56 protein-coding genes (1 of these 56 only partly in view) are annotated in these 55,677 nt (G+C 63.7%); 17 read left to right on the forward strand and 39 right to left on the reverse strand.

Annotated elements, in window-relative coordinates; translation table 11 throughout:
* Positions 1–279: 279 nt before the first annotated feature.
* The 5 genes from AC0L18_RS12930 to tesB all read right to left on the reverse strand — a co-directional run bounded on the left by AC0L18_RS12930 (position 280) and on the right by tesB (position 7,029).
* Positions 280–963 (reverse strand): outer-membrane lipoprotein carrier protein LolA, encoded by a 684-nt coding sequence (locus tag AC0L18_RS12930; RefSeq protein WP_473492583.1) that lies wholly within the window; start codon positions 961–963, stop codon positions 280–282.
* 165 nt (positions 964–1,128) lie between these two features.
* Entirely contained in the window at positions 1,129–3,765 is a 2,637-nt protein-coding gene (locus tag AC0L18_RS12935; protein ID WP_473492584.1) for an FtsK/SpoIIIE family DNA translocase, read from the reverse strand.
* A 370-nt stretch (positions 3,766–4,135) separates the two neighbouring features.
* Positions 4,136–5,563, reverse strand: coding sequence for an ammonium transporter (locus tag AC0L18_RS12940; protein WP_091592240.1), 1,428 nt, complete (start codon positions 5,561–5,563; stop codon positions 4,136–4,138).
* Between the two features lie 31 nt (positions 5,564–5,594).
* Positions 5,595–5,933 (reverse strand): P-II family nitrogen regulator, encoded by a 339-nt coding sequence (locus tag AC0L18_RS12945; RefSeq protein WP_023800571.1) that lies wholly within the window; start codon positions 5,931–5,933, stop codon positions 5,595–5,597.
* A 220-nt stretch (positions 5,934–6,153) separates the two neighbouring features.
* The gene (tesB, locus tag AC0L18_RS12950; RefSeq protein ID WP_473492586.1) at positions 6,154–7,029 is read right to left on the reverse strand and encodes an acyl-CoA thioesterase II; all 876 of its coding nucleotides are present in this window, start codon (positions 7,027–7,029) and stop codon (positions 6,154–6,156) included.
* A gap of 158 nt (positions 7,030–7,187) precedes the next feature.
* On the opposite strand from tesB, the gene AC0L18_RS12955 reads away from it, so the two are divergent.
* Positions 7,188–8,435, forward strand: coding sequence for a ubiquinone biosynthesis hydroxylase (locus tag AC0L18_RS12955; protein WP_473492638.1), 1,248 nt, complete (start codon positions 7,188–7,190; stop codon positions 8,433–8,435).
* A gap of 42 nt (positions 8,436–8,477) precedes the next feature.
* Here AC0L18_RS12955 and AC0L18_RS12960 read toward each other — a convergent pair whose 3' ends face one another.
* From AC0L18_RS12960 to AC0L18_RS12970, 3 genes are all read right to left on the reverse strand, one after another.
* Positions 8,478–8,702, reverse strand: coding sequence for a hypothetical protein (locus AC0L18_RS12960; protein ID WP_473492588.1), 225 nt, complete (start codon positions 8,700–8,702; stop codon positions 8,478–8,480).
* A complete protein-coding gene (locus AC0L18_RS12965; protein WP_473492589.1) occupies positions 8,686–8,937 on the reverse strand; it encodes a hypothetical protein in 252 nt (83 codons plus the stop codon). Before AC0L18_RS12965 ends, AC0L18_RS12960 begins: the two co-directional genes overlap by 17 nt.
* Positions 8,938–9,118: 181 nt before the next feature.
* Positions 9,119–9,475 carry a YciI family protein gene (locus AC0L18_RS12970; protein ID WP_473492590.1) on the reverse strand — a complete coding sequence of 119 codons (357 nt, stop codon included), beginning with the start codon at positions 9,473–9,475 and terminating at the stop codon, positions 9,119–9,121.
* A 412-nt stretch (positions 9,476–9,887) separates the two neighbouring features.
* On the opposite strand from AC0L18_RS12970, the gene AC0L18_RS12975 reads away from it, so the two are divergent.
* Entirely contained in the window at positions 9,888–10,313 is a 426-nt protein-coding gene (locus AC0L18_RS12975; RefSeq protein WP_287222750.1) for an OsmC family protein, read from the forward strand.
* Between the two features lie 92 nt (positions 10,314–10,405).
* Here the strand turns inward: AC0L18_RS12975 and AC0L18_RS12980 are convergent, their stop codons facing one another.
* From AC0L18_RS12980 to AC0L18_RS13005, 6 genes are all read right to left on the reverse strand, one after another.
* Positions 10,406–11,044, reverse strand: a complete 639-nt coding sequence (locus AC0L18_RS12980; protein ID WP_473492592.1) for a YceH family protein — start codon at positions 11,042–11,044, stop codon at positions 10,406–10,408.
* Positions 11,045–11,131: 87 nt separating this feature from the next.
* Entirely contained in the window at positions 11,132–11,911 is a 780-nt protein-coding gene (locus AC0L18_RS12985; protein ID WP_023800578.1) for a succinate dehydrogenase iron-sulfur subunit, read from the reverse strand.
* A gap of 64 nt (positions 11,912–11,975) precedes the next feature.
* Positions 11,976–13,814 (reverse strand): succinate dehydrogenase flavoprotein subunit, encoded by a 1,839-nt coding sequence (gene sdhA / locus AC0L18_RS12990; protein ID WP_473492594.1) that lies wholly within the window; start codon positions 13,812–13,814, stop codon positions 11,976–11,978.
* Between the two features lie 4 nt (positions 13,815–13,818).
* Positions 13,819–14,193 (reverse strand): succinate dehydrogenase, hydrophobic membrane anchor protein, encoded by a 375-nt coding sequence (gene sdhD / locus AC0L18_RS12995; RefSeq protein ID WP_268929907.1) that lies wholly within the window; start codon positions 14,191–14,193, stop codon positions 13,819–13,821.
* Positions 14,194–14,216: 23 nt separating this feature from the next.
* Positions 14,217–14,636, reverse strand: coding sequence for a succinate dehydrogenase, cytochrome b556 subunit (gene sdhC / locus AC0L18_RS13000; protein ID WP_077380892.1), 420 nt, complete (start codon positions 14,634–14,636; stop codon positions 14,217–14,219).
* 312 nt (positions 14,637–14,948) lie between these two features.
* A complete protein-coding gene (locus AC0L18_RS13005) occupies positions 14,949–15,293 on the reverse strand; it encodes a hypothetical protein (RefSeq protein ID WP_473492595.1) in 345 nt (114 codons plus the stop codon).
* 241 nt (positions 15,294–15,534) lie between these two features.
* Between AC0L18_RS13005 and AC0L18_RS13010 the strand changes: the two genes are divergently transcribed.
* Positions 15,535–15,903, forward strand: coding sequence for a hypothetical protein (locus AC0L18_RS13010; protein WP_473492596.1), 369 nt, complete (start codon positions 15,535–15,537; stop codon positions 15,901–15,903).
* Here the strand turns inward: AC0L18_RS13010 and AC0L18_RS13015 are convergent.
* Both AC0L18_RS13015 and AC0L18_RS13020 read right to left on the reverse strand, forming a co-directional pair.
* A complete protein-coding gene (locus tag AC0L18_RS13015) occupies positions 15,887–17,110 on the reverse strand; it encodes a GGDEF domain-containing protein (protein WP_473492598.1) in 1,224 nt (407 codons plus the stop codon). The genes AC0L18_RS13010 and AC0L18_RS13015 overlap by 17 nt on opposite strands.
* Positions 17,111–17,287: 177 nt before the next feature.
* Positions 17,288–18,499 (reverse strand): GGDEF domain-containing protein, encoded by a 1,212-nt coding sequence (locus AC0L18_RS13020; RefSeq protein ID WP_473492599.1) that lies wholly within the window; start codon positions 18,497–18,499, stop codon positions 17,288–17,290.
* 161 nt (positions 18,500–18,660) lie between these two features.
* On the opposite strand from AC0L18_RS13020, the gene AC0L18_RS13025 reads away from it, so the two are divergent.
* A complete protein-coding gene (locus AC0L18_RS13025; protein WP_023800585.1) occupies positions 18,661–18,972 on the forward strand; it encodes a hypothetical protein in 312 nt (103 codons plus the stop codon).
* A gap of 50 nt (positions 18,973–19,022) precedes the next feature.
* On the opposite strand, the gene leuC is transcribed toward AC0L18_RS13025, so the two are convergent.
* The 5 genes from leuC to rplS all read right to left on the reverse strand — a co-directional run bounded on the left by leuC (position 19,023) and on the right by rplS (position 24,064).
* Positions 19,023–20,432 (reverse strand): 3-isopropylmalate dehydratase large subunit, encoded by a 1,410-nt coding sequence (leuC, locus tag AC0L18_RS13030; RefSeq protein WP_027153727.1) that lies wholly within the window; start codon positions 20,430–20,432, stop codon positions 19,023–19,025.
* Positions 20,433–20,704: 272 nt separating this feature from the next.
* Positions 20,705–21,340, reverse strand: a complete 636-nt coding sequence (locus tag AC0L18_RS13035) for a class I SAM-dependent DNA methyltransferase (RefSeq protein ID WP_473492600.1) — start codon at positions 21,338–21,340, stop codon at positions 20,705–20,707.
* A gap of 56 nt (positions 21,341–21,396) precedes the next feature.
* Entirely contained in the window at positions 21,397–22,206 is an 810-nt protein-coding gene (locus AC0L18_RS13040) for an amino acid ABC transporter permease (protein WP_473492602.1), read from the reverse strand.
* A 258-nt stretch (positions 22,207–22,464) separates the two neighbouring features.
* Entirely contained in the window at positions 22,465–23,262 is a 798-nt protein-coding gene (locus AC0L18_RS13045; protein WP_473492604.1) for a transporter substrate-binding domain-containing protein, read from the reverse strand.
* Positions 23,263–23,524: 262 nt separating this feature from the next.
* Entirely contained in the window at positions 23,525–24,064 is a 540-nt protein-coding gene (rplS, locus tag AC0L18_RS13050) for a 50S ribosomal protein L19 (protein WP_473492605.1), read from the reverse strand.
* Between the two features lie 330 nt (positions 24,065–24,394).
* Between rplS and AC0L18_RS13055 the strand changes: the two genes are divergently transcribed.
* Positions 24,395–25,147, forward strand: coding sequence for a sulfite exporter TauE/SafE family protein (locus AC0L18_RS13055; RefSeq protein WP_473492607.1), 753 nt, complete (start codon positions 24,395–24,397; stop codon positions 25,145–25,147).
* On the opposite strand, the gene trmD is transcribed toward AC0L18_RS13055, so the two are convergent.
* Both trmD and rimM read right to left on the reverse strand, forming a co-directional pair.
* On the reverse strand, positions 25,129–25,827 hold the full coding sequence (gene trmD / locus AC0L18_RS13060) for a tRNA (guanosine(37)-N1)-methyltransferase TrmD (protein WP_023800593.1): 699 nt from the start codon (positions 25,825–25,827) through the stop codon (positions 25,129–25,131). The genes AC0L18_RS13055 and trmD overlap by 19 nt on opposite strands.
* Positions 25,824–26,423 carry a ribosome maturation factor RimM gene (gene rimM / locus AC0L18_RS13065; RefSeq protein ID WP_473492608.1) on the reverse strand — a complete coding sequence of 200 codons (600 nt, stop codon included), beginning with the start codon at positions 26,421–26,423 and terminating at the stop codon, positions 25,824–25,826. The genes trmD and rimM overlap by 4 nt, the downstream gene beginning before the upstream one ends.
* 132 nt (positions 26,424–26,555) lie before the next feature.
* Between rimM and AC0L18_RS13070 the strand changes: the two genes are divergently transcribed.
* Complete coding sequence (locus AC0L18_RS13070; RefSeq protein ID WP_128187221.1) at positions 26,556–27,494, forward strand: tyrosine recombinase XerC; 939 nt, start codon at positions 26,556–26,558, stop codon at positions 27,492–27,494.
* A 114-nt stretch (positions 27,495–27,608) separates the two neighbouring features.
* Complete coding sequence (locus AC0L18_RS13075; RefSeq protein ID WP_473492610.1) at positions 27,609–28,691, forward strand: TraB/GumN family protein; 1,083 nt, start codon at positions 27,609–27,611, stop codon at positions 28,689–28,691.
* Positions 28,692–29,399: 708 nt separating this feature from the next.
* Here AC0L18_RS13075 and lpdA read toward each other — a convergent pair.
* The 11 genes from lpdA to AC0L18_RS13130 form a co-directional block, all read right to left on the reverse strand.
* Complete coding sequence (gene lpdA, locus AC0L18_RS13080; protein WP_473492612.1) at positions 29,400–30,806, reverse strand: dihydrolipoyl dehydrogenase; 1,407 nt, start codon at positions 30,804–30,806, stop codon at positions 29,400–29,402.
* A gap of 38 nt (positions 30,807–30,844) precedes the next feature.
* On the reverse strand, positions 30,845–31,600 hold the full coding sequence (locus AC0L18_RS13085; protein WP_473492613.1) for an SDR family oxidoreductase: 756 nt from the start codon (positions 31,598–31,600) through the stop codon (positions 30,845–30,847).
* Positions 31,597–32,085 (reverse strand): hypothetical protein, encoded by a 489-nt coding sequence (locus AC0L18_RS13090; protein WP_091592210.1) that lies wholly within the window; start codon positions 32,083–32,085, stop codon positions 31,597–31,599. Before AC0L18_RS13090 ends, AC0L18_RS13085 begins: the two co-directional genes overlap by 4 nt.
* A gap of 68 nt (positions 32,086–32,153) precedes the next feature.
* A complete protein-coding gene (gene odhB, locus AC0L18_RS13095; RefSeq protein ID WP_473492615.1) occupies positions 32,154–33,461 on the reverse strand; it encodes a 2-oxoglutarate dehydrogenase complex dihydrolipoyllysine-residue succinyltransferase in 1,308 nt (435 codons plus the stop codon).
* 49 nt (positions 33,462–33,510) lie between these two features.
* On the reverse strand, positions 33,511–36,495 hold the full coding sequence (locus AC0L18_RS13100; RefSeq protein WP_473492616.1) for a 2-oxoglutarate dehydrogenase E1 component: 2,985 nt from the start codon (positions 36,493–36,495) through the stop codon (positions 33,511–33,513).
* Between the two features lie 148 nt (positions 36,496–36,643).
* Positions 36,644–37,546 carry a succinate--CoA ligase subunit alpha gene (sucD, locus tag AC0L18_RS13105; RefSeq protein ID WP_023803366.1) on the reverse strand — a complete coding sequence of 301 codons (903 nt, stop codon included), beginning with the start codon at positions 37,544–37,546 and terminating at the stop codon, positions 36,644–36,646.
* Positions 37,547–37,600: 54 nt separating this feature from the next.
* Complete coding sequence (locus tag AC0L18_RS13110) at positions 37,601–37,972, reverse strand: cupin domain-containing protein (protein ID WP_473492617.1); 372 nt, start codon at positions 37,970–37,972, stop codon at positions 37,601–37,603.
* A 4-nt stretch (positions 37,973–37,976) separates the two neighbouring features.
* The gene (gene sucC, locus AC0L18_RS13115) at positions 37,977–39,170 is read right to left on the reverse strand and encodes an ADP-forming succinate--CoA ligase subunit beta (protein ID WP_473492619.1); all 1,194 of its coding nucleotides are present in this window, start codon (positions 39,168–39,170) and stop codon (positions 37,977–37,979) included.
* A gap of 31 nt (positions 39,171–39,201) precedes the next feature.
* Positions 39,202–40,170: a malate dehydrogenase gene (gene mdh, locus AC0L18_RS13120; RefSeq protein WP_027153710.1), complete on the reverse strand. Its 969-nt coding sequence runs from the start codon at positions 40,168–40,170 to the stop codon at positions 39,202–39,204.
* A gap of 403 nt (positions 40,171–40,573) precedes the next feature.
* Positions 40,574–41,770: a cell division protein ZapE gene (zapE, locus tag AC0L18_RS13125; protein ID WP_473492620.1), complete on the reverse strand. Its 1,197-nt coding sequence runs from the start codon at positions 41,768–41,770 to the stop codon at positions 40,574–40,576.
* A gap of 141 nt (positions 41,771–41,911) precedes the next feature.
* On the reverse strand, positions 41,912–42,451 hold the full coding sequence (locus tag AC0L18_RS13130; protein ID WP_473492621.1) for a protease inhibitor Inh/omp19 family protein: 540 nt from the start codon (positions 42,449–42,451) through the stop codon (positions 41,912–41,914).
* A gap of 292 nt (positions 42,452–42,743) precedes the next feature.
* On the opposite strand from AC0L18_RS13130, the gene AC0L18_RS13135 reads away from it, so the two are divergent.
* The 8 genes from AC0L18_RS13135 to AC0L18_RS13170 all read left to right on the forward strand — a co-directional run bounded on the left by AC0L18_RS13135 (position 42,744) and on the right by AC0L18_RS13170 (position 50,195).
* A complete protein-coding gene (locus AC0L18_RS13135; protein WP_473492622.1) occupies positions 42,744–43,754 on the forward strand; it encodes an MBL fold metallo-hydrolase in 1,011 nt (336 codons plus the stop codon).
* A 95-nt stretch (positions 43,755–43,849) separates the two neighbouring features.
* Positions 43,850–44,011: a DUF1328 family protein gene (locus AC0L18_RS13140; protein ID WP_023803355.1), complete on the forward strand. Its 162-nt coding sequence runs from the start codon at positions 43,850–43,852 to the stop codon at positions 44,009–44,011.
* Between the two features lie 278 nt (positions 44,012–44,289).
* Positions 44,290–45,174 (forward strand): diaminopimelate epimerase, encoded by an 885-nt coding sequence (dapF, locus tag AC0L18_RS13145; protein WP_473492623.1) that lies wholly within the window; start codon positions 44,290–44,292, stop codon positions 45,172–45,174.
* Positions 45,174–46,493, forward strand: coding sequence for a tRNA (N(6)-L-threonylcarbamoyladenosine(37)-C(2))-methylthiotransferase MtaB (gene mtaB / locus AC0L18_RS13150; RefSeq protein WP_473492625.1), 1,320 nt, complete (start codon positions 45,174–45,176; stop codon positions 46,491–46,493). The genes dapF and mtaB overlap by 1 nt, the downstream gene beginning before the upstream one ends.
* Before the next feature lie 11 nt (positions 46,494–46,504).
* A complete protein-coding gene (ftsY, locus tag AC0L18_RS13155; RefSeq protein ID WP_473492626.1) occupies positions 46,505–48,247 on the forward strand; it encodes a signal recognition particle-docking protein FtsY in 1,743 nt (580 codons plus the stop codon).
* Between the two features lie 62 nt (positions 48,248–48,309).
* Complete coding sequence (locus AC0L18_RS13160) at positions 48,310–48,984, forward strand: septation protein A (protein ID WP_023803351.1); 675 nt, start codon at positions 48,310–48,312, stop codon at positions 48,982–48,984.
* A 16-nt stretch (positions 48,985–49,000) separates the two neighbouring features.
* Positions 49,001–49,621: a pyridoxamine 5'-phosphate oxidase family protein gene (locus AC0L18_RS13165; RefSeq protein ID WP_473492627.1), complete on the forward strand. Its 621-nt coding sequence runs from the start codon at positions 49,001–49,003 to the stop codon at positions 49,619–49,621.
* Between the two features lie 40 nt (positions 49,622–49,661).
* Positions 49,662–50,195, forward strand: coding sequence for an NADPH-dependent FMN reductase (locus AC0L18_RS13170; RefSeq protein ID WP_473492639.1), 534 nt, complete (start codon positions 49,662–49,664; stop codon positions 50,193–50,195).
* 220 nt (positions 50,196–50,415) lie between these two features.
* Here AC0L18_RS13170 and AC0L18_RS13175 read toward each other — a convergent pair whose 3' ends face one another.
* Entirely contained in the window at positions 50,416–51,330 is a 915-nt protein-coding gene (locus tag AC0L18_RS13175) for an SMP-30/gluconolactonase/LRE family protein (RefSeq protein WP_473492629.1), read from the reverse strand.
* Positions 51,331–51,603: 273 nt separating this feature from the next.
* On the opposite strand from AC0L18_RS13175, the gene AC0L18_RS13180 reads away from it, so the two are divergent.
* Positions 51,604–51,771, forward strand: a complete 168-nt coding sequence (locus AC0L18_RS13180) for a hypothetical protein (RefSeq protein ID WP_023803346.1) — start codon at positions 51,604–51,606, stop codon at positions 51,769–51,771.
* Positions 51,772–51,860: 89 nt separating this feature from the next.
* Here the strand turns inward: AC0L18_RS13180 and AC0L18_RS13185 are convergent, their stop codons facing one another.
* The 4 genes from AC0L18_RS13185 to ccmA form a co-directional block, all read right to left on the reverse strand.
* Positions 51,861–52,439, reverse strand: a complete 579-nt coding sequence (locus AC0L18_RS13185; RefSeq protein ID WP_023803345.1) for a DsbE family thiol:disulfide interchange protein — start codon at positions 52,437–52,439, stop codon at positions 51,861–51,863.
* Positions 52,436–52,603, reverse strand: coding sequence for a heme exporter protein CcmD (gene ccmD, locus AC0L18_RS13190; RefSeq protein WP_023803344.1), 168 nt, complete (start codon positions 52,601–52,603; stop codon positions 52,436–52,438). The genes AC0L18_RS13185 and ccmD overlap by 4 nt, the downstream gene beginning before the upstream one ends.
* Positions 52,604–52,753: 150 nt before the next feature.
* On the reverse strand, positions 52,754–53,419 hold the full coding sequence (gene ccmB, locus AC0L18_RS13195; RefSeq protein ID WP_023803343.1) for a heme exporter protein CcmB: 666 nt from the start codon (positions 53,417–53,419) through the stop codon (positions 52,754–52,756).
* A gap of 37 nt (positions 53,420–53,456) precedes the next feature.
* Positions 53,457–54,059: a heme ABC exporter ATP-binding protein CcmA gene (gene ccmA, locus AC0L18_RS13200; protein WP_473492631.1), complete on the reverse strand. Its 603-nt coding sequence runs from the start codon at positions 54,057–54,059 to the stop codon at positions 53,457–53,459.
* A 285-nt stretch (positions 54,060–54,344) separates the two neighbouring features.
* Here ccmA and acnA point away from each other — a divergent pair, with 285 nt between their 5' ends.
* Positions 54,345–55,677: the 5' portion of an aconitate hydratase AcnA gene (acnA, locus tag AC0L18_RS13205; RefSeq protein ID WP_473492633.1), read on the forward strand. The gene runs 1,358 nt beyond the window's last position; only the first 1,333 of its 2,691 coding nucleotides appear in the window; it begins with the start codon at positions 54,345–54,347; the stop codon falls past the right edge of the window.

Here is a 55,677-nt window from a genome sequence, read left to right on the forward strand (position 1 = left end):
CTGTCTTTTTGTGGTTAGGGGCCCCGTTCGCCTGCCCCCCTTTGGGCCCGGCCCCAAAAAAACCCCCCCCCACCCCCCCCCCCCCCCCCACCAAAAACCCCCCCCGCCCGCGCCCCCCCGGCCCCCGGGCTGGCACCAGGATTCGCTGAGATTCAGGTCAGGCCGAGTCGAGAATGGTGGGTTCCGAGAACCGGAGCGGAGCGTACTTAAAATACGTGAGCACCGGAAGCGCAGGAAACCGCCATTCGCAGGCCGGCCTCACCTGAATAACAGCGGATCCTACCGCGACCTGGTGTTCAGTTCGCGGTTGGCCGTGTAGTCGATGGCAAAGGTGTCGGGGGCGAAGCTTACGCCTTCCCTGACGTTGAAGATCATCACCGTCGTGTCCTTGCCTTGCGCGTCGGTGATCGTCCATTGGCGCAATTCGTAGGTTTTCGGATCGAACATCATGGTGATCTTCGAACTGCCGAACACCGATTTGTCGGCGAGTTGGATGGTGGTGACGTCGTTCTCTTCCTTGACGCTTTTGACGCGGCCGCCGGAGAGGTCGATCCTGGTGTCGAGCAGCAGCTTGAGCGGCGTTTTCGACAGTGGGTAGAGATCGGACGTTTTCAGCCGCTTGTTGAGGATGACCACCGACTTGCCGTCGGAAATCACCCGGAAATTCGACGTCCCATCATAGTTGAAGCGTATCTTGCCCGGCCGTTCCAGGAAGAACTTGCCGCCGGTCTGCTCGCCCTTGGGTCCGAACTGCACGAATTCGCCGGCCATCGATTTGACCGAGGAAAAATGGTCGGCGATCTTCTGCGCGGTGGCTGGCACCGCCGCTTGCGCCGACGCCAGCAACTGGACCCCGGGCACGACATTGATGGCCGCGGCGCCGGCCAGGACCAGCCCGAGGCCAAGCAGTTGGCGGCGGGTCGGCGCAAAATCGCTGATCGTGGCGAAAGAAGAGTTTTTCATGCCGGTTACTCTCGTCTGGTTCATCTGTTGTCGCAGTGTTTGGCCCCCCAGTTGGGCTTAAGTTTGGCGGCCGAACAGCGCTTGGTCGTTGCAAACGCGCCAGAAGGTTCAAAGTTGCTGCCGTCAGGTTGCAGCCGCGAAAATCCTGTCGGCTTGGCGGGCGGATCAGAACTTGTCGTCCTCCGTCGGCACCAGAATTTCGCGTTTTCCGGCATGGTTGGCCGGGCCGACAATGCCTTCCTTCTCCATCTTCTCGATGATAGAGGCGGCGCGGTTGTAGCCGATGCCGAGCCGGCGCTGGATGTAGCTGGTCGAGGCTTTGCCGTCACGCAGCACCACCGCAACCGCCTGGTCGTAGGGATCGTCGGAATCCTCGAAATTGCCGCCGCCACCGCCCGAGCCACCCTTGCCCGACGGCTCATCGTCGTCCTCGTCGTCATCCTCGGTAATGGCATCGAGATATTCCGGCACGCCCTGCAGCTTCAGATGCGCGACAATCTTCTCGACCTCGTCATCGGAAACGAAGGGACCGTGCACGCGCTGGATGCGGCCGCCGCCGGCCATGTAGAGCATGTCGCCCATGCCGAGCAGCTGTTCGGCGCCCTGTTCGCCCAGAATGGTGCGGCTGTCGATCTTCGACGTCACCTGGAAGGAGATGCGGGTCGGGAAGTTGGCCTTGATCGTGCCGGTGATGACGTCGACCGACGGCCGCTGCGTTGCCATGATGACGTGGATGCCGGCAGCGCGCGCCATCTGCGCCAGGCGCTGCACCGCGCCTTCGATGTCCTTGCCGGCGACCATCATCAAATCGGCCATCTCGTCGATGATGACGACGATGTAGGGCATTGGCTCGAGATCGAGGTTTTCCGTCTCATAGACCGCTTCGCCGGTCTGCCGGTCGAAGCCGGTCTGCACGGTGCGCGAGATTTTTTCGCCCTTCTTCTCGGCCTGCTGCACCCGCGCGTTGAAACCGTCGATGTTGCGGACGCCGACCTTCGACATTTTGCGGTAGCGGTCCTCCATCTCGCGCACGGTCCATTTCAGCGCCACCACCGCCTTCTTCGGATCGGTGACGACCGGCGTCAAAAGATGCGGGATGCCGTCATAGACCGAGAGCTCCAGCATTTTCGGGTCGATCATGATCAGCCGGCAGTCCTGCGGCGTCAGCCGGTAGAGCAGTGACAGGATCATGGTGTTGATGGCGACCGACTTGCCCGAGCCGGTGGTGCCGGCGACCAGCACGTGCGGCATCTTGGCGATGTCGACGATGACCGCCTCGCCATTGATGGTCTTGCCGAGCGCCAGCGCCAGCTTGGCCTTGGTGGTCTCGAAATCGCGGCTGGCCATGATTTCCCTGAGATAGACGGTCTCGCGCTTGGCGTTCGGCAGCTCGATGCCGATGGCGTTGCGGCCCGGCACCACGGCGACGCGGCAGGCGATCGCGCTCATCGAGCGGGCGATGTCGTCAGACAGGCCGATGACCCGCGACGATTTGATGCCGGGCGCCGGCTCCAGCTCGTAAAGCGTGACGACCGGGCCGGGGCGGACATGGATGATCTCGCCCTTGACGCCGAAATCCTCCAGCACGCCTTCAAGCAGGCGGGCATTCTGCTCCAACGCGTCCTTGGACAGGCTGGCGTCGCGCACGACGTTCTTCGGCTCGGACAGGAAATGCAGCGACGGCATTTCGAATTGTTCGGGGCCGATCAGTGAGGACTGCGCTTCGCGCTGGACACGCGCGCCGGGAACCGGCCGCGGCGCCGGCGCTGCGACGCGGGTGGCTGCATCGGAGCGGAACGGCTGCACCCTCGCATTGGGAGGAGTGCTGCGCACGGGCTCCGGCACAAAATCCATGTCATCGTCATCGTCGAAAACATCGGCGTCGTCGAGCGAGGCGCTGCGGTCGTTGACCATCGCGGCGAAGAATTCCGGCTCGACGCGGGCGCGGCCATCGGCACTCATCCGCGATTCGGCGAATTCGGCCGATTCGACCCGTTCGGCAGCGCGACGCCAGGCGCTGGCGCGCGGCTCCGGTTCAAAATCGTCGCGCTCACGGCGGCGGGCGGCGCGGCGGCGGAGAAAGGCCCGCAACGATAGCCACCAATGCGTGATCGCGCCTAGCGCCAGAATGCCCTCGTCGCCCTCATCCTCGTCATTGTCGAAATGCAGGTCGTCCTGGTCCCTCGGATCGGCTGCGGCCGGTTGCTCCAGGACGGCGAAACCGTTCTTGCGTGCAATCAGCGCCGAGCCGTAGGCAAACAGCCACAGTGCCGGCGCGGCCAGAAGCACGGCGAGCACGCTGGCGATGAGACCGGTCGGATAGCCGCCGACGACGAGCCCGGGAATCTTGAGCACCATGTCGCCGAACACGCCGCCGAGACCGGTCGGCAGCGGCCAGGTCTTGGGCGGCACCACGCAGCCGGCCATGGCCGCGGCAAGCACCGCGTAGCCGAACCAGGCGAGCCCGCGCTTCGGCAGCCTGTCGACGCCGCGCGCCGAAAACAGCAGAAATCCCCAGACCACCGCCGGCACTAGCGCCGCGACCGCAGCAAGGCCGAAGAACTGCATGGCCAGGTCGGAGAAGACAGCGCCCACATAGCCCATGGCGTTGGTGACGATGTTGTCGGTGGCGTGGGAGAAGCTTGGGTCAGCGACGTTCCAGGTGGCGAGGCTGGCGACGCCGAAGGCGACCAGCGCAAACAGGCCGGCGCCGAGCAGCCGGCCGACCTGACGCCGCCCGAACGCCTGGATGCCGTGCCCCGTATCGGCCAGCGCAAGCGGTGCTGAAGCCCCTGAACGCATTCGTCGTTCCCCGTCTGTCATGGACTGGCCGGACGCATGACGCACTCCGGCAGATTCGGATGCCAGACTATCGGCGGGAAGGTTAAGGCCGCATTAACCATGGGTGCGTGCCGGCGCTCCCGAGTGGAAACCGGTCACACAAATGGCGGGCACGCTGGCCCGGCCGATGTTTCATCGCCAGGATCGATCAGGCACCCGATCAAGCGATTGTGACCGAGCCTGGACTGCCACTGGCGCGGCATCGCACGAAAAAAGAGGCCCGGAACCGGCCCGGGCCTCAATGCGTGAGCCCTTTTCGGGAGCGTCACGACGGGAGGGAAGGTGTTGGGCGGCCGAGGCCGACCCAGACAAGAGCCACAGATTACCAGGCTTACGGGTGATAGGCCGCTTCGCCATGCGCGGTGAGGTCGAGCCCTTCGCGCTCTGCATCGGCTGTCGGGCGCAAGCCTACGATCATATCGACGATCTTGTAGAGGATGGCGCTGCCGATGCCCGACCACAGGACGGTTACCAGGACACCCTTGAACTGCGACCACAACTGGGTCGCCGTGCCGGCATAGCCGGCGGCGAAGTCGGCCGTCGAATAATCGACGATGCCGGCGCCGCCGAGGGCGGGATTGACCAGGATGCCGGTGCCGAGCGCGCCGATGATGCCGCCGACGCAGTGGATGCCGAAGACATCGAGGCTGTCGTCGTAGCCGAACTTGTTCTTCACGACCGAGACGAAGAAGTAGCAGACGCAGCTGGCGACGATGCCGAGCACGATGACGCCCATCGGTCCGCCAAAGCCGGCGGCGGGCGTGACGGCGACAAGGCCGGTAACAGCGCCCGAAACCGCGCCAAGCATGGAGGCTTTGCCGCGCAGCAGCGTTTCAAGCACGATCCAGGTCACTGCCGCCGCGGCTGTGGCGACGAAGGTGTTGACCATGGCCAGCACCGCATAGGCGTTGGCTTCGAGGTTCGAACCGGCATTGAAGCCGAACCAGCCGACCCACAGCAGCGAAGCGCCGACCATGGTCAGTGTCATCGAATGCGGCGCCATGACGTCCTTGTTGTAGCCGATGCGCTTGCCGATCATCAGCGCGCCGACAAGGCCGGCGATGCCCGCATTGATGTGAACGACGGTGCCGCCGGCGAAGTCGATGGCGCCGAAGCTGAAGATGAGCCCCGACGGGTCGCTGTAAGCGCTCGGGCCGCCCCAGAACCAGACCATATGCGCGATCGGGAAGTAGACGAATGTGACCCACAGGATGGTGAAAAGGATCACGGCCGAAAACTTGACGCGTTCGGCGAAGGCGCCGACGATCAGGGCAGGCGTGATGCAGGCGAAGCTCATCTGGAAGATGACGAACACCAGTTCAGGAATGGCGACGCCCTTGGTAAAAGTTTCCGACACCGTCGTCACGTCGACGCCGGCGAGAAACATCTTGGAAAGGCCACCGACGAAGGCGTTGCCGGGGGTGAAGGCAAGGCTGTAGCCGTAGAAAACCCAGACGATCATGACCACGCTGGTGATGGTGAAGACCTGCATCAGCACCGACAGCATGTTCTTGGCGCGAACCAGGCCGCCGTAGAAAAGGGCAAGGCCGGGAATGGTCATCAGCAGCACCAGGATAGTGGAGATCATCATCCACGTCGTGTCGCCCTTGTCGACGGTAAAGGCCGGCGCTGCTGGCGCGGCCGGTGCGGCCGGCGCCGCTTCCTGCGCGAATGCGGCGACCGTGCCCAGCGCTGCGATAGCGAGTGAGCCCAGCAGCGCGGTGCGCGCCACCGACTTCAAAGTAGAAGGAATATTCATTGAACTCTCCATTGGAATACGTTTCCGCAGCTCAAAGCGCGTCGGTGTCTGTTTCGCCGGTGCGAATACGCACTGCCTGGTCGATGCCGAAAACGAAGATCTTGCCGTCGCCGATCTGACCGGTCTTAGCCGCCGCAGTTATGGCTTCGACGGCCTTGTCGACCATGTCCAGGCCGACCGCGACTTCGATCTTGATCTTCGGCAGGAAGCTGACCGCGTATTCCGCCCCGCGATAGATTTCCGTGTGGCCCTTCTGACGCCCGTAGCCTTTGACTTCGGTGACGGTCAGGCCCTGGATGCCGACTGCGGTGAGCGCTTCGCGCACCTCGTCGAGCTTGAACGGCTTGATGATTGCCATCACGATTTTCATAAGGTTTCACCCTTTACTGTTGCGGGTCCCCCGCGTTTGCACGACTTCGCCGATCCCCATGAGAGCCGGAGAGTGCCCGCTAGGATTCAAGCTCCGTGCCAGTTGCCGAAGCAGGGTGTTAAGCTGCTGTTAAATAACGACTTGGGGAAGGTTTGTCGGCTGACTGTTCATAGTCGCGGCAGCGCAGCTGATTAAAAAGTAGGCACTTTTGCAAAATTGCCTATTCCGCGGGCGGCCGCTTCAGCCTGATCAGGCCTTCCTGGGCAACCGAGGCGATCAACGTGCCGTCGCGGGCAAACAGCGACCCGCGCGTGAACCCCCGCGACCCTTGCGTCGACGGGCTGTCCTGCGTGTAGAGCATCCAGTCGTCCAGCGCATGGCTGCGATGGAACCACATGGCGTGATCGAGGCTCGCCGCCTGGATGTCGCTATCGAAGATGGCGCGGCCATGCGCAAAGGTCGAGGTATCGAGCAGCGTCATGTCGGAAAGATAGGCAAGCACGGCCGCCTGCGCGGCGCGATCGCCCGGAACCGGGCCGGTCGTGCGGATCCAGATGTTCTGTTTCGGCTCCAGCTTCTCCCGGCTGGTGTAATGCTCCAGCATCACCGGCTTCATCTCGATCGGCCGGTCACGCTCCCAATAGCGCCTGATGCCGTCTGGCACGGTCGCGCCGAACTTGCCGATCAATTCGCGCTGCGACAGCAATGTGTCGGGCGCCGGCACGTCCAGCGGCATCGGCACCTGGTGCTCAAGACCGACCTCGTCCTGCTGGAACGAGGCTTCCAGCGAAAAGATCGCCTGGCCGTGCTGGACAGCCACGACACGGCGCGTGGTGAAGGAGCCGCCGTCGCGGATGCGGTCGACCTGGTAGATGATCGGCACCTTGGTGTCGCCCGGCCGCATGAAATAGCCGTGCAGCGAATGCACGTGGCGTTCGGGCTCGACCGTTCGCTGAGCGGCGACCAGCGCCTGGGCGATGGTCTGGCCGCCGAAGACACGCTGCCAGTCGAGTTTGGGGCTGCGACCACGGTACAGGTTGTGTTCCAGCTGCTCGAGGTCGAGAATGCCGAGAAGCTCGTCCATGGCCGCCGTCATGTTTCGCGCCCCCGTGTCGTTTTGATTCCGAAGTTCGCCTTAATTTCGATATTTCACTCGAAGCGAGCTTCAGAAGCCGCAAAAGTGTTATGGCGGTTTCCGACAGGAATGACGGGCAGTCAAGGCCGGAAAGGAATTTGGCCGGAAAGGAATTTGCCATGGTCGACAAGGCGGGAACCGCGCTCGACATTCTGGTCGCCGGCGCCGGCTATGTCGGCCTTGCCGCCGCCGTATCGCTGAAACAGGCACGGCCGAGCCTGGCGGTCGCTGTCGTCGACGCCGCGCCCGCCGGCATCTGGCAAAAGGACGGCCGCGCCTCGGCGATCGCCGCTGCCGCTTGCCGCATGCTCGACCAGCTCGGCGTCTGGGCCGAGATCGCCGCCGAGGCGCAGGCGATCACCGAGATGATCGTCACCGATTCGCGCACCTCCGATCCGCTGCGCCCGGTGTTTCTCACGTTCGATGGCGAGGTCGCGCCCGGCGAAGCGTTTGCGCATATGGTGGCCAACCGGGATTTGAATGGCGCCTTGCGCCGGCGCGCTGAAACGCTCGGTATCGACATCATCGAAGGCGTCGCCGTCAGTGCCTTCGACGTCAACGGCGCCGGCATCACCGTGCATCTTGCCGACGGCGCGACGCTGAAGGCGCGGCTGCTGATCGCCGCCGACGGCGTCAACTCGAAGCTGCGCGACATGGCCGGCATCAAGACGGTGAAATGGGACTACGGCCAGTCCGGCATCGTCTGCACCGTCGCGCATGAACGGCCGCATAATGGCCGCGCCGAAGAGCATTTTCTGCCAGCCGGCCCGTTCGCCACGCTGCCGCTCAAGCCGGACAAGGGCGGCACCCACCGCTCGTCGATCGTCTGGGTCGAGCGGTCGGAAGACGCCGAAAAACTGGTCGACGGCGACGACCTCGTCTTCGAGCACGAGCTGGAACAGCGGTTTGGCCTGAAGCTCGGCGAAATTCGCGTCGCCGACAGGCCGCGCGCCTGGCCGCTCGGCCTGACCATCGCCCGCGATTTCGTCGCGCCGCGCATTGCGCTCGCCGGCGACGCCGCCCACGGCATCCACCCGATCGCCGGCCAGGGCCTCAATCTCGGTTTCAAGGATGTCGCGGCGTTGGCCGAAGTGGTGGTCGAGGCCGACCGGCTCGGCCAGGATGTCGGTGCGCTCGACGTGCTCGAACGCTACCAGCAGTGGCGGCGCTTCGACACGCTGCAGATGGGCATCACCACCGATGTCCTGAACCGGCTGTTTTCCAATGACATCGGCCCGTTGCGCGCCGTCCGCGACATCGGCCTCGGTCTCGTCGAACGCATGCCGCGGCTGAAGGATTTCTTCATCCGCCAGGCGTCCGGTCTGTCCGGCGACACGCCGAAACTGCTCAAGGGCGAGGCGATCTGAATCCGACTGACCGGCCGGCATCACCTGAATATCAGCACACCCTTAGTTGACCTCGAAGCCGAGCTTCTGGCGCAGCCGCAGTATCCTCTGGTCGGATATTTTTAGGGGTTGCTCACCAGCCTGCGCCGCGCGGTTCACCATCTGCAGCAAATCGTTTCGCTCAGTCACATCGAGACGTTCGCGCAGGAACGGCGCCAGTTTGTCGATGACGATCGTGGCATCGTCGATCTGGGCCGCCGCCCATTTGGCGCTAGACCACGGCCTCATCGGTCTTGTTGTCGTCTGCAATCTCCGAAATCACCGACCGAACCACGGCTTCGCGCTGCGGCAGGACAGGGCCGTTCTCGGAAATGATTGCGGTGATCAGCGTCGCGGCCGCCACGACCGGATCGTCGATCGCCATCAGCGGTGAGAGCGCCACCTGCTTGCGCAACCTCTTGCGCCGAATGTTGCCTTGCACCCGCCCGACGACGTCCGCGACCTCGCGCGCCGCATCGTTCATGGCCTTCATCCGATACCACCAGAACGCCGCCGCTCCCAACAGCCCAATTGCAGCAATCAGTATATGCATGCCCGAAATCCCCCAACCGCAGCGACGATAGGAGAAGTGCTGTCTCGCTTCAACACGCAAAAGTTGCGCCCGCCGAAGAAATCGATTCCGCCGGACGCAACCGGAATAATGTTCAGGATCCCGGTACTCTGTAGATCGCCCTGACCTCGATCGTGCCGATTTCGGCCAGCGGAATCCCGCCGGCAATCTCCAGCGCCTCGTCGATATCCCCCGCCTCGATCATGACGAAGCCGAGCAATTGCTCCTTGGTCTCGGCGAAGGGACCATCGGTGATCAGCCGCTTGCCCTTGCGCCGGCGCACGGTTTTCGACGTTCTTACCGATTGCAGCGCCTGCGCGATGATCAGCCGGCCGCTTTGCTCCACCGATTTATCATAGGCCAGCGAGTCGGCGTCGAGCCTGGCCAGCCTTTCCGGGCTCATTGCGTAAAGGTCTTTTTCCTCACCATAGACCAGGCAAACATATTTCATTTCTCATCTTCCTTGTTGGGACGAACTGTTGGCGACCAAGGTCCCAGCCGGGCTTTTGACCGCTGCATAATCGAGAAGGGATACCGCAACCCCTATCATGGCGACCGCAGCAAGCAGTCGACCGAAACCGCAAGGTTGCCGAGCCAACCAGTCGGCTTCCTGTTCAGCCGCCTTTCGGCCAGTGTCTCTCCAGTGAGCAGAAAACAGATTATCCATGGTGTCCTCCATTCGGCCACAAAACCCGTGGCCGCCCGCAGGACGGCCGAGGCAGATGGAAGTCGACATTTTTTGCACGCGGATTTTTTTTACGCGTCGCCATTGGCGCGAAAGCACGGGTGGCCTTGGTGCCCGCGCGCGCTATAGTCGACCAGACGCCGATCACGGCTCAGCCACCACAATCAAGGAGGAATTCATGGACCGCACCGCAAACGCCGTCTGGAAAGGCAATCTGAAAGAGGGCAACGGCACGCTCGACACGCAGAGCGCGGCCCTGAAAGGCACGCCGTACTCGTTCAAGGCGCGGTTCGAGGACGAAAGCGGCAAGGCCGGCACCAATCCGGAGGAACTCATCGCCGCCGCGCATGCCGGCTGCTACGCCATGCAGTTCTCTCACTTCCTGGCCGAGAACGGCACCCCCGCCACCGAACTCGACGCCAAGGCGGTGGTGACGCTGGTCCCTGGCACGGGGATCACCGGCAGCGCGCTCACGGTGGTCGGCAAGGTGCCGGGCATCGATGCGGCGAAATTCCAGGAGCTGGCCGAGAAGGCCAAGGCCGAATGCCCGGTCTCGAAGGCGCTCGGCGCCATAAAGGTTTCGCTCGACGCCAAGCTCGGCTGAGCATGAGGTGATAAACGCCGGCTCCAGGGCCGGCGTTTTCATTTGTGGGACGTAAGCGATCCTTCACGTCCCTCCAACACCTCAAAAGGTCATCAGCGTCCGTCGCCGGTCAGCGCGTCGATGCGTGCGCGCATCTGTGCGACCTCTTCCTCGAGAGCCTGCACGCGCGCTTCGAGATCCGAGGCCGGCGAAGGCGCTTGCAAGGGCGCTGCGGCAGCCGACAGCTGCACCGGCCCGCCCAGGAGATGCACATAGCGGTCCTCACGCTGGCCGGGACCACGATCGATCTGCTGAACGAGCGGCGGCTTGCGGCCGATCAACAGGTCGAGATTGCTGCGAAGCTCGTCGATGGAGGGCAACCGCGCCATGCGCTCAGCTCGCGCCAGCAATTCATAGGCGGTCTGCGGACCGCGCAGCAACAGCAGCCCAAGCAGCGTAATCTGCGCCGAGGTCAGCGAAAAGCGCTGCGCGACGACATGCTCGTAGCGCTCGACGCGCGAGGCAAAGACCTGCCTGACCAGCCCCTTGTGCTCGAGTTGGCCAAGCGCTCGTCTCACCTCGACAAGCTCGACCGACATCACCGGCTCGCGCGCCGTCTTCTGGTTGGCGGCGGCAAGTGCCGCATTGAGCGTCAGCGGGTAGATGTCGGGCGTCAGTTCCTTCTTTTCGATCAGGCAACCGAGCACGCGCGCTTCGACGGGAGAGAGGATGGGGAGTTCGGTATCGGTCATGGGTCGGCTTCCTTTGAAGTCGGCGGGACAGCGCCGGCGCGAAGGATCACTACCGACGAAATGATCCCTGCAGCAACCCGTCCGAAGCTAAACCCTTCTCTCCACCATCATCTTCTTGATCTCGGCGATCGCCTTGGCCGGATTCAGCCCCTTGGGACAGGTCTGGGCGCAGTTCATGATGGTGTGGCAGCGATAGAGCCGGAACGGGTCTTCGAGATTGTCGAGCCGTTCGCCCTTGGCCTCGTCCCGGGAATCGATCAGCCAGCGATAGGCCTGCAGCAGCGTCGCCGGACCGAGATAGCGGTCGCCGTTCCACCAGTAGCTCGGACATGAGGTCGAGCAGCAGGCGCACAAGATGCATTCATAGAGCCCGTCGAGCTTTTCGCGGTCCTCATGGCTCTGCAGCCATTCCTTGGCCGGTTCGGGCGACACCGTCTTCAGCCACGGCTCGATCGAGGCGTGCTGGGCGTAGAAATTGGTGAGGTCTGGCACCAGGTCCTTGACCACCGGCATATGCGGCAGCGGATAGACCTTGATCGCGCCGGAAATGTCGTCGCAGCCCTTGGTGCAGGCCAGCGTGTTGGAACCGTCGATATTCATGGCGCAGGAGCCGCAAATGCCCTCGCGGCAGGAGCGGCGCAGCGTCAGCGTCGGGTCGATCTTGTTCTTGATGTAGAGCAGCGCGTCGAGCACCATCGGCCCGCAATCGTCCATGTCGACGAAATAGGTGTCCATGCGCGGGTTCTCGTCATCGTCCGGCGACCAGCGGTAGATGCGGTACTCCCGCAGATTGGTCGCACCCTCCGGCTTCGGCCAAGTTTTTCCCGCCTTGATCTTCGAGTTTTTCGGAAGGGTGAGTTCGACCATTATCTCAGGTCCTTTCGGATGACGAGTTTCAGCCCGGACCGAGTCCCGTTTACGGCGGCCATCATCAATACACCCTGGCCTTGGGCGCGATCTTGGCCAGGTTGATGCCGCCGTCTGCTTCGCTAAGCAGCGGCTCGGTGTGCACCGGCCGATAGCTGAGCGACACCTCGCCGGCCTCGCTGAGCCGGGACAGGGTGTGCTTGCGCCAGTTCGCATCGTTGCGGGCCGAAAAATCTTCTCGCGCATGTGCGCCACGGCTCTCCTTGCGCGCCTCGGCGGCGTAGACCGTGGTGATGGCGTTGGCCATCAGGTTTTCCAGTTCCAGCGTCTCGACCAGGTCGGAGTTCCAGATCATCGAGCGGTCGAACACTTTTACGTCCTTGAGCTCGCCCCAGATCTGCGAAATGCGCTTGCAGCCGCTTTGCAGCGATTCCTGGGTGCGGAACACCGCCGCATCGTCCTGCATCGCCTTCTGCATCTTTTCGCGCAAAACCGCCGTCGGCGTCGAGCCGTTGGCGTGGCGCAGCCGGTCGAAGCGGTCCATGATCCTGTCGATCGAGGCTTCGTTGGGCGACGGGATCGCCGCGTTGCGGTCGATCACCTGGCCGGCCCGGATCGCCGCCGCGCGGCCGAACACCACCAGATCGATCAGCGAGTTGGAGCCCAGCCGGTTGGCGCCGTGGACGGAGGCGCAGCCGGCTTCGCCGACCGCCATCAGCCCGGGCGACACCTGGTCCGGGTTCAAGGCGGTGGGGTTGAGCACCTCGCCCCAGTAGTTGGTCGGCACGCCGCCCATATTGTAGTGGACCGTCGGCAGCACCGGGATCGGCTCCTTGGTCAGGTCGACGCCGGCAAAGATCTTTGCCGACTCCGAAATACCCGGAAGCCGCTCGTGCAAGACGGCCGGATCGAGGTGGTCGAGGTGGAGGAAAATATGGTCCTTGTTCTTGCCGACGCCGCGTCCCTCGCGAATCTCCAGCGTCATGCAGCGCGAGACCACGTCACGCGAGGCAAGGTCCTTGGCCGACGGCGCATAGCGCTCCATGAAGCGCTCGCCTTCTGAATTGACGAGATAGCCGCCTTCGCCGCGCGCGCCCTCGGTGATCAGGCAGCCGGCGCCGTAGATGCCGGTCGGGTGGAACTGCACGAATTCCATGTCCTGCAGCGGCAGCCCGGCCCGCGCCACCATGCCGCCGCCGTCGCCGGTGCAGGTGTGCGCCGAGGTCGCCGAGAAATAAGCACGGCCATAGCCGCCGGTCGCCAGCACCACCATTTTTGCCGAAAAACGGTGGATGGTGCCGTCGTCGAGGTTCCAGGCGACGACGCCGGTGCAGGTGCCGTCCGGCTCCATGATCAGGTCGAGCGCGAAATACTCGATGAAGAACTGCGCGTTGTTCTTCAGCGACTGGCCGTAGAGCGTGTGCAGGATGGCGTGGCCGGTGCGGTCCGCGGCCGCACAGGTGCGCTGCACCGGCGGGCCGTCGCCGAAATTCATCATATGGCCGCCGAACGGCCGCTGGTAGATCTTGCCCTCTTCGGTGCGCGAGAACGGCACGCCGTAATGCTCGAGCTCGTAGACGGCGGCGGGTGCTTCGCGCACCAGATATTCCATGGCGTCGACGTCGCCGAGCCAGTCCGATCCTTTCACGGTGTCGTACATGTGCCACTGCCAGGAATCGGGGCCCATGTTGGACAGCGAGGCGGCGATGCCGCCCTGAGCGGCGACAGTGTGCGACCGCGTCGGGAAAACCTTGGTGATGCAGGCGGTGCGCAGACCCTGTTCGGCCATGCCGAGCGTGGCGCGCAGGCCGGCGCCGCCGGCGCCGACCACAACCACGTCGAATTTGTGGTCGACATAGCTGTAGGCGGACGCCGTGTTGGCGTTGTTCGCGTCCTTGGCCAAAATATCAGCCTCCAAATGCCAGTTTGAGCAGGGCGAAGATCGAGGCGACGCCGACCACTACGGGAAAGAATGTGTTGAGGGCGAGCAGCGCCAGCCTCATGCCCTCGCCATGCACATAATCCTCGATGATCGCCTGCATGCCGAGCCGCATATGGTAGAGCCCGGACAACAGCACCAGGGCCAGGACCAGCGCCACGAACGGGTTGGCAAGTGCGGCGCGCACTTGCGCATAGCCGGCGCCGTTCAGCGCGATCAGAAAGCCGACGAAGAACAGGATCAGCGGAATGTTGGCGATCGCCGTCAGGCGCTGGCGCCAGAAATGCTCCGTGCCCTCGCGGGCGGAGCCGAGGCCGCGGACCTTGGCCAGCGGCGTGCGCATGTCGGTGTTGTGGTGGCTCACGATCAGGCTCCCCGCGCCATGTAACCGGCGATCCAGATCAGCAGCGTCAGTACGATCGAGCCGGCCAGCGTCGCCCAGGCGACCCTGGAGGCGGTGTCCTTTTCAAGACCGGCCCCGGTGTCCCAGATCAGATGGCGCACGCCGCCCAGCATGTGGTGCATCAGCGCCCAGGTATAGAACAACAGCACCAGCCGCCCCAGCCACGAGCCGAAGGCCCAGTTGACGGCATCGAAGGTGGACTGCGAGCTCGCCGCCGCCATCAGCCACAGCGCGACCAGCAGCGTGCCGAAATAGAGCGCCCCGCCGGTGATGCGATGGATGATCGACATCGTCATCGTGATCGGCGGTCGATAGACGGTCAGATGCGGCGAAAGCGGCCGTTCACGTCTGGCAAATTCGCGGGTGGCTGGTGATTTGCTCATGGCTCCCCCAGTTCGGCGTCTCTGGAGCCCCAGGTGGAAATGCGGCATTACCGCTTCCGGTTGCGACTTTGGACAGCCCGGTTTCTAATGCTCTTTTTGCACCGCGTCAAAGCCGGAAAATCGTTTCGAAAACCTAATTTAGTCTGACAAAAGGCGGGGTTTCGCTTCAATCGATTAGGGCGCGACCCAAAGCCGGCGCAATGTTCGCTGCAGTGCGGTATGTGGTTTCGGTCCGACGGCTTGGGGCATGTTGAGATTCAGGTCAGGCCGTGGCTGAAACAGTGGTTCCGAGAACCGGAACGTAGCGTACTTTCAGCGCTTGCAGGTCAGCGGCGTCCTCCCGCCCTTCATCACCAGCGCGTCGCGCCCGTCGATCACGATTGCGTCACGCGCCGCGCCAAAGCGGCTGTTTTGATTGGCTGGCGAGGCCGGCAGGTCCTCGCTGGCGCCGTCCGGGCCAAGCACCCGCACCGAAGTGCCGAGATTTTCGATGGTGATCCTGGCGCCATCGGCGCAAGTGTAAGTCGCGGTGCGCGGCTGCGGTGAATCGGCGAGCGGATTTCCAGCCTTCGGCGCATTGGTCTGAGACACGCAGGCAATTGTGGTCAGCAATGGACAAAGGGCCAGCGTCACCCGAAACGTCCGGCCTAACGCCATGTACTGTCTCCCTACGCGTCAACCCAGTCGCGATGCTTTGCAGATCACCCGATGTCGCGCTCGGCGCCGGCTGCGATGGTGGCGGCAAGCATGGCCGAAAGATGGCCGCAGCGCGAGGCGCCGGATATTAACCATGTTTGCCGAGACCTGGCGGCCAACAGGGTTGGCCTCTTAACAATGGTTAAGAAAAGGTTAATTTATGATTCAAGCAAGACTCGGCCTCTGACAAATGGGGGACGCCATGCGTTCGAATTCAGCCAGATCGCGCCTTCCGGCGCCCCTCTCGATGGCCATCGTCCTGTTGGCGGTGGCCATCGGCTTCGCAGCGCCGGCACGCGCCGGGACGCGCGACCGCGTCTATGCCGATTCGTTCGGCAATCTCGTCATCGAGAGCGCCGCGGGCTACAAGCGCATCCTCGTTGGCGAGGGCGAATTGGCCAAAGAAATGTCGGATTACGTCGGCGCCGGCCGGCCCAAAATCGTCTATCAAGACGAACCGGACGATGTCAGCAGCCGCGACTGCTACAGGCCGCCGGTGTTCGTCAAGGGCCGCAGCTATATGTATGGGCTTTCCGACGGCGAGATGCCGGAGCTTAGCCCCTGCCGCTGATCTTCGGCCCGGCATTGGCGACAGCCGGCTGCCGGGCGGCGATTGATCCTATCGAGATCCGCACGCAATTGCGTCCGCTGCCCTTCGCTTGATAGAGCGCTTCGTCGGCGCGCCGCAGCAGGTCGGAAAAATTCTCAGTCGGGTGGAGCTCGGCAACGCCGAAGCTGGCGGTGCAACGATGGTTCGCCGGCAGACAGTCGATCGGCAACGCCCCGAAAGCGCTGCGCGTGCCTTCGGCGAAGAGCCGCGCGGCGGCGAGGTTGGTTCCCGGCAGGATGATGGCGAATTCCTCACCACCGATGCGGCCGGCGACGTGATGCTCGGCGGCCGCATCACGCAGGAAGCCGGCAAAGGCCTCGATGACCCTGTCGCCGGATGCATGGCCGAAACTGTCGTTGATGCTCTTGAAATGGTCGAGGTCGGCGATGACCAGCGCGACCGGAATACCCCTGCGCACGGCGTCACGCATCGCAAGCTCGGCATGACGCTCGAAGCCGCCACGGTTGAGCAGCCTCGACAGCGTGTCCGTCTCCGACTTCGACGTCGCTTCGGCGAGCACGTCGCGGACCAGAATGATCAGGATGAGAAGCGCGATTGTCATGGCAAACACCGTGCCAAGCGATTGCGACACCAGAGCGTAGTTGCTCTGCAGATAGGCCTGCGGATTGGCTCCCCAGCCGCCCATGGCATGGGCGATGAACGGCTTGCTCACGAATTGCAGGGCGCTGGCCGCCAGGACGGCCATCAGCGCATGATCGAGCCAGTCGCGTCTTTGCCTTGACGACCAGACGATGCCGACGCCGACGAACTGCATGGCGGCATAGGGAAGCTGGTAGGCCATCATGCGGGCAAGCGACTGGCGCGGCAGATCCTGCACGAAATACACGGCCACGGTGGCGGCAAACAGGAAGACGAGCATCGGCACCCAAGGCGGCGCCACGCCGTATTTATGGGCAAGCCCGCCATTGAAGGCGATGGTGGCGCCCAGGAAAACGGCGAAGCCCGCGACGACTGCGGGTCGTGCATTGTCGAAGAGCGGAATGCTGAACTCGATGGCGAAATAGGCCATCCCGAGCAGATAACCGAAGACCAGCCAGCGCGCCGGCGCGCGCGCCACGTCGTTGAACGATATGGTCATGAAGGCGGCCGCCAGCAGGCCGGCGACGAGCAGGTTGATTGCAAGGATGAACTCTGCGCCGCCGCCCATGTGGTCTTTCACACTCCCTGCGACAGCAAATCACGAACGGGCGAAAAAGACGTTAACGTGGGCGTAGGACGGAATGCGTTCGAATTGAACCGCGCACCCCGCGCTGTTTGTTTGTTTGGCGCAATTTCTGCGGCGCCAAGCGATTCCCTTGGCTGGAAATGCTCTAGACGTGGACGATCAGCCGGCTTTGAGGGGCTCCACGACCAGCGCCGTTTCCGATCGTCCATGGGGCGACCGTTCATAGGATAGCCGCACACTGTCGCGGCCGTTCCGTTTGGCCTTGTAAAGTGCCTCGTCGGCGCGGCGCATCAGCGGCTCCAGCCCCTCCTCGCCGGTGCGGGCCGCCACGCCGAAGCTCGCCGTTACTTTTGTGCCGGGCGGAAGCCCGTCGACGCTGCCTGCCGAATAGACCGCGCGAATGGCTTCGGCAAACAGCCTTGCCGCGCCAAGGTCGCTCAGTGGCAAAAGCACGGCGAACTCCTCGCCACCGATGCGGCCGGCGACGCAGCTGGTGCCGGCAGCCGATCGAAGCTTGGCGGCGAAATCGGCGATCACGCGATCACCCGCCGCATGCCCGTGCAGATCGTTGACTGCCTTGAAGTGATCGAGGTCGGCGAGCACCAGCGCGACCGGAAGTTTGGCGGTGGCGCAATGCCGCAGGAGATGCGTGGCGTGTTCCTCGAAGCCGCGCCGGTTGAGCAGGCCCGACAGCGGGTCGGTGTACGCCTCGGCCTTCAGCGTTTTCATCACGTCGAGCGCAGCCGCGCAGAACAGGCTAAGCGCGATGAGCAGCGACAGCAGCGCATGCGACAGCAGCGCCGTCGTCCAATAGGACGAGGCATAGAACCCGTCATAGCTTTGGTAGGGTCCATGCGCGATGACGATAACGAGGGTGCGCGCGACGAAATTCAGCCCGGAAAGCAGCGACAGCACGAACAGCATCATTTCCGTCGGGCCCCTGTCGCGCACCACGCGCAGTTCGGCGGCGACAACCAGGCTGAGCCCGCCGAAAGCGAAATTCATCGCCAGGATTCGCCAGGTGAGATCGGGCTGGATGAACATGAACCAGCAAAAAGCGGCCAGGCCGCTGCTCGCCAGAAAGCCGATCGCAACAAAGGGCACGCGCCGTCCATAGCGTGTCACAATCGCGCCGGCGAGACCACTGGCGGCAATCGTGAAGCAGGTGACGGAGAGCAGTTTGGTCGGCGCCATGCCGATGGGCAGGGTGAAGTACTGCAGCAGGAAGCCGGCCGCCGAGAGCCAGTAACTGGCGGCGAGCACAGCCAGATAGGGGCAGTGACGCTGATAAAACCACAGCACGAGAAACACCGCGCCGAGTGCAAGCGCGATCGTCGGGTTGAGCAACCCTGTCAGCAGACCGTTGTCCAAAGGACCGTGAACCCCCACGCTTCCGTGAGAGAGACCTTAGGGCGCAAGCCCCAACAAGCGGTTAAGCAAAGTCGAATATGCGCGAGGCTGCCATGAAGCCGCTGCGCGGAACTTGAAACCGCGACCGGCGTTTTCCAGCAGCAATTGATGGAGACGCTTTCATGGCCGATACGATCATGCTGACCGATCACGAGGCAATTCGCTCTTGGGCCGCGTCACGTGCCGGATTTCCGGCAATCGTCGATGTATCGCCCGAAACAGGCACGCAAGCCATGCTGAGGCTGGTTTTCGGCCAGCATGCCTATCAGGACCAGGACCAGGCCGAACGCCCGGCCAACGCCGGCGGCTACGAACTGGTCGAATGGGACGAATGGTTCAAGCTGTTCGACGAACGGCAGCTGGCGCTCGTGGTGGCAAAGGATGAACCCGGCCGCCGCGAGCAATTCCACGAATTCGTCAGGCGCCCGGCGTGAAGAGAACCCGAACCGCATCGCGGTTCGGGTTCTGGCAACTCGTCAGCGGGTTATTTCCACTCGCGGATGTCGACGAAATGGCCGGCGATCGCCGCCGCCGCCGCCATCGCCGGCGACACCAGATGGGTGCGGCCCTTAAAACCCTGGCGGCCCTCGAAATTGCGGTTCGAGGTCGAGGCGCAGCGCTCATGCGGCTTCAGCCGGTCGTCGTTCATGGCAAGGCACATCGAGCAGCCCGGCTCGCGCCAGTCGAAGCCGGCGGCGACAAAGATCTTGTCGAGACCTTCGGCCTCCGCCTGCTCCTTGACCAGACCGGAGCCCGGCACGATCATCGCATCGACGTGAGGGCTGACTTTCTTGCCCTCGACCACCTTGGCGACAGCGCGGAGATCCTCGATGCGGCCGTTGGTGCAGGAGCCGATGAAGACGCGGTCGAGCGCGATATCGGTGATCTTGGTGCCTGGGGTCAGGCCCATATAGTCGAGCGCGCGCTGCTTGGACGTACGCTTGTTCTCATCGGTGATATCGTCTGGGTTCGGCACGATGCCCTGGACCGAGACGACGTCCTCGGGCGAGGAGCCCCAGGAGACGATCGGCGGCAGTTTCGCCGCGTCGAGCACGACCACCTTGTCGAAATGCGCGCCCTCGTCGGACTGCAGCGTCTTCCAGTAGGCGAGCGCGGCGTCCCATGCCTCGCCCTTCGGCGCGCGCGGCTTGTCCTTGACATAGGCGAAGGTTGTCTCGTCAGGCGCGATCAGGCCGGCCCGGGCACCGCCCTCGATCGACATGTTGCAGATGGTCATGCGGCCTTCCATGGACAGCGCGCGGATCGCTTCGCCGGCATATTCGATGACGTAGCCGGTGCCGCCGGCAGTGCCGATCTCGCCGATGATCGCCAAAATAATGTCCTTGGCGGTGACGCCTTCCGGCAGCACGCCGTCCACGCGCACCAGCATGTTCTTGGCCTTGCGCTGGATCAGTGTCTGCGTGGCCAGCACATGCTCGACTTCCGACGTGCCTATGCCGTGCGCCAATGCGCCGAAAGCACCATGCGTCGAGGTGTGGCTGTCGCCGCAGACGATGGTCATGCCAGGCAGCGTAAAACCCTGCTCCGGACCGATGATGTGGACGATGCCCTGGCGGATATCCTTCTCGGAATAGTATTCGACGCCAAAATCCTTGGCGTTCCTGGCCAGCGCCTCGACCTGGATGCGGCTTTCCTCGTTCTTGATGCCGAACTTGCGCTCGGGCGAGGTCGATACATTGTGATCGACCACGGCCAGCGTCTTTTCCGGATGGCGGACCTTTCTGCCGGTCATGCGCAGGCCTTCGAAAGCTTGCGGGCTGGTCACTTCATGGACGAGGTGACGGTCGATATAGAGCAGGCAGGTGCCGTCGTCCTGGCGGTCGACGACATGGTCGTCGAATATCTTGTCGTAGAGGGTGCGCGGTGCGCTCATGTGCGTAAATCCGTCGATATGAAAATGGGAAGCGACTAGCGCCGGCTAGCCGGCAAACACGGCCTAGCCCGGATATCTCAGCGAAGTCGGCTGGTCAGAGCGCCGGAAACGCGCGCCGAGAACCGCGACGGCAGGCGTTTTCTGTCCTGCAGCACGAAACCCTTGTAAGCCGGATCGCCAAAAAGCTGTTCCATGGCGTGGCTCATACCAATGTTTTGGCTTTTCGGCAATCGCGGCGGCGTTCGCAGAATCTGGGTTCTGCAAACCGGTATTCAAACCACCTCGAACACAAATGTCTTCACCAGCGCCTCAGGTTCGGCGATCGCATAGCAGCGGAACCACGGGCTTTCTTCGACCGGCCGCCATTTTTTCGCCTGCTCCAGTTCGTCGAACGTCGCCTGAAACCCGCCGCTCGCAAAAACCTGGTCGCGAACGGTGAAGATGGCGTGGCCGCCCTTCCTGGTGATGCGCACCAGTTCATGCAGGCCGGAGGCCGGTGCATGGCTGATGGTGAACACGCCGGTCGAGAAGAAGGCGCGGAAATGCCCGTCCGGCCAGGGCAGCGGATCGCCGAGCATCGCCTGTTTCAGCTCGCTGTAAGCCTGCCGGCTGCCGGCGATTTTCAGCATTTCAGCCGACAGGTCGAGCCCGGCGATGTCCTCATAGCCCAGCGCCTTGAGCGACGGTCCCGACAGGCCGGTGCCGCAGCCGGCGTCGAGTAGCGGCCCTTCGCCTGACGGCACATGGCGCGCCACCCAGGCGGCGATCAGGAACGGCAGGAGGTAGCCGAGCGCGGCGGTTTCGCTGTCATAGGTCGCAGCCCAGGCGGCGTAGGCCTTGGCAAGCGCTTCCGGCGTGTCGGCCGTATAGACCGCATCCAGCGCCGCATTGGCTTTGTCGACGATCACTGCTTTCTCCGGACACAGGACATATGCCGCATGGTAGCGCCGTCCTCGCCTGCCGCCTATCGCTCATCTTGGCGGCGCAGCCGCTTCTCCAGCGCCCGCAGGGCCAGCGACAGGCCGACCGTCAGGATGAGATAGATATAGGCGACGATCGAATAGGTCTCGAAGAAGCGGAACGAGCCGGCTGCATAGATCTTGCCCATCTGGGTGATGTCGGCGACGCCGAGCACCGAGACCAGCGAGGAATCTTTGACCATGGCGACGAAATCATTGCCGAGCGGCGGCAGGATGGTGCGGATCGCCTGCGGAAAGACGATCAGCCGAAAACGCTGGGTGCGCGTCAGCCCCAGCGCCTTCGCGGCCTCGATCTGGCCCTTCTCGACCGCCTCGATGCCGGCGCGGAAGACCTCCGAGATGAAGGCCGAATAGCCGATGGTCAGCGCCATGATGGCGCGCCATAGCAACGATACGTCGCGTATCATTAGCTCGCCGAACAGGCCGGCGCCCTGCAGCGGCGCCGTCAGCGCGTTCCATCCCGCGACGAAGGCCGGCGCGCCGGCGAAGGCGATCCAGAACAACAGCACCAGCATTGGCACGCCGCGAATGATCTCGACATAGAAGCGCGCGATCTGGCGCAGCCAGCGCGACCCCGACAGCCCCATCAGCGCAATGGCGAGCCCGATTGCCGAGGCCAGCGCGAAGGCGACCATTGTGACGAACACGGTGATGCCGATGCCCTTGGCGACGGTCGCGAAAACCTGGGCATAGAGGTCGCTCGCGGCGATGAAGACAGCGGCTGCCAGGGCGAGCGCCGCGGCCACGGCGAGCCACCAGGGGAAGTCGGACTTGGCGGTGGAAGGGGGCGGCATCAGGCGACGCCGGCAAAGCAGACATCGCGAAGGCATGGTGCCAAGGCACCCCCCTCTGTCCTGCCGGACATCTCCCCCTCAAGGGGGGAGATTGGCTGCTTCGCGGATAGCGCCCACTTGCCAACCTTGGAGATTAGCGAAAGCTGAGGTGACATCCAATCTCCCCCCGTGAGGGGGAGATGCCCGGCAGGGCAGAGGGGGGTCTCGTAGAGCAAAGTCGGTGAGCGTTCTAGCGCGCAATCGTCATGCAAGACGAGCTCACTGCCCCATCTTGTAATCAAGGAACCATTTCTTGTTGAGCGCGTCGAGTGTGCCGTCGGCCTTCAGCGCGGCGATGGCTGCGTTGACCGGTTTCACCAGATCCGAGCCTTTCGGAAAAATAAAGCCGAAATCCTCGGTGCCGAGTGGTCCGCCGATCAGCTTCAGCCCGCCATTGGACGCCTCGACATAGCCCTTGCCGGCAGTGCCGTCGGTCAGCACGACATCGACGTCGCCGGTCTTCAGCGCCTGCACCGTGGCGCCGAACGTCTCGAAAAGTTTTATGCGCGGGTTCTGCTCATTGCCGTCGAGGACGCTGTAGACAGCGGTGTAGAACGGCGTGGTGCCGGCTTGCGCACCGATCAACCCGTCCTTGAAAGCGCCGAGCGTCTTGGCGTCGGTGAAGCGCTCCTCGTCGCCGCGCACCAGCATGAACTGTTCCGAGCGCATATAGGGGTCGGAGAAATCCACCTTCTGCTTGCGATCGTCCTTGATGGTGATGCCGGTCATGCCGATGTTGTACTGGTTGTCGGAAACCGCCTGGATCATCGCGTCCCAGGAGGTGTTCTGGTACTCGACCTGGAAATTCAGCCGCTTGGCGATCTCGTTCATCGCGTCATATTCCCAGCCGATCTGCTTGCCGGTTTTGGCGTCGATGAACTGCAGCGGCGGATAGGCGTTTTCCGTCACCACCACCACCTTCTTGCCGCCGAGATCGGGCAGCGCCTGCGCCAGGGCAGCGACGGGCGCAAGTACCAGAGCCAACAGGCCGGCCAACAGCAGTTTCGATTTGATCATGGTACACCCCGAGCATTTGAACGGCCTCGACATGGTCGAGGCTTGCAAGAAAATCCGGGCGCCGACTTTAGCTTTCCGCAGGCGCCTTGCAAGCCGGCTTGATGCGGCTTGGCGCGAAAATGGATTCCATGCTTTCACGGCATTACCGGAACGATCCGTTTCGATTGCGCACCGAACGCGGCCCGGCAAAATCGAAACCCATTCCGCGAGGCAAAAAAGGCGGCCGAAGCCGCCTTTCCGAAACATGGTTTTTGAATTCGCCTTATTCGACGGCAGCGGCTTCCTCGGCCTTGGCGGCCTCGTCGGCGGCCTTCTTCTCGGCGGCTTCCTGCGCGGCCTTCTCGGCGGCCAGCGCCTGGGCGGCTGCCACCTTCTCGGCCTCGATGCGGGCCTTCTCGGCGTTCAGCGCATCGCGCTCCTCATCGTTCAGCTTGCGGGCGCGCACGCCGGTGTTTTCCGAAATGCGGGCCGACTTGCCGCGACGATCGCGCAGGTAATAGAGCTTGGCGCGGCGCACCTTGCCGCGGCGCACGATCTCGACGCCCTCGACCATCGGCGAAAAGACCGGGAACACGCGCTCCACGCCTTCGCCGTAGGAAATCTTGCGAACCGTGAAATTCTCCTGGAAACCGGCGCCGGCGCGGGCGATGACGACGCCCTCATAGGCCTGGACGCGGGTGCGGGTGCCTTCGGTCACGCGGACCTGGACGCGTACGGTGTCGCCGGGCTGGAATTCGGGAAGCTTGCGCTTGGCTTCGATCTTGGCGGCCTGTTCGGCCTCGAGCTGACGGAGGATATCCATCTCTACAAATCCACTTCTTGTTCTTCCGACAGTCAGAGCGTCCGACACTCGCCTTGCAGTTCCATTGACCGCTCGGCTATGCCCTTTGTTCGAGAACATCTGGGTTCGAGAACATCGGGCAGGGGCGACTACACCGTCATTGTTGACGGGTCCGGCAGATTTTCTCCCGGTTCGACGCGCACATACAGCTATTTCGACGCTTTGTCACGCCTTTGCCGCGTTCTTTTTGGTCGTTGGTCAACGTCGCAATCTTCCGGCACAGGGGTTGCGTTGAAGGCCCAAGCTTTTTAAGTCGGGCAGAACGTGACTTTCCTCCGGCGGCAACACCCCATGCCAGTTCTCGATGCGGCCCTGCTCTTTTTCGCGGGCTTTCTCTCAGGTGCCGTCAACGCCATAGCCGGCGGCGGGACATTCATAACCTTCGGCGCCATGTCGCTGGTCGGCTTGCCGCCGATCGTCGCCAACGCCACCTCGTCGCTGACGCAATTTCCCGGCTACATCACCTCGACGCTCGCCTACTGGTCCGACATCAAGCATTTCTGGCGCACCGCGTTGCTGCTCGGCCTTATCTCGGTTTTTGGCGCGCTGGCCGGTGCGCTCATCCTTCTGGCGCTCGACAATCCGTCGTTCCGCGTCCTGGTGCCCTGGCTGCTGCTCGCGGCAACCGCGCTGTTCGCCGCCGGGCCGTGGCTGAAGCCGGCGCCCAAGCCGGGCCGTCAGGTCGCGATGGATTCGCTGGTCGGTTCCCTGGCGCAGTTCGCCACCGCCGTCTATGGCGGCTTCTTCGGCGCCGGCATGGGCGTCATGATGCTGGCGACGCTCGGCCTCACCCAGGCCGGCGACTATCACCGCCTCAACGCGCTGAAGAACCTGCTGGCCGTGGTCATCGCGGCAGTAGCCATCCTGGTCTTCGTCTCCGGCGACGTCATCGCCTGGCGGCAGGCGATCGTCATGATACCGGGCGGCGCGCTGGGCGGCTATGCCGGCGTCTGGATCGCCAAGCGCGTGCCGCAAATTGCCGTGCGTGGCTTCGTCGTCGGGGTCGGCGTGTTTCTTGCCTTCTATTACTTCACCAAGGGCTGAGCGGCTAACAGGTCCGGCCGCCGCTCTTTCGTCAATCTTTCCGATTCGGCGCGTCGCCACGCGGCGATCTTCTGATGATTGCCCGAGGTGAGAACCTCGGGGATTTGCCGGCCCTCGAATTCCTGCGGACGCGTGTAGTGCGGATGTTCGAGCAGGCCGTTTTCAAAGCTCTCTTCATCGCCCGACACCGTATTGCCCATCACGCCGGGCAACAGCCGCACCACGGCGTCGAGCAGCACCAGCGCTGCCGGCTCGCCGCCGGAGAGGATGAAGTCGCCGACCGAGACCTCCTCCAGCCCCCGCGCGTCAATAACCCGCTGGTCGACGCCTTCGAAGCGTCCGCAGACGATCACCGCGCCCGGCCCCGCGGCCAGTTCGCGCACACGCACCTGCGTCAGCGGTTTTCCACGCGGGCTCATCAGCAGCCGTGGCCGTGGATCGCCCGGTGGCGAGCTATGGTCGATCGCCTTGGCCAGAACGTCGGCGCGCATCACCATGCCGGCGCCGCCGCCGGCCGGCGTGTCGTCGACGGTGCGATGGCGATCGGTGGCGAAATCGCGGATCTGGATTGCTTCCAGCGACCATGTGCCGGCCTCCAGCGCCCGGCCGGCCAGCGACACGCCGAGTGCACCGGGAAACATTTCGGGATAGAGCGTCAGCACCGAGGCGGAAAAACTCACCGGTTGCCCCCGGCGTCCTTCGGCCCGCGCGGCCTGCCCTTCGGGTCGAAACCATCGCTGCCAGGAGCATCGCTGTCTTCGTCATCGATCAAGCCCGCCGCCGCCGGATCGATGCGGACGAAACCGTCCTTGATCGACACGTCAGGAACGGCAGCCTGCGTGAACGGGATCAGCACGCCTTTGCGCCCCGCCAATATCACGTCGAGGATATCGCCACCGCCGAAATTATGCACGGCGACGACCTTGCCGATGTCAGCACCGGTATCGTCCCGGACCGCCAGCCCGACGAGATCGGCATGATAGAACTCGTCCTCTTCGCCGTCGTCCGGCAGCATCGAGCGGTCGACGAACAATTCCGTGCTGGCGAGCGCCTCGGCAGCGTTTCGGTCGCTGATACCTTTGAAGCGCACCACCACGACGTTATTGGCCGGCCTGATGTCGACGATCTGGAAGGCGCGGCCGTCCCTGGCATAGAGCGGCCCGTAGTCGGCCAGCGCCAGCGGATCGCCGGTGAAGGTTTTCACGCGCAATTCGCCCTTGATGCCATGGGCGGCGCCGATCACGGCCATCTGGACAGGGTTTTGCGGTTTGGTCATCGGTGGAAAAATCCTTTGCCTTGCTCTAGCTCCACGCTCTTGTCATTTCAATGACGCGGCTCTTCACCGCTTCCTAACCCGGCTGCCGGAAGATCGCCCAGAAATGGAAGAACGGCATATCGGAAGAGCGCAATGCAGGAATTCCTCATCCCGGCCAAGCCAGACCTTCAGGCGGCCCGTGAAAGCTGGCTCAAGATGCTGGCGCGCGAACGCCGGCTGTCGCCGGAAACCGTGGAAGCCTATGAGCGCGACACGCGCCAGTTCCTGCACTTCCTGACCGGCCATTGCGGCGGCTCGCCCGGCATTTCGGATATAGCCGATCTGCGCCCGGCCGATCTGCGCGGCTTTCTGGCTGCCCGCCGTGCCGGAGGCGCCGGCGCCCGCACGCTCGGGCGGGGGCTCGCTGGCATCCGCTCGCTGCTGCGCTTTCTGGAGCGGCGCGGCCTCGTCAATGCGGCGGGTGCTGCGGCACTGCGCGCGCCGCGGCAGCCGAAGTCGCTGCCCAAGCCGCTGACGGCAAGCGATGCGAAACACGTCGTTTCGGTGGAAGGCCAGCTGGCGGAGCAACCGTGGATCGCCGCCCGCAACGCCGCCGTGCTGACGCTGCTCTACGGCTCGGGCCTGCGCATTTCCGAGGCGCTCGGCCTGTCCGGCGGCGACCTGTCGTCGCCTGATGAAACGGTGCTGCGCGTCACCGGCAAGGGCGGCAAGACGCGGCTGGTGCCGGTGCTGCCGATCGCGCTGCGGGCGATCGCCCAATACCGCCGGCTCTGCCCCTATCATCTCGATCCAAAGGGTCTGCTGTTTCGCGGCGCCCGCGGCGGCCCGCTCAACCCGGCCATTGTCCAGCGCGACATGGCCAAGCTGCGCTCGGCACTCAATCTGCCGGACACCGCCACGCCGCATGCGTTGCGCCATTCCTTCGCCACACATCTGCTTGGGCGCGGCGGCGACCTGCGCACCATCCAGGAACTTTTGGGCCACGCCAGCCTGTCGACGACGCAGATCTATACCGGCGTCGACACCGCGAGGCTGCTCGAAATCTATGAAGCGGCCCACCCGCGGGCGTAGCCAACGCATGATTTCGCAAAGTTGCAGCCAGGATATGCGCCGTGGAACGATGTCCGAGACAATTTTGCCGCGCCGGTTAACCGTTTCGCCGTTCTTTGTCTCTAAAAGCGAGCCATGAAACGCGTCATTGCTATCGCCGACCGCACTGCCTTTGCTTCGCTGAAGCTGCTCGTCGCGCTGAACGTCCTGTTTTTCCTCTCTTTCCTCGTCATCGCGCTGCTCGCCGCCGGCAGGGCGCGCGCTGAAACCCCAGCGGCTGAAACCCAGGTCTGCGCCGGCGCCGACATGCTGTCGGCCCTGCAGAAGGACAACCCGGCCGCCTACCGCAAGATCGAGACGGAAGCGGCCGCGACACCGAACGGCAAGGGCCTGTTGTGGAAACTGGAAAAGGCGGGCGAAAGACCGTCCTTCCTGTTCGGCACCATGCACATGACCGACCCGCGCGTGACCACGCTGCCGCCCGCCGCGCAAAAGGCCTTTGACGCCACCGACACTGTCGTCATCGAGACCACGGAGGTGCTCGACAAGCAGAAGATGATGGCGGCGTTCCTGAAAGAGCCGGAACTGATGATGTTCACCGACAGCACCACGCTGTCTTCGATGCTGTCGCCGGACGATGCGGCGGCGGTGAACAAGGCGCTCGACGCGCGCGGCATTCCACCGGCGAGCGTTGCCAAGATGAAGCCGTGGATGCTGTCGACCATGGTCGCGCTCCCGGCCTGTGAACTGGCCCGCCAGGCCGGCGGCACGCCGGTGCTCGACATCAAGCTTGCAGAGGACGCCAAAGCCTCAGGCAAGGCCGTCGATGGGTTGGAGACCGTCGCCGACCAGCTTCGCGCCATGGCCTCGCTGCCGCTTGCTTTTCACATGAAGGGCCTCGTCGACACCCTGAAGCTCGGCGACAGGGTGAACGACGTCAATGAAACCATGATCGTGCTTTACCAGCGCGGCGACACCGGCATGCTCTGGCCGCTGTTTCGTGCCGTCCTTCCCGGCGACGAAGACGATTCAGCAAGCTATGCCGCCTTCGAGGAAATTATGATCACCAGCCGCAACAAGGTGATGATCGACCATGCCAGGCCGATCCTCGCCAAGGGCAACGTGTTCATGGCGGTCGGCGCCCTGCACCTCCCTGGCGCAGAGGGCCTGGTCGAGGATTTCCGCAAGGCCGGCTACACCGTCACTGCCGTCGACTGAGTTGCACGGTCGAGTTGCAGACCCGGCAAGGCGTGATTTGGGGGCGACGCTTTGCCCGAGTCGCCGGAGGTTTGTCTCAGTACAGGACGGTCGAAAGTCTAATTTGGCTCGATCACGGTGAGTTTTGCGAGTAAAGTGCTTGCGGACAAACGATTCCCGGCGAAGAATGCCCTGTTTTCGGCGTTTTCGATTCCTAGCGTGAAACCTGTTCAACGATTGCGCGTTGATGTGTGTTGATTGATACTTTTCATCCACGGAGGACACTTTTATGGCGAATCCAAACGACCCGTACACCACTCCGACCCCCCCTCCCAAGTCGGGTGGCGGCAGTACCGGCTGGCTGATTGCCCTGGTCGTCGTTATCCTGGCCATCGTCGCTTATTATATTTTTGGAACAAGCGGTGAGGCGCCAGAGCCTGGTGAACCGCCGGCTGCAACCACGCCGGCCCCGGCGCCAGCGCCCGCTGAACCAACGCCTGCCCCGGCCCCTGCAGAGCCTGCCCCGGCGCCGGCAGAACCAGCGCCCGCTCCGGCGCCAGCAGAACCAGCGCCAGCTCCGGCTCCGGCACCTGCAGAGCCAGCACCTGCTCCGGCCCCCGCACCAGCCCCGCAGTGATCGGCTGCTGACTTCAAATACGAACGGCCCGCTGAAAAGCGGGCCGTTTTGCTTTGAGCCGTCAGATGGCTGCCGGAGTTCCTTGGGAAGGCCTACATGTGGATCGGCTTGAAGAAGGTCGCCAGCGCCGCTTCCTTCACCGCTTCCGACATCGTCGGATGGGCGTGGCAGGTGCGGGCAAGGTCTTCCGAGGAGCCGCCGAACTCCATCAGCACCGCCGCCTCGTGGATCAACTCGCCGGCGCCGAAGCCGACGATGTGGACGCCGAGCACGCGATCGCTCTGCTTGTCTGCCAGGATCTTCACGAAGCCGTCGGTGTGCAGCATGGCGCGCGCCCGGCCATTGGCGCTGAACGGAAACTTGCCGGCCTTGTAGTCGATGCCGGCCGCCTTCAGCTCTTCCTCTGTCTTGCCCACCGAGGCGATTTCCGGACTGGTGTAGACGACGTTCGGGATCACCCCGTAATTCACATGGCCGGCCTGGCCGGCAATGATCTCGGCCACCGCCACGCCCTCGTCCTCGGCCTTGTGGGCGAGCATCGGCCCGGCGATGACGTCGCCGATGGCATAGATGCCGGGAACATTGGTCGTGAGATGCCCGTCGGTCTTGACCCGGCCGCGCTCGTCGACCTCGACCCCGGCCTCCTTCAGCCCGAGACTGTCCGAATAGGCCCGGCGTCCCGTCGCGATCAGCACCGCATCCGCCTCGATCGTCTCGGCCGCGCCGCCCTTGACCGGCTCGAAGGTGACGGTGGCGCCCTTCTTGGCCTTGGCGACACCGGTCACCTTGGCGCCGAGCCTGAATTCGATGCCTTGCTTGGACAGCATGCGCTGGAACTGCTTGGCGACCTCGCCGTCCATGCCGCCGAGAATGGTGTCGAGGAACTCGACAACGGTCACCTTGGCGCCGAGCCGGGCCCATACCGAGCCGAGCTCCAGCCCGATGACGCCGCCGCCGACCACCACCAGGTGGCCCGGCACCTTGTCCAGCGACAGCGCGCCGGTCGACGACATGATCACTTTCTCGTCAAATTCGACCTTGACGCCCGGGATGCCGGTGACATCGGAGCCGGTGGCGATGACGATGTTCCTGGTCTCGATCTCCTCGACCTTGCCTTCCTCGCCGGTCACCGACACCTTGCCGGCGGACAGGACCTTGCCGGCGCCGCGAAAGCTGTCGATCTTGTTCTTCTTGAACAGGAAGGCGACGCCGTTGACGTTGGACGCCACTGTCGCGTCCTTGTGCGCCATCATCTTTTCCAGATTGAGCTTCGGCGCGCCGATTTCGACGCCCAGCGTGTCGAAGGAATGACCGGCCTCAGAAAATATCTCGGAGGCATGCAGCAGCGCCTTGGACGGGATGCAGCCGATATTGAGGCAGGTGCCGCCGAAGGTCGGGTTCTTCTCGACCACCGCCGTTTTCAGGCCGAGCTGTGCCGCCTTGACGGCGCAGACATAGCCGCCTGGTCCCGATCCGATGATAACGACGTCATAAGCCATGATTTTTCCTTCTGGTCTGCACTCAGCCTTGTCTGGGATTAGCGGCCGCCGCCCACTTCCAAATTCGCGCCTGTCGTATAGGACGCCCCGTCCGACAGGAGCCAGAGAATTGCCGCGGCGACCTCTTCGGCGGTTCCCGCCCTTTGCATCGGCACGCCGTGACGCATCCTCTCGACGCGATCCGGCTGTCCGCCGGAGGCATGAATTTCGGTATCGACAATCCCTGGACTGACCGCGTTGACGCGAATGCCTTCGCCGGCCACCTCGCGCGCCAGGCCGATCGTGAAGGAATCGATCGCGCCCTTCGAGGCGGCGTAGTCGACATATTCGCCCGGCCCGCCAATTCTTGCGGCAATCGAGGAAACATTCACGATGGCGCCGCCCCCGCCGCCATGGCTGGTCGACATGCGCTTCACCGCTTCGCGGGCACAGAGCATGGAGCCAATGACATTGATGCGCATCATGCGCTCCAGCCGTGCTCCGCTCATTTCGTCGACACGCGCCCTCTGGTCGACCACGCCAGCGTTGTTGACGAGCGCATCGAGCGGCCCGAAGACATGATCGATCCTCTCGAACATCGCCTGGATATCGGCCTCGCTGCCAACGTCGCCCTTGATGGCCAGCGCTTCGCCGCCGGCCTGTTCGATTGCCTCGACAAGCGCCGTGGCAGCAGCCTCATTCGATGCGTAGTTGATCGCAACACGGTATCCAGCCGTGACGGCAAGCCTGGATGTGGCAGCGCCGATGCCGCGGCCGCCGCCGGTCACCAGCAGCACTTTTTTGGCCGCGCTCATTCCTGACAGCCCTTCAGCGAAAAAACGTCCCACGGCACCTTTGAAAACCCGTTGGCGCCATAGGCGGTCGACCTCTGCAGCGACGGTCCGAGGTCGGGAAAGATCAGGGTCTTCGGCGCGTCGACGCCTTCGGCCGGCAGCAGAGCGATATTGCCCTTGTCATCCGCACTGTAGACGACCCCCTCCCACAGCGTGCAGGCGGCGAGCTCGTCGCCGGTGACATCGCCTGTCGGGCATTTGTACATCAGCGAACCATGCGGCCGCGCCACGCCTTGCGTCCACATGACGATCCCGTCGAGAACGACATCGTTATCGAGCACCATCTTGAAGGTGTTGGTGACGACAGCCGATCCCCCGGTCGGCCTGAAATCGATCTCGGCCGCACTTTCGGCATCGCCATAGACGGCGAGTTCGAGCGGGCATGCGGCAAAGGCTGCCGATCCCGTCTGCGCAATGCCGGCCGCGAGCACAGCTGCGAAAAACATTCCGGAGTGCAAACGAGAGGAACTCATTCGGTGGCGCAGATCCATTCTCCGGCTCACCTCGACCGGCCCTAGAGATCGAGCACCAGCCGTTCCGGATCCTCCAGGCTTTCCTTGACCCGCACCAGGAAGGTCACCGCTTCCTTGCCGTCGACGATGCGGTGATCGTAGGAGAGCGCCAGATACATCATCGGTCGGATTACGATCTGGCCGCCGACCACCACCGGCCGCTCCTGGATCTTATGCATGCCCAGAATGCCCGACTGCGGCGCGTTGAGGATCGGCGTCGACATCAGCGACCCGTAAACGCCGCCGTTGGAAATCGTGAACGTCCCGCCTTGCATGTCCGCCACGGAAAGCTTGCCGTCACGCGCGGCGACGCCCAGCCGGCCGATCTCCTTCTCGATCTCGGCTATTCCCATCTGGTCGGCATCGCGCACAACAGGCACGACGAGGCCCTTTTCGGTGCCGACGGCGACGCCGATATGGGCGTAGTTCTTGAAGATGATGTCGGTGCCGTCGATCTCGGCATTGACGGAAGGGATTTCCTTCAGCGCATGGGTGACGGCCTTGGTGAAGAAGCCCATGAAGCCCAGCTTCACGCCGTGCTTCTTCTCGAACACGTCCTTGTATTTGCTCCTGAGCGCCATTACCGCGCCCATGTCCACCTCGTTGAAGGTGGTCAGCATGGCGGCGGTCGACTGCGCTTCCTTGAGGCGGCGGGCGATGGTCTGCCGCAGCTTGGTCATGCGCACCCGCTCTTCGCGCGACGCGTCGTCGGCCGAGGACGGCGCACGGGCGGCGACCGGCGCAGGGGCCTTCGGCGTCTCGGCCGGCTGCGACGGAGCGCCCCTGGCGATCGCGTCGAGCACGTCGCCCTTAAGCACCTGGCCGCGCTTGCCGGAACCCGAGATCTGGTCGACCGCGAGATTGCTTTCGGCTAGCAGCTTCGCCGCCGCTGGCGCCGGCGGCATCGCGCGTGCCTCGATCGGCCCGGCATCGCCGGCGATCTTGGCGGTCTCGGCCGCGGCTTGCTTGACGGTGGCTGCGGCGGTCGGCGCCGAGGCCTGCGATACCGCGTCCTGCTTCGGTTCGGATGTTGACGGCTTCGCGGGTTCGGGTGCTGCCGCCTTCGCCCCGTTGCCCGCCGAAATCATGCCGAGCAAAGCGCCGACTTCGACCGTCTCGCCTTCCTTGACGGCGATCTCGCTGAGCGTTCCTGCTGCCGCGGCCGGCACTTCGACCGTTACCTTGTCGGTTTCGAGCTCGACCAGCGGCTCGTCGGTGGCGATCGCGTCGCCCACCTTCTTGAACCATTTGCCGATGGTCGCCTCGGTGACGGATTCGCCAAGAGTGGGGACGCGGATTTCGGTAGCCATTGTGCCTGTCCGTTTTCTGTCGGTTCTGTTCTTTTCGCCGAACTCTGTTCTATTCACCGAGCGCGTCTTCGAGCAAGGCGGCAAGCTGGGCGAGATGCTTCGACATCAACCCGGTCGCCGGCGACGCCGCGGCCGGCCGGCCGGTATAGCGCACCCGCTGGTGCTTGGCGTCGATATGCGCCAGCACCCATTCCAGATACGGATCGATGAACGACCAGGCGCCCATATTCTTGGGCTCCTCCTGGCACCACACCATCTCGGCGTTGCGGAAGCGGGACAGTTCGGTGATCAGCGCCTTGGCCGGGAACGGATAGAGCTGTTCGACGCGCAGCAGGTAGATGTCGTTGATGCCGCGCTTCTCGCGCTCCTCGTAGAGGTCGTAATAGACCTTGCCCGAGCAGAGCACGACGCGGCGAATCTTCGAATCCTTGGTGAGCTTGATCGCCTGGCCGGGGAGTTGCTGGGCATCGTCCCACAACAGCCGGTGGAACGCGCTTTCGCCCGACATCTCCGGCAGTGTCGACACCGCCCGCTTGTGGCGCAGCAGCGACTTCGGCGTCATCAGGATCAGCGGCTTGCGGAAATCCCGCTTCAACTGCCGGCGCAGGATGTGGAAGTAGTTGGCCGGCGTCGTGCAGTAGGCCACCTGCATGTTGTCTTCGGCGCAAAGCTGCAGGAAGCGCTCGAGCCTGGCCGACGAATGCTCCGGCCCCTGACCCTCATAGCCATGCGGCAGCAGGCAGACGAGGCCCGACATTCTGAGCCACTTGCGCTCGCCCGACGAGATGAACTGGTCGAACACCACCTGGGCGCCGTTGGCGAAATCGCCGAACTGCGCTTCCCAAAGCGTCAGCGCCTTCGGCTCGGCCAGGCTGTAGCCGTATTCGAAGCCGAGCACGGCCTCTTCCGACAGCATCGAGTTGATGACCTCGAAGCCGGCCTGCGCCGCCGACAGATTGTTGAGCGGGATGTAGCGTGTCTCGTCGCGCTGGTCGTAGAGCACGGAGTGGCGTTGCGAGAATGTGCCGCGCTCCGAATCCTGGCCAGACAGCCGGACCGGATTGCCGTCGAGCAGGATGGCGCCGAAAGCCAGCGCCTCGGCCGTCGACCAGTCGATGCCTTCGCCCGACTCGATCGCCTGGCGGCGATTCTCGAGAAAGCGCAGGATCGTCTTGTGCGCCCCGAAATCCTTCGGCACCTCGGTCAGCTTCTTGCCTATTTCCTTCAGCGTCTTGACCGGCACGGCGGTCTTGCCGCGCCGCTGTTCGTCCTGGTTGTCGGCTGTGCGCAGGCCCGACCAGGCGCCATCCAGCCAGTCGGCCTTGTTGGGCTTGTAATGCTGGCCGACCTCGAATTCCTGCTCGAGATGTGTCCGCCATTCGGCCTTCATCTTGTCGAATTCGGCCTGGCTGAGGTGACCCTCGGCGATCAGCCGATCGGCATAGATCTGCACCGTCGTCTTATGGTTGCGAATGTTGCGATACATGATCGGCTGAGTGAAGGCCGGTTCGTCGCCCTCATTGTGGCCGAAGCGGCGGTAGCAGAACATGTCGACCACGACGGGCTTGTGGAACCTCATGCGGAATTCGATCGCCACCTTGGTGGCATGGACCACGGCTTCCGGATCGTCGCCATTGACGTGGAAGATCGGCGCCTCGATCATCTTGGCGACATCCGACGGATAGGGTGACGAGCGCGAGAAGCGCGGGTTGGTAGTGAAGCCGATCTGGTTGTTGATGATGAAGTGCAGCGTGCCGGCGACGCGGTGGCCGCGCAAGCCGGACAGACCGAGGATTTCGGCAATCACGCCCTGGCCGGCAAAGGCCGCGTCGCCGTGCAGGAGCAGCGGCAGCACCTTGGCGCGCTCTTCCAGCGGCACGATCTCCTCGCGGCTGCGGCCGAACAGAGAGTCCTGCTTGGCCCGCGCCTTGCCCATCACCACCGGATCGACGATTTCCAGATGCGAGGGATTGGCGGTCAGCGACAGGTGCACCTTGTTGCCGTCGAACTCGCGGTCCGACGAAGCACCGAGATGGTACTTCACGTCGCCCGAGCCCTCGACCTCGTCGGGAGCGGCCGAGCCGCCCTTGAACTCGTGGAAGATGGCGCGGTGCGGCTTGGCCATCACCTGGGAGAGCACGTTCAGCCGGCCGCGATGCGCCATGCCGAGCACGATCTCCTTCATGCCGAGCTGCCCGCCGCGCTTGACGATCTGCTCCAGCGCCGGGATCAGCGCCTCGGCGCCGTCGAGGCCGAAGCGCTTGGTGCCCTTGTACTTGACGTCGATGAACTGCTCGAAGCCTTCGGCCTCGACCAGCTTCTGCAGGATCGCCTTCTTGCCGGCGGCGGTGAAGGAGATCTCCTTGTCGGTGCCCTCGATGCGCGCCTGGATCCAGGCCTTCTCCTCGGGATCGGAAATATGCATGAACTCGACGCCGAGCGTCGAGCAATAGGTGCGGGTCAGGATGTCTAGCATCTGCCGGATGGTGCCGAATTCGAGCCCGAGCACATTGTCGAGGAAGATCGGGCGGTCGTAGTCGGCTGATGTGAAGCCGTAGTTTTCCGGCGACAGCTCGTTGTAATCCTCGAGCTTGGCGATGCCGAGCGGGTCGAGATTGGCGTGCAAATGGCCACGCATGCGGTAGGCGCGGATCATCATGATGGCGCGGACGGAATCGCGCGTCGCCTGATGGACGTCGGCGTCGGACAGGGTGACCCCGTTCATCACCGCCTTGTTCTGGACCTTCTTCTCGATGTGCTTCTCGACGATGCCCCAATCGCCGTCGAGCGCCGAGACCAGTTCGCCATTGGCCTGCAGCGGCCACGAGGGCTTGGCCCATGAGGCGCCCTTGGCATTCTTGCGGACATCGCCGGCGTCGTCCTTCAGCGCCGCGAAGAAATCCTGCCATTCGGGGTCGACCGAAGCGGGATCGTCCTCATAGGCGGCGTAGAGCGCGTCGATGTAGTCGGCATTGCCGCCATAGAGGAAAGAGGTAAGCGAAAATTGGTCGTTGGCCTGATCTTGTCTTGCCATTTTTTCCGCGGAGCCTGGCTCCGTCTCCTGTTTTGGAGGGGAGTAGGGCAGTAAGGCAGTAGGGCAGTAGGGAGAACCAGGCACTTGCCATCACTCGTCCCGTTCTTCCTATTCCCCTACTCCCATACTGCCCTACTCCCTTACTGCCTTAACCTTTTATCGCTTCGACCAGCGTCGTGCCGAGCCGAGCCGGCGACGGCGAAACCTTTATTCCGGCCGATTCCATCGCCGCGATCTTGTCCTCGGCGCCGCCCTTGCCGCCGGAAATCACCGCGCCTGCGTGACCCATGGTGCGGCCGGCCGGGGCCGTGCGCCCGGCGATGAAACCGGCCATCGGCTTCTTGCGGCCACGCTTGGCTTCGTCCTTGAGGAACTGCGCGGCGTCTTCCTCGGCCGAGCCGCCGATCTCGCCGATCATGATGATCGACTGTGTCTCGTCGTCGGCGAGGAACATCTCCAGCACGTCGATGAACTCAGTGCCTTTGACGGGGTCGCCACCGATGCCGACGGCGGTGGTCTGGCCGAGACCGACATTGGTGGTCTGGAACACTGCCTCATAGGTAAGCGTTCCCGAGCGGGAAACAACGCCGACCGAGCCCTTGCGGAAGATGTTGCCGGGCATGATGCCGATCTTGCATTCGTTGGGGGTCAGGACGCCGGGGCAGTTGGGACCGATCAGCCGCGATGTCGAGCGGTCGAGCCGCGCCTTGACCTTGATCATGTCGATCACCGGGATGCCCTCGGTGATGCAGATGATCAGCGGGATTTCGGCTTCGATCGCCTCCAGGATCGCCTCGGCGGCGCCTGCCGGCGGCACATAGACGACAGATGCATTGGCGCCGGTCTTCGCCTTGCCTTCAGCGACGGTGGAAAAGATCGGCAAGCTCTCGCCCGCGGCGCCGGTCCACGTCTCGCCACCCTTCTTCGGGTGGATGCCGCCGACCATTTTTGTCCCGTGATAGGCCAGCGCCTGTTCGGTATGGAACGTGCCGGTCTTGCCGGTCAGGCCCTGCACGAGGACCTTGGTGTTCTTGTCGACGAGAATGGACATGGTGGTCCTTTTTACAAACCGTTGATGGAGGAAGGCTACGCGGTCATCGTCAGGTCAGAGACGCTTGAGATCGGCGACGGTAAGGTCACTTTTGGCGTTGCCGGTGTTGAGTGTCGTCGCCGGCTCGAACATCAGCACCACCGGCTGTTCGCTCAGCGAGCGCGGCCGGTGCTCGACGGACCGCGGCACGACGATGAACTCGCCGCTGCCAAGCTCCACCGTGCCGTCGCGGAAATCGATGGCGATGCGGCCGCGCAGCACCAGGAACGCTTCGTCCTCGTTGTCATGCGCATGCCAGTCGAAGACATCGCCGAACTTGGCGATCTTGACCTGGGCGTCGTTGACGTCGCCGGCGATATGCGGATCGAAGACCTTTTTGATCTTCTGATCCGCCGCCTCGACCAGGTTTATCTTGTGCGGAGGCACCGGATCAGCCCTTCACCGCCGCCACGATTTTCTTGGCTGCGTCGTCTAGGTCGTCGGCCGAGACGACGTTGAGCCCGCTGTCGTTGATGATCTTCTTGCCGAGCTCGGCATTGGTGCCTTCCAGCCGCACCACCAGCGGCACCTGCAGGCCGACTTCCTTGACCGCCGCAATGACGCCCTCGGCAATGATGTCGCACTTCATGATGCCGCCGAAGATGTTGATCAGGATGCCTTTGACCGCCGGGTCCTTGGTGATGATCTTGAACGCCGCCGTCACCTTCTCCTTCGACGCACCGCCGCCGACGTCGAGGAAGTTGGCGGGCTCGGCGCCGTAGAGCTTGATGATATCCATCGTCGCCATGGCGAGGCCGGCGCCGTTGACCATGCAGCCGATATTGCCGTCGAGCGCGACGTAGGCGAGGTCGTATTTCGACGCCTCGATCTCCTTCTCGTCCTCTTCGGTGATGTCGCGCAGCTCCATCACGTCGGGATGGCGGAACAGCGCGTTGTTGTCGAACGACACTTTTGCGTCGAGCACGCGCAGCCGGCCATTCTTCATGACGATCAGCGGGTTGACTTCGAGCAGGCTCATGTCCTTCTCGACGAAGGCTTTGTAGAGGATCGGGAACAACGTCTCGCCGTCCTTGGCGGCGTCGCCGTCGAGCTTCAGCGCGCCGTTGAGTTCTTTCAAATCATCCGCCGTCACACCTTTTTCCGGGTCGATGGCGACGGTGATGATCTTTTCCGGCGTGTCGTGGGCGACCGCCTCTATGTCCATGCCGCCCTCGGTCGAAACGACGAAAGCGTTGCGGCCGACGGAGCGATCGACCAGCAGCGACAGATAGAGCTCGCGCTCGATGTCGGCGCCGTCCTCGATGTAGAGGCGGTTGACCTGCTTGCCCGAGGGGCCGGTCTGCTTGGTGACCAGCGTGTGGCCAAGCATTTCCTTGGCGTTGGCGACGACCTCGGCCACCGATTTCGCCAGCCTGACGCCGCCCTTGGCGTCGGGGCCAAGCTCCCTGAACTTGCCCTTGCCGCGGCCGCCGGCATGGATCTGGCTTTTCACCACATAGAGCGGGCCGGGCAGTGCCCTGGCGGCGGCTTCCGCCTCGCTTGCCCTAAACACCGGCACGCCTTCGGCCACCGGTGCGCCAAAGCCCTTCAGCAGCGCCTTGCCCTGATATTCATGGATGTTCATGCGCGTTGTCTCCAGATCAGCTGCTGGGGGATCACTTGGCGGCGAGTTGCGGAGCGATCTTGACGCAAGCCTCGCACAGGCCCTGCACCGCCGCCACCGAATTGTCGAACATCTTCTGCTCGGCCTTGCCGAGCTCGATCTCGATGACGCGCTCGACGCCGCCGGCGCCGATCACCACCGGCACGCCGACATAGGTGTTCTTGACACCATACTGGCCGGAGAGATGCGCAGCACAGGGCAGCACGCGCTTCTTGTCCTTGAGATAGGCTTCGGCCATGGCGATCGCCGAGGCGGCCGGTGCGTAGAAGGCCGAGCCGGTCTTGAGCAGGCCGACGATCTCGGCGCCGCCGTCGCGGGTGCGCTGCACGATCTGGTCGAGCTTTTCCTTCGAGGTCCAGCCCATCTTGATGAGGTCGGGCAGCGGGATGCCGGCGACCGTCGAATAGCGGATCATCGGCACCATGGAATCGCCATGGCCGCCGAGCACGAAGGCGGTGACATCCTCGACCGACACCTTGAATTCCTCGGCCAGGAAATAGCGAAAGCGCGAACTGTCGAGCACGCCGGCCATGCCGACGACATGGCTCTTCGGCAGGCCGGAGAACTTCTGCAGCGCCCAGACCATGGCGTCGAGCGGGTTGGTGATGCAAATGACGAAGGCTTTCGGCGCGTATTTCTTGAGACCCGCGCCAACCTGCTCCATGACCTTCAGATTGATGCCCAAAAGGTCGTCGCGGCTCATGCCCGGCTTGCGCGGCACGCCGGCGGTGACGATGCAGACGTCGGCACCCTCGATGCCGGCATAATCATTGACGCCGGTCAGCCTGGAATCGAACCCATCGACCGGCGACGACTGCGCGATATCCAGCCCTTTGCCTTGCGGGATGCCCTCGGCGATATCGAACAGCACAACATCGCCGAGATCCTTGAGGCCGATCATGTGGGCGAGCGTGCCGCCGATCATGCCCGAGCCGATGAGCGCTATCTTGTTGCGTGCCATGTCAGGATGTTTTCCCTTTAGACTGTGACGGCGCCCAAATCCCTTAACGAATTGGATGACGGCGTCGAGGAAGGAGGCCGGAATGCGGCGGGAAGCCGCGAAGATTTCGCCGCACCCAATAGCCCCGGCGCATAGAATATTCAAACGATTATTTTGGAGTGAGAGTTTTCAATCGGTTAGATGGGTTGGGATTTACGTAAACGTCAAAAAAATTGAGCCGACTTGGGAAGTTACGCAATGAAGATGGAAACAAGAAGGCTGTTTCTCGGCGATGACGCCCTTGTGATGCGGGTCGCCGAAGATGTGTTCGATGAACCGGTCAGGCTGGATTGTTTTGTCTCATCAGGCCATTGCCGCGGGACAGCGGGGGGCGCGAAGGATCGCGACCTTCCGGAGACTATCTTCAGGCTCGAGCCTGCTGCGCTTCGGTCAGCGTCGCCTTCTGCCTCTCCATCCAGTCTTCCAGCCATTCGTGGCTCTGCATTTCGATCAGCCGCGACGCGGTGCGCTCGAACTCGAAGACCTCGTTGCCGCGCCTGGCCGTATAAAGCTCCGCTGGCGGCGCGGCGGCGCTCACCACCAGCCGCACATGATGGTCGTAGAGCGTGTCGATCAGCAGGATGAAGCGCTTTGCCTCGTTGCGCATGCCTTCGCCAAGCACCGGCACATGATCAATGAAGACGGTCGAGAAGCGGCCGGCAATCGCCAGGAAATCGCGGGCGCCGAGCGGGTTTTCGCAGAGATCGGCAAAGGAAAACCGCGCTGCGTCGCCGGCGGCGCGCGGCACGACGACCTGCCGGCCCTTCACCGTCAGGGCCGCTGCCTGCGTCGGCCTGCCATGCGTCATCACGTTCCAGGCCTCGTCGAGGACCGCATCGGCGGCGGCATCGGCAGGGGTGACATAGACCGGCAGGCGGCTGAGCTTGTCCAGCCGATAGTCCTTGTCGGCATCGAGGGCAATCACCTGCGCATGCCGCTCCAGGATGGCGATGAAGGGCAGGAAAAGCTTGCGGTTCAAGCCGTCGCCGTAGAGATCCTGCGGCGCGACATTGGATGTGGCGACCAGCACGACGCCGTTGGCAAACAGCGCCGAGAACAGCCGCGACAGGATCATCGCGTCGGCGATGTCGGTGACGGAAAACTCGTCGAAGCACAGCACCCAGGCTTCCTCGGCCAGCGCGCGGGCCACCGGCGCGATCGGGTCGTCTTCCCTGACGGTGCCCTCTTTACGCGCCTGCCGGTGCTTCTGGATGCGGTCCTGCACATCGGCCATGAAGTCGTTGAAATGCACACGCCGTTTGCGCCGGACCGGCACCAGCTCGACGAACATGTCCATCAGCATGGTCTTGCCGCGGCCGACGCCGCCGTGGATATAGAGCCCCTTGACGGCCTCGCGCGTCTCGCGCTTGCGAGCGAACAGCCAGCCCAGCGCGCTCGATTTGTGCGCCAGCCGTTTTGCCGAAATCTCGTCGATCAGCCGGTCGAGTGCCGCGACGACCCGCTCCTGCGCCGGATCGCGGTCGATCACGCCCGTATCGACCCAATGGTCGTAACGCTGCCGGACGGTCGCATGGGTCTGAAGGCCGTCGCGCAGATGCATCGGTCACGTCGTTCCGGAGCAATTCCAAGAAAAGTGTGTAGCGGTTTTCTGTCCGGAATTGCGTAAAAACAAAAGAGAGCAATTCCGGGAAAAGCGTGTAGCGGTTTTCGGAATCGCGTAAAAACAATAGGGGCGGGCGGGTCAGCCTCTTGTAAGCGAGATCGGCAGGCCGTTGGAAGTCTGGCCGTCGAATTTCTCTCCGCCCGAGGAGTAGAGCCGTGCCAGCGTGCCGCCATTCGCGTCGTACAGCGTCAACTGCTTGCCGGCGACGTTCCAGGATTTGATGCCGTCGATCGGTGCCGGGCAATGCAGCGGTCCAGCCCGATAGCCGGAGCCGAATTTGGTCTGCGGCGTCGCCACCTGGCAGCTCTGGCCGGACACGCTGGCCTTCCACACGCCGGCGACGCTGCTTGCGGTAAGATCCGGGGCTCCGGCCGGAGCCGTTCCGTCCGGCGGCAGCGAGGCGACCTGAGGACCTTGCGGCGCCGTCGGAAATTTCGACGGGTCGGCGGTGCCGGGCGACGCCGGCGGCGGCAGCTGGTTTGCGGTCACCTTGCCGGAGGGCGCGGCTTGCAGCGGCGCCGGCTGCTGGTCCATCGGCGAGAACCTTGACGTTGAACAGCCGCTCGCAAAGAGCGCGGCCAGCGATACGGCCAGCAGACCGGTTTTCGAAAAATTCATTTCAAACCTCCGTCGGATCCGGCTGGGCTGCCGTCCGCACAATATCCCCTTTACCAAGACGGAGAAGGTGGCAAAATTTCAACCCTGTATGGTTAAAATAGCATTTGCGGCGGCACCTGTTGCAACTTTGCCACAAATGCGTGCCGCCCGAAAACCTGTCCTGGGGTCTGAGCCGAGGCTGCGCAGCGGTTTGCCTGGACAGGCCTGCCCCTGGTGTCCGGCCGCCAAATGCTTGCGCCAGCCCGCTTCGGTCCTATCTCTGATGAAACCGAACCTTGCCGGAGGCGAAATCTTGGCTGCGAGAAAAAGGGCGGCCAACCGCTACTATAGCGGGCCGCCCAGCGATCATTTCGACGGCGCCTTGTTCTTCAATCCCAACGGCAAGCCGCCTGCCCGCTTTTCCGATCTTTTGAAGTGGCAGCTGGGCGGCGAGCGCTCGAAATGGCCGACGGCGGATCCGAGTCCGTTTCATCAGGCGACACCGGCCAAGCGGATCGACGGCTCCGGGCTGAGGCTGACCATGGTCGGCCATTCCTCGCTGCTCATCCAGACAGCCGGCCTGAACATCCTTACCGACCCGGTCTGGTCGCAGCGGGCCTCGCCGCTCCCCTTTGCCGGGCCGAAACGGGTCAATCCGCCGGGCATCGCCTTCTCCAAACTGCCGCCGATCGACCTCGTGCTGGTCAGCCACAACCACTACGATCATCTCGACCTCGCCACGCTGAAGCGGCTGAAGACAAAGCACGACCCGCTGGTGCTGACGCCGCTCGGCAACGACGCCATCATCGATGTCGGCGTTCCCGGCATGCGGCTTTCCGTGCATGACTGGGGCGAACGGGTCGAGATCGGCAACGACGTCGCCATCCATGTCGAGCCGGTGCACCACTGGTCGGCGCGCGGCACCCGCGACCGGCGCATGGCGCTGTGGGCGGGCTTTGTGATCGAGACGCCGGGCGGAAAGGTCTATTTCGCCGGCGACACCGGTTTCCACGATGGCATCAACTACCGGCTGATGGCCGCAAGGCACGGCGGCTTCCGCCTCGCCATCCTGCCGATCGGCGCCTACGAGCCGCGCTGGTTCATGGCGCCACACCATCAGAACCCGGAGGAGGCGGTGCAAGGCATGCTGTTGTGCAACGCCGCCTATGCCGCCGGCTGCCATTGGGGCACGTTCCGGCTCACCAACGAGCCGATCGACGAGCCGGCAAGAAAGCTTGGCGAGGCCCTCGACGATCAAGGTGTCCCGCAAGAACGCTTTCGCGCCCTGCGTCCCGGCGAAGTCTGGGACGTGCCGGCGCTCTAGGCTGGCGACCCGGCCCCCCAGAGGCCCCCAGGGGAACCGGGACGTCGCAACCGCGTTGGTAGTCGTCCACAACCGTCGGCTGCGAGGGATTTCCCATGATCAAATGGATTGTCATTCTTCTGATAATCGCGGCCGCGGCCAGCCTGCTCGGCATGCCGGCATTGGCCGGAGCCGCCGCCACCGGCGCCCGCATTCTCATCGGCATTGTGTTGATCATCTTCCTGCTGGTCATGCTTGGCGTCTTGGCGGTGGCGTAATGCATGTCGCGCAAAAGTGCGTAGCGGTATTGCGATAACTACATGGATAAAACAAGAACCTAAAGCGCGTTGCATGAATCGGCTCAAACGTGACGCGCTTTAGCCGCATCCGCCCGAAAATCGGAATCGATTTTCAGGAAGCACGATGCGCAGGTTTAAAAATGTCAGAGCGTACTTTGTGCGTCCAAGTCGACGCACGGCGCGCTGGCGTCTCGCACTGGTAATTCCGGCCGCTATCCGCCATATAGGCGCCAAACCGGCATGAGACCTTTCGATCCATGGCAAGCACTGCCCCCTTCGCCAAGATGAACGGCATCGGCAACGAAATCATCGTTGCCGACATGCGTGGTCGCGCCGACCGGGTGGCGCCGGCTGCCGCCCTTGCGCTCAATGCCGATGCCGCGACGAAATTCGATCAGATCATGGCGATTCACGACGCCAGAACGCCGGGCACTGCCTTTTTCATCGACATCCTGAATTCCGACGGAACCGGCGCGCAGGCCTGCGGCAACGGCATGCGCTGCGTGGTGCAGGCACTTGCCGCCGAGACCGGCCAGAAGACATTCGCCTTCGAGACCGTCGCCGGCATCCTCAACGCCGAAGAACATGCCGACGGGCTGATCTCTGTCGACATGGGCAAGCCGCATTTCGGCTGGCAGGATATTCCACTCGCCGAGGAATTCCGCGATACCCGCATGATCGAGCTGCAGGTCGGCCCGATCGACGCGCCGGTGCTGCACTCGCCCTCGGTGGTGTCGATGGGCAATCCGCACGCCATCTTCTGGGTCGACCGCGACGTCTGGTCCTATGAGCTCGACCGCTTCGGTCCGCTGCTCGAAAACCACCCGATCTTCCCCGAACGGGCCAACATCACCATCGCGCGGGTGACCTCGTCCGAGACGATGGTCATCCGCACCTGGGAGCGCGGCGCCGGCCTGACCAAGGCCTGCGGCACGGCGGCTTGTGCCGCCGTCGTCGCTGCCGCGCGCACCAGGCGGACCGGACGCAGCGTCTCTCTGGTGACGCCCGGAGGCGGCTCCTTGCATGTCGAGTGGCGCGGCGACGACCACGTCATCCTCACCGGTGCCGCCGAATGGGAATTTTCCGGCAGCTTCGACCCGGCGACCGGCGTGTGGGCCCGCGACACCGAAAGCGCCGCCTGATGGCTCCTCTTGCCAAGAAGGGTCCCGCTCTTCCCAAAAGTGTTGACGTCGTCACCTTCGGCTGCCGGCTGAACACCTACGAATCCGAGGTGATGCGGCGAGAGGCGGAAAGCGCCGGCCTTGGCGCGCTGGAAGGCGGCGCCATCATCTTCAACACCTGCGCCGTCACCGGCGAGGCGGTGCGCCAGGCAAAACAGTCGATCCGCAAGGCCCGCCGCGAGAACCCGCAGGCCCGCATCATCATCACCGGCTGCGCCGCGCAGACCGAGCCGCAGAATTTCGTCGCCATGGACGAGGTCGATCTCGTCCTTGGCAATGAGGAAAAGCTGAAGGCGCATTCCTATCGCGCGCTGCCGGATTTCGGCGTCAACGACACCGAGAAGGCTCGCGTCAACGATATCTTTTCGGTGCGCGAGACGGCCGGCCACATGGTCGACGCCATCGAAGGCCGGGCGCGGGCGTTCGTCCAGGTTCAGAACGGCTGCGACCATCGCTGCACCTTCTGCATCATCCCCTATGGCCGCGGCAATTCGCGCTCGGTGCCGATGGGCGCCGTGGTCGAGCAGGTCAAGCGGCTGAGCGGCAATGGCTATGCCGAGATCGTGCTGACCGGCGTCGACATGACCAGTTTCGGCGCCGACCTGCCGGGCAGCCCGAAGCTCGGCAAATTGGTCAAGACAATCCTGAAGCAGGTGCCTGACGTGAAACGCCTGCGCCTTTCCTCGATCGATTCGATCGAGGCTGACGACGATCTGCTCGACGCCATCGCCACCGAGCCTCGGCTGATGCCGCATCTGCATCTGTCGCTGCAGTCCGGTGACGACATGATCCTGAAACGGATGAAGCGCCGGCACAACCGGGATCAGTCGATCCGTTTTTGCCAGGATTTGCGCAAATTGCGTCCCGGCATCGTCTTCGGCGCCGACATCATCGCCGGCTTCCCGACCGAGACGGACGCCATGTTCGAAAAATCGCTGGAGATCGTCGAGGAATGCGGGCTGACGCATCTCCACGTCTTTCCGTTTTCGCCGCGCGAAGGCACCCCCGCCGCGCGCATGCCGCAGCTTCGCCGCGAACTGGTCAAGCAGCGTGCGGCACGGCTGCGCGCCGCCGGTGACGCCGCCTATCGCAGCCACCTTTCCTCGCTCGCCGGAACACGCCAGTCGATCCTGGTCGAGCGCGACGGGCTCGGCCGCACCGAAGGGTTTACGCTCGCCGCGATCTCCGCCGGCGCGCCGGGCGAAATCGTCGAGGCTGATATCGCCGGCGATGACGGCGCGCGGCTGATCGCGGCGCCGCTTGCCGCCCGCGCCGCCTGAGACGCAAGAACATGGCTGGTTTTTTCAAGAAGATATTTTCGTTCGGCAAGAAGGAGGTGGTCGAGGAGCGGATCGACGAGACCGCACCGCTGCCGCCGATCAAATGGGACGCGCTCGAGGCGCTGAAGCCGGCGCCTGTTGAAGAGGCCGAGCCCGCTCCGACCATTCCGCCCGAGCCTGAAATCCAGCCGGAACCTGCTCCGGTAGAGGAGTTGCAGCCGCCTGCCGAGGAGCCGGCGCCAGAGGAGATTCCGGCGGCTCCCGTCGAGTCTCCTCCGGAGCCAGAGCCGGAGGAAATTCCTGAGCCAACGCTGACGCAGCCTGAGATCGTCCAGACTGAGGGTCCGTCATCCGAACGTGACGCTGCCCCTCATCCGCCTGCCGGCACCTTCTCCCCGTATAGTGACGGGGAGAAGCGTGCTGATCGTCCCGCCGAGCCTCCTTTTGAAAGCGGCAAAGAAGAAGCGCCTGCGCTGACGCCCCCCTCTCCCCGTTCCTTGCGGGGAGAGGGTAATGGTGAGGGGCAGCGCGGACCTGCGCAAGATGCCGCACCGCCAGCCGGGGCCCCCTTAACTGCGCCCGAGCCTGAGGCGCCGGCGGCCGAAATCCCGCCCCCCATTCGCCAGCCGGCGCCAGTCGAGGCAAAGCCGGTCCTTGCGGAGATTGCGCCCGAACCTGAAGCCATTCCAGCGCCCCACCCTCCCCTCGATGGGGAGGTAAAGCGCGAGCCCGTTCCGCAACCGCCACCGGAGCCAAAGCCGGCTCCCGGCAAGGTCACCGTCACCAAGAAGGTCGAGCAGAGAGCCGAGCCGCAGAAGGCGCCGGAACCGGCGCCGAAACGCTCGTGGTTCCAGCGCATGAAGGAGGGGCTCGCCCGCTCTTCCCGGGAACTGTCGGGCAACATCGCCGGCGTCTTCACCAAGCGCAAGCTCGACGAGGACACGCTGCAGGATCTGGAGGACGTGCTGATCCGCGCCGATCTCGGCATGGAGACGGCTTTGCGCATCACCGATTCGCTGGCTGCCAGCCGCTACGGCAAGGACGTCTCCGAGACGGAAGTGCGCGCCATCATGGCGACCGAGGTGGAGAAGGTGCTGACCCATGTCGCCTTGCCGCTGGAGCTCGACCTCAGCCACAAGCCGCATGTCATCCTTGTCGTCGGCGTCAACGGCACCGGCAAGACCACGACCATCGGCAAGCTGGCGGCAAAGCTGACCGACGGCGGCCTGTCGGTGATGCTCGCCGCCGGCGACACGTTCCGTGCCGCGGCGATCGAGCAATTGAAGATCTGGGGCGAGCGCACCAGGTCGCCGGTCATCGCCTCGAAGCTTGGCGCCGACGCCGCCGGCCTCGCCTACGATGCCTTCGAACAGGCCAGGCAAGCCGGCTCCGACGTGCTGATCATCGACACCGCCGGGCGGCTGCAGAACAAGACCGAGCTGATGGCAGAACTCGAAAAGATCGTCCGGGTGCTGGGCAAGCTCGATCCGGAGGCGCCGCACACCGTGCTGCAGACGGTCGACGCCACCACAGGCCAGAACGCGCTCAACCAGGTCGAGATCTTCCGCAATGTCGCCGGCGTCAACGGCCTGGTGATGACCAAGCTGGACGGCACGGCACGCGGCGGTATTCTGGTGGCGATTGCGGCAAAGCACAAATTGCCGGTTTATTTCATCGGCGTCGGCGAACAGGTCGACGACCTCGAACCATTCTCCGCAAGCGAGTTCGCCAGGGCGATCGCTGGAGTGGCATAACAAGCTTGATCCCAAAAAGTTGCAGACTTTTTGGACAGGATCATGCGCAAGAAGGAAAGCCTATGAACCCGCGCATCCTCGAACGCGACCCCTCCGACCCGCAGAAACAGAAGAAGGAAGGCGTCAATCCGCTGCTCAAGCTGGTGCTGGAGCTCGGCCCGTTGATGGTGTTCTTCTTCGCTAACGCCCGTGGCGCATGGCTGTCGCAGAAATTTCCGGTGCTGGCCGAATTCGGCGGACCGATCTTCGTCGCCACGGGCCTGTTCATGGCCGCGACCGCGATCGCGCTGGCCGCGTCCTGGCTGCTCACCCGCACCTTGCCGATCATGCCGATGGTGTCGGGCGTCGTCGTCTTCGTCTTCGGCGCGCTGACGCTCTACCTCCAGGACGACATCTTCATCAAGATGAAGCCGACAATCGTCAACATGCTGTTCGGCGGCGTGCTGCTCGGCGGCCTGTTTTTCGGCAAGTCGCTGCTCGGCTACGTCTTCGATTCGGCCTTCAGCCTCGATGCCGAGGGCTGGAAGAAACTCACTTTCCGCTGGGGCCTGTTTTTCCTGTTCCTGGCCCTTGTCAACGAAGTCGTCTGGCGGAATTTTTCCACTGACGCCTGGGTTACCTTCAAGGTCTGGGGCATCATGCCCATCACCCTTCTCTTCACCTTCAGCCAGATGCCGCTGATCATGCGCCATTCGCTTGAAGGCAAGACCGGAACAGAAGGGAAGCCCGGCAAGTAACGATCAAGGAGACGGCATGGAATTCGTCACCACGCGCGAAGAGCTGAGAACGATCTACAAGACGCCTCGGCCGACCGACGGCTCGATCCGCAAGGAACTGAAGGCGCTGGATGGCCACAGCCGTTCCTTCATCGGCAAAAGCCCCTTCGTGCTGATCGGCTCCTCCGACGGCGCCGGCAATGCCGATGTGACGCCGAAGGGCGACAGGCCGGGCTTTGCCGCCGTGCTCGACGAGAAGACCATTGCCATCCCCGACCGGCCCGGCAACAACCGGCTCGACACGCTGGAGAACATTCTTCTCAACCCTTCGGTCGGGCTGCTCTTCCTCATCCCGGGCATGAACGAGACGCTGCGCGTCAATGGCGACGCCCGCATCACCGTCGATGCGGGCCTGCGCGAGCGGCTCGCCGTCGACGGCAAGGAACCGCAAAGCGTCGTCCTGGTGACGGTCAAGGCCGCCTACATGCATTGCGCCAAGGCTTTCATGCGCTCCGATCTGTGGAAGCCGGAAACCTGGTACGACCGCGCGACGCTGCCGACGCCCGGCCAGATCCTGCGCGACCAGCTGGCGCTCGCCGATTCGGCCGAGGCGACCGACCGCTGGCTGGACGAAGAATACAAACACACCATGTGGTAGTGTGCCCGGCAACGAATCGTCCAAGCTGATCTCCATTCCTTTGCTCAACATCCTTGCAATCTCTGGCAGCCTGCGCGCCGCCTCAACCAATTCGGCGTTGACCGCGGGTTTGGCGCAAAATGCGCCGACTGGCTGCCGCGTCATCGTCTATGACGGGCTAGGCCGCTTGCCGATTTTCAATCCGGATGACGAAGGCGAGCGGACGCCACCGCAAGCATCCGCGCTGATCGACGCGGTCACCGCCGCTGACGGTGTGATCGTCTCCTGCCCTGAATATGCCCATGGCGTGCCGGGCGGGCTGAAGAACGCGCTCGACTGGCTGGTGTCGCGCGACGCCGCTGTCGCCAAGCCGACCATGCTGGTGCACGCCTCGCCGCGCTCGCTGTTTGCCCGCGCGGCTCTGGCCGAGATCATGCGCACCATGTCTTTCGCGCTTTTTGAAGACACCGCGCTCGAAATCGCCCTGCTCGGCAAGAGGCCACCGGAGGTGGACAAAATCCTATCGGAGCCGGCAAGCCAACTGGCAATGCACAACGCCATTTCGGCCTTCGCCGATTTCATCCGGTCGCGTTAAGCGGCGGCCACCGTGCTTTCGTTGTCCCGGAGCGGAGCGAACGCTAAGGGCGTCGGCGACAAAGCTGCCGATCTCCCCCCACGTGGGGAGATGCCCGGCAGGGCAGAGGGGGCGCTGTCCCGCAGCCTCTCGCAAACTTCCTTCCGTCTCAACGTCTCGACATTGGTCTCGCCGCCGAACCAGTCGCGCGCAGCGACCTCTTCGAAAACCCCGCGGCCGCTCAAAATATCTTTGCGCCGTTGACCATCAGCCGGACCATGTAGAGCGAGGTCGTGCCGGCGATGTAGAGGCAGTTCAGCTTGTTGCCGCCGAACACGCAATTGGCGACGACTTCCGGCACCTTGATCTTGCCGATCAGCGTCCCGTCCGGATCGTAGCAATGGATGCCATCGGCGGCACTGGTCCAGATCCGGCCCTGGTCATCGAGCCTGAAACCATCGAACAGGCCGGCCGTGCAATCGGCGAAGACCTTTCCGCCTGAGACCTTCTTGCCGGCCCCGTCGACATCGAACACCCGCATATGCGCCGGATTCTGCGCGCCATGCGTGCGGCCGGTATCGACGACATAGAGCTTGCTCTCGTCGAGCGAGAAGGCAAGCCCGTTGGGCCTGACCATGTCGGTGATCACCGCTTCGATCTCGCCGGTGCCGGGGTCGGCCCGGTAGACATGGCAGGCGCCGATCTCGCTCTCGGCCTTGTCGCCCTCATAGTCCGTATCGATGCCGTAGGTCGGGTCGGTGAACCAGATCGAACCATCGGACTTGACCACCGCATCGTTGGGCGAGTTCAGCCGCTTGCCGCGCCATTTGTCGGCGATGGTGGTGATCGAGCCGTCATGCTCGGTGCGGCTGACGCGGCGGCCCGAATGCTCGCAAGTGACCAGCCGGCCCTGCCGGTCGACGGTGTTGCCATTGGAATTGCCCGACGGCTGCCGGAACACGCTGACGCTGCCGTCGGTCTCGTCGTAGCGCAGCATGCGGTTGTTGGGAATGTCGGACCAGACCACATAACGGCCGGCCGCAAACCAGGCCGGCCCTTCCGCCCACCGGCATCCGGTGAACAGCTTGTCCACCTGTGCGTTGCCGTTGAACAGCCGCGCAAAGCGTGGATCGAGAATTTCGTAGTCTTCGGCCATGGTTTTCTCCCGGGTCATGCAAATCGTTGGTGCCGGCGCGATCAAGCCAGCCGGCGATCAATATGGCAAGATCGTGTATCGGGACAGGCAATGCGGCCCTTGTTCGACTGACGGATGGAAGAACGGGCCCATGCGCCGTTAACCGGCTCTGCGCCCAGCGCAATGGTGCATTGCAACATCTTCTTTTTGCGCTGCACCATAACTATGTCATGCTGTGTATCGATCAGGGAGGAACAACCTGCCGCAACAATGCGGCACAGAAGGAACCTCGCTATGATTCTCGACAGCCTCATGAGCCGCGCTCGCACCAGCATCGCCAAGCGCCGGCAATACAACCGCCTCATCGCCGAAATCGACTCCTTTTCCAGCCGCGATCTGGCCGACATGCGCGCCGACCGCAGCGAAATGCTCTACCAGGTCCACAAGCAGGTCTACGGCTGAATCTTCGGTCGACCTATCACGTTGGTAATCCTTGGGCGTAACGACGCAAAGCGGAGTGAAGACCCAAGGATGACGAAACGGCGGGGCCATCAGCCGGGTGCTGCCAGCGCCTTCTCGATCTCCGGCAGCAGCAGCGCTTGTGCTGAGCCCGGCGTCAGCGGGCCGACGTGCTTGTAGGCGATCTTGCCGTCCTTGCCGACGACGAAGGTTTCCGGCACGCCGTAGACCCCCCAGTCGATCGCCGCGCGCCCTGCCGTGTCGACGCCGATCGCCTGGAACGGGTTGCCGAGATCGCCGAGGAACCGGCGAGCGTTTTCCGGCTGGTCCTTGTAGTTGAGGGCGGCGATGACGAAGCGCTTGTCCTGCGACAGCGCCAGCAGCAGCGGATGTTCGTCGCGGCACGGCCCGCACCACGACGCGAAGACGTTGACGAGCGTGACCTTGCCGGCGAACTGCCTGGAATCGAGCCCCGGCAAATTCATGCCCTCCAGCGCCGGCAGATTGGTCTGCGGCGCCGGCAGGCCGATCAGCGCCGATGGCACTTCCGAAGTGTCGCGGCCGGACAGCAGCTGCGTCAGGAACAGCCCCGCCAGCCCGAGGAAAATCAGCAGCGGCAACAGCACGATCAGGCGGCGTGAGCGCGCCGGCGTTTCCGTCTCCATGCTCATGATTTCCCCGCCTTGTCGGAGCGCCGCCGCACGCCGGACGCTTCCAGCTCGGCGAGGTCTCGTCTGCGTGCACGCTGGTCGAGCAGGATCCAGCCGATCAGCCCGGCCAGCACCACGGCCGTGATAGCATAGGCAGCGGTCACATAGAGCGCATGCGCGCTCATAGGGGTCGCTCCTCCGGTGCAAAACCTTTCAGCCGGACCATTTCGCTTCGTTCCAACATGCCTTCCTTTAACCCTGCGCCATCGGCTTCGCAATCGACAGCAGCGCCGCAGCCTTTGACGCCCTGTAATCACCAACGATGGCCGGCCAAATCAGTCGGTTCCATGGCGCAGCGCCAACGCTGCCGCAACCGGCCCCAGCACGGCAAGAAACAAGGTCAGCGCGGCAAGAATGAGGAAAGGCTGCAGAAACGGATCAGGGTTCGCCACCGCGCCATAGCTTGCCGAGACGCCGAAGATCAGCACCGGGATGGTCAGCGGCAGCACCAGCACCGAGATCAGCAGCCCGCCGCGCGGCAGCGCCACCGCCACCGCCGCACCGGCAGCGCCGATGAAGGTAATCGCCGGCGTGCCGACCAGAAGGGTCAGCGCCGTGGCGCCGATGCCGATCGGCTCCATGTTCATGAACAGGCCGAGCAGGGGTGCGGCGATGACCAGCGGCAGCACGCTTCCTGCCCAATGCGCCAGGCATTTCGTCAGCACGGTCAGCGCCAGCATCTGCCGGTCGTCGCCGAGCACCAGCAGATCGAGCGAGCCGTCTTCCCGGTCGGCCTGGAACAATCGGTCGAGACCGAGCAGGCAAGCCAGCAAGGCGCCGATCCACAGGATCGCCGGGCCGATGCGGGCAAGCAGATTGAGGTCCGGCCCGACGCCGAAGGGGATCGTGGCGATCACCGCGAGAAAGAAGATCACGCCGGTCAGCGCCCCGCCGCCGGCCCGGATACTCAGGCGAATATCGCGCAGGAAGAGGGCTAGCATGGTGTGAGACGCCCTTGCCCAGGCGGGAACGCCGACATCAACCGGTCATCCTCAATTCCTGTGCCCCCTCCAACCCCAGTGGCAGATGCGTCGCCGCAATAATGATTCCGCCCTCGTCCAGATGCTCCCGCATCAGCCGGCCGAATCGCTCTTCCGAAGCCTTGTCCAGCCCGGCCGTCGGCTCGTCGAGCAGCCACAGCGGCCGCCGGCTGACCAGCAGTTTTGCGATCGCCGCGCGGCGGCGTTGCCCGGTTGAGAGATAGCCGAACGGCAGATGGCCGATACCGTCAAGCCCGACCATTGCCAGCGCCTCTTCGGCGCTCAAAAAATCCGCGCCCGAAAAATCGCGCCAGAAGCGCAGATTTTCCGCCACGCTCAGCGCCGTCTTCATCGCGTTATGGTGGCCGAGATAGTGGCAGGCCGAGGCGACCGACGGAAAATCCTCACCGCCAGCTTCGACAAGCAAACGGCCTGCCGCCACCGGCAGCAGCCCGGCAACTATCCTGAGCAGCGTCGATTTCCCCGCGCCGTTCGGCCCGGTGACGATCAGCGCCTGGCCTTTGCCAAGGGCAAAGTTGATGCCGGAAAAAACCGCCTCGCCGCCGCGTTCGCCGCCCAGATTTTCGGCGATCAGCCGCATTCCATGCCCGTCCCGAAAACATCGCGCCACGGCAGCTGCCGCATCGCACAAAATAGCCGTTCGACTGTCTAGAACTATTCCAGGAAATTCTCTATATGCGGGGCATCCGTGCCAGCGGTCGGCACGGGAAGCGAATTAGCGCCGAACCAGCGCACGCGCCGCCTTGAACGGCTCGGGTTGGCTGGGAACGGACAGCGGAAATGGCCGTACCCGCACCTTTGCGCGTGATTGCATGCCATCGGCGTCCGTTCCCTTTCAGGCTGAACAGACAAGGACGGATCGCACGTGTCAAAATCCCTCGATAGTTTCAATTGCCGCCGCACGCTGACCGCGGGCGGCTCCGACTATGTTTATTACGACCTCGTCGAGGCCGAGAAGAACGGCCTCACCGGCATCGCCCAGTTGCCATATTCGATGAAGGTGCTGCTGGAGAACCTGCTGCGCAACGAGGACGGCCGTTCGGTCACCAAGGAGAGCATCCAGGCGGTTGCCGGCTGGCTGACCGACAGGGGCACCGCCGGGGTCGAGATCGCCTATCGCCCGGCCCGCGTGCTGATGCAGGATTTCACCGGCGTTCCGGCCGTGGTCGACCTGGCCGCCATGCGCGATGCCATGGCCTCGCTCGGCGGCGACCCGCAAAAGATCAATCCGCTGGTGCCGGTCGACCTGGTCATCGACCACTCGGTCATCGTCGATGAGTTCGGCACGCCGCTGGCTTTCGCCAGGAATGTCGAGCTTGAATACGAGCGCAACGAGGAACGCTACAAATTCCTGAAATGGGGCCAGCAGGCCTTCCGCAACTTCCGCGTCGTGCCGCCCGGCACCGGCATCTGCCACCAGGTCAATCTCGAATATCTCGGCCAGGTCGTATGGACCAACACTGAAGGCGGCGAAACCACCGCCTATCCCGACACCTGCGTCGGCACCGATTCGCACACCACCATGATCAACGGCCTTGGCGTGCTCGGCTGGGGCGTCGGCGGCATCGAGGCCGAGGCCGCGATGCTTGGCCAGCCCGTCTCCATGCTGTTGCCCGAAGTCATCGGCTTCCGGCTCACCGGCAGGCTCAGGGAAGGCGTCACCGCCACCGATCTCGTGCTCACCGTCACCCAGATGCTGCGCAAGAAGGGCGTCGTCGGCAAGTTCGTCGAATTCTTCGGTCCGGGTCTGTCCAACATGACGCTGGCCGACCGCGCCACCATCGGCAACATGGCGCCCGAATATGGCGCGACCTGCGGCTTCTTTCCGGTCGATGGCGAAACTATCCGCTATCTCACCATGTCCGGCCGCGAGGAAAACCGCATCGCGCTGGTCGAGGCATACGCCAAGGCGCAAGGCATGTGGCGCGATACCGGGTCGGCCGATCCGGTCTTCACCGACCTGCTCGAGCTCGATCTCGGCAGTGTCGTGCCGTCGATGGCCGGCCCCAAGCGTCCAGAGGGCCGGGTCGCGCTTGAAGGCATTCCGGCCGGCTTTGTCAAGGCGATGGAAACCGAATACAAGAAGGCGGTCGAAATCGACAAGCGCTATGCCGTCGAGGGCACCGACTACGACCTTGGCCATGGCGACGTCGTCATTGCCGCCATCACCTCCTGCACCAACACGTCGAACCCGAGCG

The sequence above is a fragment of the Mesorhizobium sp. WSM4819 genome, from assembly GCF_055811215.1.

What these genes read in the sequence shown, in the direction of transcription:
- AC0L18_RS13160 (WP_023803351.1), top strand. Translation starts at nt 48,310, where the DNA reads ATGAACCCGCGCATCCTCGAACGCGACCCCTCCGACCCGCAGAAACAG.
- AC0L18_RS13070 (WP_128187221.1), top strand. Translation starts at nt 26,556, where the DNA reads ATGCAGGAATTCCTCATCCCGGCCAAGCCAGACCTTCAGGCGGCCCGT.
- tesB (WP_473492586.1), bottom strand. Translation starts at nt 7,029, where the DNA reads ATGACGGCGGCCATGGACGAGCTTCTCGGCATTCTCGACCTCGAGCAG.
- AC0L18_RS12960 (WP_473492588.1), bottom strand. Translation starts at nt 8,702, where the DNA reads ATGAGGCCGTGGTCTAGCGCCAAATGGGCGGCGGCCCAGATCGACGAT.
- AC0L18_RS12970 (WP_473492590.1), bottom strand. Translation starts at nt 9,475, where the DNA reads ATGAAATATGTTTGCCTGGTCTATGGTGAGGAAAAAGACCTTTACGCA.
- rimM (WP_473492608.1), bottom strand. Translation starts at nt 26,423, where the DNA reads ATGACCAAACCGCAAAACCCTGTCCAGATGGCCGTGATCGGCGCCGCC.
- AC0L18_RS13010 (WP_473492596.1), top strand. Translation starts at nt 15,535, where the DNA reads ATGCGTTCGAATTCAGCCAGATCGCGCCTTCCGGCGCCCCTCTCGATG.
- AC0L18_RS12940 (WP_091592240.1), bottom strand. Translation starts at nt 5,563, where the DNA reads ATGAATATTCCTTCTACTTTGAAGTCGGTGGCGCGCACCGCGCTGCTG.
- sucC (WP_473492619.1), bottom strand. Translation starts at nt 39,170, where the DNA reads ATGAACATCCATGAATATCAGGGCAAGGCGCTGCTGAAGGGCTTTGGC.
- AC0L18_RS13075 (WP_473492610.1), top strand. Translation starts at nt 27,609, where the DNA reads ATGAAACGCGTCATTGCTATCGCCGACCGCACTGCCTTTGCTTCGCTG.
- AC0L18_RS13055 (WP_473492607.1), top strand. Translation starts at nt 24,395, where the DNA reads ATGCCAGTTCTCGATGCGGCCCTGCTCTTTTTCGCGGGCTTTCTCTCA.
- AC0L18_RS13175 (WP_473492629.1), bottom strand. Translation starts at nt 51,330, where the DNA reads ATGGCCGAAGACTACGAAATTCTCGATCCACGCTTTGCGCGGCTGTTC.
- ccmD (WP_023803344.1), bottom strand. Translation starts at nt 52,603, where the DNA reads ATGAGCGCGCATGCGCTCTATGTGACCGCTGCCTATGCTATCACGGCC.
- ccmA (WP_473492631.1), bottom strand. Translation starts at nt 54,059, where the DNA reads ATGCGGCTGATCGCCGAAAATCTGGGCGGCGAACGCGGCGGCGAGGCG.
- AC0L18_RS12980 (WP_473492592.1), bottom strand. Translation starts at nt 11,044, where the DNA reads ATGACCGATACCGAACTCCCCATCCTCTCTCCCGTCGAAGCGCGCGTG.
- AC0L18_RS13130 (WP_473492621.1), bottom strand. Translation starts at nt 42,451, where the DNA reads ATGAATTTTTCGAAAACCGGTCTGCTGGCCGTATCGCTGGCCGCGCTC.
- leuC (WP_027153727.1), bottom strand. Translation starts at nt 20,432, where the DNA reads ATGAGCGCACCGCGCACCCTCTACGACAAGATATTCGACGACCATGTC.
- sucD (WP_023803366.1), bottom strand. Translation starts at nt 37,546, where the DNA reads ATGTCCATTCTCGTCGACAAGAACACCAAGGTCCTCGTGCAGGGCCTG.
- AC0L18_RS13025 (WP_023800585.1), top strand. Translation starts at nt 18,661, where the DNA reads ATGGCCGATACGATCATGCTGACCGATCACGAGGCAATTCGCTCTTGG.
- lpdA (WP_473492612.1), bottom strand. Translation starts at nt 30,806, where the DNA reads ATGGCTTATGACGTCGTTATCATCGGATCGGGACCAGGCGGCTATGTC.
- sdhC (WP_077380892.1), bottom strand. Translation starts at nt 14,636, where the DNA reads ATGAGCAAATCACCAGCCACCCGCGAATTTGCCAGACGTGAACGGCCG.
- odhB (WP_473492615.1), bottom strand. Translation starts at nt 33,461, where the DNA reads ATGGCTACCGAAATCCGCGTCCCCACTCTTGGCGAATCCGTCACCGAG.
- sdhD (WP_268929907.1), bottom strand. Translation starts at nt 14,193, where the DNA reads ATGCGCACGCCGCTGGCCAAGGTCCGCGGCCTCGGCTCCGCCCGCGAG.
- zapE (WP_473492620.1), bottom strand. Translation starts at nt 41,770, where the DNA reads ATGCATCTGCGCGACGGCCTTCAGACCCATGCGACCGTCCGGCAGCGT.
- mdh (WP_027153710.1), bottom strand. Translation starts at nt 40,170, where the DNA reads ATGGCACGCAACAAGATAGCGCTCATCGGCTCGGGCATGATCGGCGGC.
- AC0L18_RS13165 (WP_473492627.1), top strand. Translation starts at nt 49,001, where the DNA reads ATGGAATTCGTCACCACGCGCGAAGAGCTGAGAACGATCTACAAGACG.
- AC0L18_RS13140 (WP_023803355.1), top strand. Translation starts at nt 43,850, where the DNA reads ATGATCAAATGGATTGTCATTCTTCTGATAATCGCGGCCGCGGCCAGC.
- AC0L18_RS13040 (WP_473492602.1), bottom strand. Translation starts at nt 22,206, where the DNA reads ATGCCGCCCCCTTCCACCGCCAAGTCCGACTTCCCCTGGTGGCTCGCC.
- AC0L18_RS13100 (WP_473492616.1), bottom strand. Translation starts at nt 36,495, where the DNA reads ATGGCAAGACAAGATCAGGCCAACGACCAATTTTCGCTTACCTCTTTC.
- AC0L18_RS12935 (WP_473492584.1), bottom strand. Translation starts at nt 3,765, where the DNA reads ATGCGTTCAGGGGCTTCAGCACCGCTTGCGCTGGCCGATACGGGGCAC.
- AC0L18_RS13045 (WP_473492604.1), bottom strand. Translation starts at nt 23,262, where the DNA reads ATGATCAAATCGAAACTGCTGTTGGCCGGCCTGTTGGCTCTGGTACTT.
- ccmB (WP_023803343.1), bottom strand. Translation starts at nt 53,419, where the DNA reads ATGCTAGCCCTCTTCCTGCGCGATATTCGCCTGAGTATCCGGGCCGGC.
- AC0L18_RS13090 (WP_091592210.1), bottom strand. Translation starts at nt 32,085, where the DNA reads ATGTTTTTCGCAGCTGTGCTCGCGGCCGGCATTGCGCAGACGGGATCG.
- dapF (WP_473492623.1), top strand. Translation starts at nt 44,290, where the DNA reads ATGGCAAGCACTGCCCCCTTCGCCAAGATGAACGGCATCGGCAACGAA.
- ftsY (WP_473492626.1), top strand. Translation starts at nt 46,505, where the DNA reads ATGGCTGGTTTTTTCAAGAAGATATTTTCGTTCGGCAAGAAGGAGGTG.
- AC0L18_RS13185 (WP_023803345.1), bottom strand. Translation starts at nt 52,439, where the DNA reads ATGAGCATGGAGACGGAAACGCCGGCGCGCTCACGCCGCCTGATCGTG.
- AC0L18_RS12965 (WP_473492589.1), bottom strand. Translation starts at nt 8,937, where the DNA reads ATGAACGATGCGGCGCGCGAGGTCGCGGACGTCGTCGGGCGGGTGCAA.
- mtaB (WP_473492625.1), top strand. Translation starts at nt 45,174, where the DNA reads ATGGCTCCTCTTGCCAAGAAGGGTCCCGCTCTTCCCAAAAGTGTTGAC.
- AC0L18_RS12930 (WP_473492583.1), bottom strand. Translation starts at nt 963, where the DNA reads ATGAAAAACTCTTCTTTCGCCACGATCAGCGATTTTGCGCCGACCCGC.
- AC0L18_RS13180 (WP_023803346.1), top strand. Translation starts at nt 51,604, where the DNA reads ATGATTCTCGACAGCCTCATGAGCCGCGCTCGCACCAGCATCGCCAAG.
- AC0L18_RS13085 (WP_473492613.1), bottom strand. Translation starts at nt 31,600, where the DNA reads ATGAGCGCGGCCAAAAAAGTGCTGCTGGTGACCGGCGGCGGCCGCGGC.
- AC0L18_RS13015 (WP_473492598.1), bottom strand. Translation starts at nt 17,110, where the DNA reads ATGGGCGGCGGCGCAGAGTTCATCCTTGCAATCAACCTGCTCGTCGCC.
- AC0L18_RS12945 (WP_023800571.1), bottom strand. Translation starts at nt 5,933, where the DNA reads ATGAAAATCGTGATGGCAATCATCAAGCCGTTCAAGCTCGACGAGGTG.
- rplS (WP_473492605.1), bottom strand. Translation starts at nt 24,064, where the DNA reads ATGGATATCCTCCGTCAGCTCGAGGCCGAACAGGCCGCCAAGATCGAA.
- AC0L18_RS13005 (WP_473492595.1), bottom strand. Translation starts at nt 15,293, where the DNA reads ATGGCGTTAGGCCGGACGTTTCGGGTGACGCTGGCCCTTTGTCCATTG.
- AC0L18_RS12985 (WP_023800578.1), bottom strand. Translation starts at nt 11,911, where the DNA reads ATGGTCGAACTCACCCTTCCGAAAAACTCGAAGATCAAGGCGGGAAAA.
- AC0L18_RS12955 (WP_473492638.1), top strand. Translation starts at nt 7,188, where the DNA reads ATGGTCGACAAGGCGGGAACCGCGCTCGACATTCTGGTCGCCGGCGCC.
- AC0L18_RS12975 (WP_287222750.1), top strand. Translation starts at nt 9,888, where the DNA reads ATGGACCGCACCGCAAACGCCGTCTGGAAAGGCAATCTGAAAGAGGGC.